At 47.3% G+C, this 57,671-nt stretch carries 52 protein-coding genes, 1 tRNA gene and 1 pseudogene (1 of these 54 running past the window's edge); 29 read left to right on the forward strand and 25 right to left on the reverse strand.

The genetic code is table 11. From position 1 onward, the window contains the following. Positions 1-219, forward strand: a pseudogene (locus ABW391_RS04975) (S41 family peptidase); the annotation flags it as partial. Positions 220-302: 83 nt separating this feature from the next. Here the strand turns inward: ABW391_RS04975 and ABW391_RS04980 are convergent. Further along, positions 303-2,213: a glutamate-cysteine ligase family protein gene (locus ABW391_RS04980; RefSeq protein ID WP_353480731.1), complete on the reverse strand. Its 1,911-nt coding sequence runs from the start codon at positions 2,211-2,213 to the stop codon at positions 303-305. 107 nt (positions 2,214-2,320) lie between these two features. Here ABW391_RS04980 and ABW391_RS04985 point away from each other — a divergent pair, with 107 nt between their 5' ends. Further along, positions 2,321-2,857: a hypothetical protein gene (locus ABW391_RS04985; RefSeq protein WP_353480732.1), complete on the forward strand. Its 537-nt coding sequence runs from the start codon at positions 2,321-2,323 to the stop codon at positions 2,855-2,857. Between the two features lie 7 nt (positions 2,858-2,864). Here ABW391_RS04985 and ABW391_RS04990 read toward each other — a convergent pair whose 3' ends face one another. Then, positions 2,865-3,755, reverse strand: coding sequence for a class I SAM-dependent methyltransferase (locus ABW391_RS04990; RefSeq protein WP_353480820.1), 891 nt, complete (start codon positions 3,753-3,755; stop codon positions 2,865-2,867). Positions 3,756-3,855: 100 nt separating this feature from the next. On the opposite strand from ABW391_RS04990, the gene ABW391_RS04995 reads away from it, so the two are divergent. From ABW391_RS04995 to ABW391_RS05010, 4 genes are all read left to right on the forward strand, one after another. Continuing rightward, entirely contained in the window at positions 3,856-4,665 is an 810-nt protein-coding gene (locus ABW391_RS04995) for a TrmH family RNA methyltransferase (RefSeq protein WP_502916313.1), read from the forward strand. A gap of 190 nt (positions 4,666-4,855) precedes the next feature. Beyond that, on the forward strand, positions 4,856-5,953 hold the full coding sequence (locus ABW391_RS05000) for a metallophosphoesterase (protein ID WP_353480734.1): 1,098 nt from the start codon (positions 4,856-4,858) through the stop codon (positions 5,951-5,953). Between the two features lie 174 nt (positions 5,954-6,127). Then, entirely contained in the window at positions 6,128-6,490 is a 363-nt protein-coding gene (locus ABW391_RS05005; protein WP_353480735.1) for a BlaI/MecI/CopY family transcriptional regulator, read from the forward strand. 30 nt (positions 6,491-6,520) lie between these two features. After that, on the forward strand, positions 6,521-8,341 hold the full coding sequence (locus ABW391_RS05010) for a M56 family metallopeptidase (protein WP_353480736.1): 1,821 nt from the start codon (positions 6,521-6,523) through the stop codon (positions 8,339-8,341). Between the two features lie 27 nt (positions 8,342-8,368). Here ABW391_RS05010 and ABW391_RS05015 read toward each other — a convergent pair whose 3' ends face one another. Genes ABW391_RS05015 through ABW391_RS05025 form a run of 3 tightly spaced genes read right to left on the reverse strand, consistent with a single transcriptional unit; the run spans position 8,369 to position 12,142 of the window. Beyond that, positions 8,369-9,169, reverse strand: coding sequence for an SDR family NAD(P)-dependent oxidoreductase (locus ABW391_RS05015; protein WP_353480737.1), 801 nt, complete (start codon positions 9,167-9,169; stop codon positions 8,369-8,371). Between the two features lie 2 nt (positions 9,170-9,171). Continuing rightward, entirely contained in the window at positions 9,172-10,668 is a 1,497-nt protein-coding gene (locus tag ABW391_RS05020) for a lipopolysaccharide biosynthesis protein (RefSeq protein WP_353480738.1), read from the reverse strand. Between the two features lie 22 nt (positions 10,669-10,690). Continuing rightward, complete coding sequence (locus ABW391_RS05025; RefSeq protein ID WP_353480739.1) at positions 10,691-12,142, reverse strand: RapZ C-terminal domain-containing protein; 1,452 nt, start codon at positions 12,140-12,142, stop codon at positions 10,691-10,693. A 626-nt stretch (positions 12,143-12,768) separates the two neighbouring features. On the opposite strand from ABW391_RS05025, the gene ABW391_RS05030 reads away from it, so the two are divergent. Continuing rightward, positions 12,769-13,998 (forward strand): hypothetical protein, encoded by a 1,230-nt coding sequence (locus tag ABW391_RS05030; RefSeq protein ID WP_353480740.1) that lies wholly within the window; start codon positions 12,769-12,771, stop codon positions 13,996-13,998. Between the two features lie 66 nt (positions 13,999-14,064). Here the strand turns inward: ABW391_RS05030 and ABW391_RS05035 are convergent, their stop codons facing one another. The 15 genes from ABW391_RS05035 to ABW391_RS05105 all read right to left on the reverse strand — a co-directional run bounded on the left by ABW391_RS05035 (position 14,065) and on the right by ABW391_RS05105 (position 29,190). Next, positions 14,065-16,488 (reverse strand): GumC family protein, encoded by a 2,424-nt coding sequence (locus ABW391_RS05035; RefSeq protein ID WP_353480741.1) that lies wholly within the window; start codon positions 16,486-16,488, stop codon positions 14,065-14,067. A 2-nt stretch (positions 16,489-16,490) separates the two neighbouring features. Beyond that, positions 16,491-17,636, reverse strand: coding sequence for a UDP-galactopyranose mutase (locus tag ABW391_RS05040; RefSeq protein ID WP_353480742.1), 1,146 nt, complete (start codon positions 17,634-17,636; stop codon positions 16,491-16,493). Next, positions 17,636-18,436, reverse strand: a complete 801-nt coding sequence (locus tag ABW391_RS05045) for a polysaccharide biosynthesis/export family protein (protein ID WP_353480743.1) — start codon at positions 18,434-18,436, stop codon at positions 17,636-17,638. The genes ABW391_RS05040 and ABW391_RS05045 overlap by 1 nt, the downstream gene beginning before the upstream one ends. Before the next feature lie 165 nt (positions 18,437-18,601). Beyond that, positions 18,602-19,714, reverse strand: a complete 1,113-nt coding sequence (gene wecB, locus ABW391_RS05050; protein ID WP_353480744.1) for a non-hydrolyzing UDP-N-acetylglucosamine 2-epimerase — start codon at positions 19,712-19,714, stop codon at positions 18,602-18,604. 5 nt (positions 19,715-19,719) lie between these two features. Further along, the gene (locus tag ABW391_RS05055) at positions 19,720-20,478 is read right to left on the reverse strand and encodes a tyrosine-protein phosphatase (protein WP_353480745.1); all 759 of its coding nucleotides are present in this window, start codon (positions 20,476-20,478) and stop codon (positions 19,720-19,722) included. A 4-nt stretch (positions 20,479-20,482) separates the two neighbouring features. Further along, positions 20,483-21,535 (reverse strand): NAD-dependent epimerase, encoded by a 1,053-nt coding sequence (locus ABW391_RS05060; protein WP_353480746.1) that lies wholly within the window; start codon positions 21,533-21,535, stop codon positions 20,483-20,485. 84 nt (positions 21,536-21,619) lie between these two features. Beyond that, the gene (locus tag ABW391_RS05065; protein WP_353480747.1) at positions 21,620-22,147 is read right to left on the reverse strand and encodes a UpxY family transcription antiterminator; all 528 of its coding nucleotides are present in this window, start codon (positions 22,145-22,147) and stop codon (positions 21,620-21,622) included. 120 nt (positions 22,148-22,267) lie between these two features. Continuing rightward, positions 22,268-23,569, reverse strand: coding sequence for a nucleotide sugar dehydrogenase (locus tag ABW391_RS05070; RefSeq protein ID WP_353480748.1), 1,302 nt, complete (start codon positions 23,567-23,569; stop codon positions 22,268-22,270). Between the two features lie 85 nt (positions 23,570-23,654). After that, positions 23,655-24,773 carry a DegT/DnrJ/EryC1/StrS family aminotransferase gene (locus tag ABW391_RS05075; RefSeq protein ID WP_353480749.1) on the reverse strand — a complete coding sequence of 373 codons (1,119 nt, stop codon included), beginning with the start codon at positions 24,771-24,773 and terminating at the stop codon, positions 23,655-23,657. A gap of 47 nt (positions 24,774-24,820) precedes the next feature. Then, entirely contained in the window at positions 24,821-26,020 is a 1,200-nt protein-coding gene (lhgD, locus tag ABW391_RS05080; RefSeq protein WP_353480750.1) for an L-2-hydroxyglutarate dehydrogenase, read from the reverse strand. Positions 26,021-26,032: 12 nt separating this feature from the next. Continuing rightward, complete coding sequence (locus ABW391_RS05085) at positions 26,033-26,569, reverse strand: ArsR family transcriptional regulator (protein WP_353480751.1); 537 nt, start codon at positions 26,567-26,569, stop codon at positions 26,033-26,035. Positions 26,570-26,670: 101 nt separating this feature from the next. Beyond that, a complete protein-coding gene (locus tag ABW391_RS05090) occupies positions 26,671-27,717 on the reverse strand; it encodes a quinone-dependent dihydroorotate dehydrogenase (protein WP_353480752.1) in 1,047 nt (348 codons plus the stop codon). 19 nt (positions 27,718-27,736) lie between these two features. Continuing rightward, positions 27,737-28,423 (reverse strand): LrgB family protein, encoded by a 687-nt coding sequence (locus ABW391_RS05095; protein ID WP_353480753.1) that lies wholly within the window; start codon positions 28,421-28,423, stop codon positions 27,737-27,739. After that, positions 28,420-28,758, reverse strand: a complete 339-nt coding sequence (locus tag ABW391_RS05100) for a CidA/LrgA family protein (protein ID WP_353480754.1) — start codon at positions 28,756-28,758, stop codon at positions 28,420-28,422. The genes ABW391_RS05095 and ABW391_RS05100 overlap by 4 nt, the downstream gene beginning before the upstream one ends. Then, positions 28,759-29,190 (reverse strand): hypothetical protein, encoded by a 432-nt coding sequence (locus tag ABW391_RS05105; RefSeq protein WP_353480755.1) that lies wholly within the window; start codon positions 29,188-29,190, stop codon positions 28,759-28,761. A gap of 179 nt (positions 29,191-29,369) precedes the next feature. Here ABW391_RS05105 and ABW391_RS05110 point away from each other — a divergent pair. The 10 genes from ABW391_RS05110 to ABW391_RS05155 all read left to right on the forward strand — a co-directional run bounded on the left by ABW391_RS05110 (position 29,370) and on the right by ABW391_RS05155 (position 38,530). Beyond that, a tRNA-Phe gene (locus tag ABW391_RS05110) sits at positions 29,370-29,445 on the forward strand. Positions 29,446-29,688: 243 nt separating this feature from the next. Next, the gene (hisG, locus tag ABW391_RS05115; RefSeq protein WP_353480756.1) at positions 29,689-30,549 is read left to right on the forward strand and encodes an ATP phosphoribosyltransferase; all 861 of its coding nucleotides are present in this window, start codon (positions 29,689-29,691) and stop codon (positions 30,547-30,549) included. A gap of 33 nt (positions 30,550-30,582) precedes the next feature. Beyond that, positions 30,583-31,887: a histidinol dehydrogenase gene (gene hisD, locus ABW391_RS05120; protein WP_353480757.1), complete on the forward strand. Its 1,305-nt coding sequence runs from the start codon at positions 30,583-30,585 to the stop codon at positions 31,885-31,887. 32 nt (positions 31,888-31,919) lie between these two features. Continuing rightward, positions 31,920-32,954, forward strand: coding sequence for a histidinol-phosphate transaminase (hisC, locus tag ABW391_RS05125; RefSeq protein WP_353480758.1), 1,035 nt, complete (start codon positions 31,920-31,922; stop codon positions 32,952-32,954). Next, positions 32,951-34,087, forward strand: a complete 1,137-nt coding sequence (hisB, locus tag ABW391_RS05130) for a bifunctional histidinol-phosphatase/imidazoleglycerol-phosphate dehydratase HisB (protein ID WP_353480759.1) — start codon at positions 32,951-32,953, stop codon at positions 34,085-34,087. The genes hisC and hisB overlap by 4 nt, the downstream gene beginning before the upstream one ends. Before the next feature lie 448 nt (positions 34,088-34,535). Next, on the forward strand, positions 34,536-35,120 hold the full coding sequence (gene hisH / locus ABW391_RS05135; RefSeq protein WP_353480760.1) for an imidazole glycerol phosphate synthase subunit HisH: 585 nt from the start codon (positions 34,536-34,538) through the stop codon (positions 35,118-35,120). 3 nt (positions 35,121-35,123) lie between these two features. Then, positions 35,124-35,840: a 1-(5-phosphoribosyl)-5-[(5-phosphoribosylamino)methylideneamino]imidazole-4-carboxamide isomerase gene (hisA, locus tag ABW391_RS05140; protein ID WP_353480761.1), complete on the forward strand. Its 717-nt coding sequence runs from the start codon at positions 35,124-35,126 to the stop codon at positions 35,838-35,840. Between the two features lie 10 nt (positions 35,841-35,850). Then, a complete protein-coding gene (hisF, locus tag ABW391_RS05145) occupies positions 35,851-36,606 on the forward strand; it encodes an imidazole glycerol phosphate synthase subunit HisF (RefSeq protein WP_353480762.1) in 756 nt (251 codons plus the stop codon). Positions 36,607-36,701: 95 nt separating this feature from the next. Next, the gene (locus tag ABW391_RS05150) at positions 36,702-37,313 is read left to right on the forward strand and encodes a DNA-3-methyladenine glycosylase family protein (RefSeq protein ID WP_353480763.1); all 612 of its coding nucleotides are present in this window, start codon (positions 36,702-36,704) and stop codon (positions 37,311-37,313) included. Positions 37,314-37,315: 2 nt separating this feature from the next. Next, entirely contained in the window at positions 37,316-38,530 is a 1,215-nt protein-coding gene (locus ABW391_RS05155) for a DUF763 domain-containing protein (protein ID WP_353480764.1), read from the forward strand. A 100-nt stretch (positions 38,531-38,630) separates the two neighbouring features. Here the strand turns inward: ABW391_RS05155 and ABW391_RS05160 are convergent, their stop codons facing one another. Beyond that, complete coding sequence (locus ABW391_RS05160) at positions 38,631-39,989, reverse strand: ABC transporter permease (protein ID WP_353480765.1); 1,359 nt, start codon at positions 39,987-39,989, stop codon at positions 38,631-38,633. Positions 39,990-40,064: 75 nt separating this feature from the next. Next, on the reverse strand, positions 40,065-40,691 hold the full coding sequence (locus ABW391_RS05165; protein ID WP_353480766.1) for an ABC transporter ATP-binding protein: 627 nt from the start codon (positions 40,689-40,691) through the stop codon (positions 40,065-40,067). 169 nt (positions 40,692-40,860) lie between these two features. On the opposite strand from ABW391_RS05165, the gene ABW391_RS05170 reads away from it, so the two are divergent. Further along, positions 40,861-41,292: a hypothetical protein gene (locus ABW391_RS05170; protein WP_353480767.1), complete on the forward strand. Its 432-nt coding sequence runs from the start codon at positions 40,861-40,863 to the stop codon at positions 41,290-41,292. 385 nt (positions 41,293-41,677) lie between these two features. On the opposite strand, the gene ABW391_RS05175 is transcribed toward ABW391_RS05170, so the two are convergent. Then, positions 41,678-42,349 (reverse strand): RluA family pseudouridine synthase, encoded by a 672-nt coding sequence (locus ABW391_RS05175; protein WP_353480768.1) that lies wholly within the window; start codon positions 42,347-42,349, stop codon positions 41,678-41,680. 95 nt (positions 42,350-42,444) lie between these two features. Between ABW391_RS05175 and ABW391_RS05180 the strand changes: the two genes are divergently transcribed. Further along, entirely contained in the window at positions 42,445-42,678 is a 234-nt protein-coding gene (locus ABW391_RS05180; protein ID WP_353480769.1) for a CDGSH iron-sulfur domain-containing protein, read from the forward strand. Positions 42,679-42,734: 56 nt separating this feature from the next. On the opposite strand, the gene ABW391_RS05185 is transcribed toward ABW391_RS05180, so the two are convergent. Then, positions 42,735-43,784 (reverse strand): M42 family metallopeptidase, encoded by a 1,050-nt coding sequence (locus ABW391_RS05185; protein ID WP_353480770.1) that lies wholly within the window; start codon positions 43,782-43,784, stop codon positions 42,735-42,737. Between the two features lie 340 nt (positions 43,785-44,124). Here ABW391_RS05185 and ABW391_RS05190 point away from each other — a divergent pair, with 340 nt between their 5' ends. The 8 genes from ABW391_RS05190 (at position 44,125) to ABW391_RS05225 (ending at position 55,228) form a co-directional block, all read left to right on the forward strand. Continuing rightward, complete coding sequence (locus ABW391_RS05190; RefSeq protein ID WP_353480771.1) at positions 44,125-45,264, forward strand: glycosyltransferase family 4 protein; 1,140 nt, start codon at positions 44,125-44,127, stop codon at positions 45,262-45,264. Further along, positions 45,261-46,556: a sensor histidine kinase gene (locus ABW391_RS05195; protein WP_353480772.1), complete on the forward strand. Its 1,296-nt coding sequence runs from the start codon at positions 45,261-45,263 to the stop codon at positions 46,554-46,556. Before ABW391_RS05190 ends, ABW391_RS05195 begins: the two co-directional genes overlap by 4 nt. Before the next feature lie 58 nt (positions 46,557-46,614). Continuing rightward, complete coding sequence (gene pgl / locus ABW391_RS05200) at positions 46,615-47,334, forward strand: 6-phosphogluconolactonase (RefSeq protein WP_353480773.1); 720 nt, start codon at positions 46,615-46,617, stop codon at positions 47,332-47,334. Positions 47,335-47,435: 101 nt separating this feature from the next. Then, positions 47,436-49,232 (forward strand): FAD-dependent oxidoreductase, encoded by a 1,797-nt coding sequence (locus tag ABW391_RS05205; RefSeq protein ID WP_353480774.1) that lies wholly within the window; start codon positions 47,436-47,438, stop codon positions 49,230-49,232. Next, positions 49,211-51,019 carry a 2-oxoacid:acceptor oxidoreductase subunit alpha gene (locus ABW391_RS05210; RefSeq protein WP_353480775.1) on the forward strand — a complete coding sequence of 603 codons (1,809 nt, stop codon included), beginning with the start codon at positions 49,211-49,213 and terminating at the stop codon, positions 51,017-51,019. The genes ABW391_RS05205 and ABW391_RS05210 overlap by 22 nt, the downstream gene beginning before the upstream one ends. Positions 51,020-51,122: 103 nt before the next feature. Next, on the forward strand, positions 51,123-52,175 hold the full coding sequence (locus ABW391_RS05215) for a 2-oxoacid:ferredoxin oxidoreductase subunit beta (protein WP_353480776.1): 1,053 nt from the start codon (positions 51,123-51,125) through the stop codon (positions 52,173-52,175). Positions 52,176-52,333: 158 nt separating this feature from the next. Then, the gene (locus ABW391_RS05220; protein ID WP_353480777.1) at positions 52,334-53,494 is read left to right on the forward strand and encodes a helix-turn-helix domain-containing protein; all 1,161 of its coding nucleotides are present in this window, start codon (positions 52,334-52,336) and stop codon (positions 53,492-53,494) included. An 81-nt stretch (positions 53,495-53,575) separates the two neighbouring features. Then, positions 53,576-55,228, forward strand: coding sequence for a serine hydrolase domain-containing protein (locus ABW391_RS05225; protein ID WP_353480778.1), 1,653 nt, complete (start codon positions 53,576-53,578; stop codon positions 55,226-55,228). Positions 55,229-55,297: 69 nt separating this feature from the next. Here ABW391_RS05225 and ABW391_RS05230 read toward each other — a convergent pair whose 3' ends face one another. Continuing rightward, positions 55,298-56,299 (reverse strand): RNA ligase (ATP), encoded by a 1,002-nt coding sequence (locus ABW391_RS05230; RefSeq protein WP_353480779.1) that lies wholly within the window; start codon positions 56,297-56,299, stop codon positions 55,298-55,300. A gap of 129 nt (positions 56,300-56,428) precedes the next feature. On the opposite strand from ABW391_RS05230, the gene ABW391_RS05235 reads away from it, so the two are divergent. Next, positions 56,429-56,989, forward strand: a complete 561-nt coding sequence (locus tag ABW391_RS05235) for an RNA polymerase sigma factor (protein WP_353480780.1) — start codon at positions 56,429-56,431, stop codon at positions 56,987-56,989. Then, positions 56,986-57,671: the 5' portion of a HEAT repeat domain-containing protein gene (locus tag ABW391_RS05240; protein ID WP_353480781.1), read on the forward strand. 106 nt of this gene lie beyond the right edge of the window; 686 of the gene's 792 nt are visible here — the first part of the coding sequence; the start codon lies at positions 56,986-56,988; its stop codon lies off the right edge, out of view. The genes ABW391_RS05235 and ABW391_RS05240 overlap by 4 nt, the downstream gene beginning before the upstream one ends.

Raw genomic sequence — 57,671 nt, forward strand, 5'->3', positions numbered from 1 at the left:
ATTCTGGGCGATCAAACGGGAGGTGGTGGCGGAGCGCCCTATTCTGGCCAATTGCGCAATGGCTGGAGTTATACCTTTTCGACAACCTTGCTCCTCAGCATCGACAACCAAGTCATTGAAAATGGCGTTGCACCCGACATCAAACTGGATTTGAACCCCGCCGATGAGGCTAAAGGGGTAGATACGGTTTTGGAGCGAGCGATAGCGTTGCTGAAATGACGGTTGATTGAGCAGTTGGAACGGAGTTGAAGTAGAAGATGCGGCACTTCGGCTTCGCTCAGTGAGCGCGCATCTTCTCTACTTCACCTCCGTTCCAACTGCTCAATCAACCTTGCCGTAATGTCTAAAAAGTCATTTTCGGTGATGATGCCCACCAGTTCTTCGTTTTGAACCACTGGTAAGCAGCCGATTTTTTTGTCGCGCATCAGTTTGATGGCATCCAGAATGAGCATGGAAGGGTGAACGGAAATGGGCTGCGCAATCATGATGTCTTGCACCTGAGGTGATTGTTTTTGTCCTAAATCGGTTTGCTGCGCCAAAAAGCGCAAGACCAAACGCGAAGTAATCAATCCGCACAGATGCCCCTTGGCATCTTCGACGGGCATGTAGCGGATGCGCCGCCAATCCATCAATTTGGCCACCAGGTGGATCAAATCGTCTTTTTGCACCGTAAACAAGTCGGTGGTCATGTATTCTTCCACCTTGAGGCTGCGGGCAGGATAACTCGGCAAATCCCCTAAGCCAGGTGATGTCCATTCGTGCACAGGAATATTTTGTTTTTGGCGGTTGTGAATTGCGGCAGTAAGGGTAACGAGCGCTTCGTCTTCCCGAGATTTTCGGCGCAGGTGGGAATACCCATTCAGTTGCCAAATCGCCCCATTGGTATGTCGTTTTACCCGCTCTTCAGCGATGCCCAGGTAATGGTCAATGTCGCCAGTGGCTACTTTTCGCTCCTGTAAACCCAATCGAGCTAGCGGGATGAGCTCCTGCAACAACAAATCGCGGGCATTGATTTTTTTTCCATCAAACCAGGTAAACTTGGATTCCAGCCCAAAAGCGGCTGCTTTTTCAAAGTTGCTGCGGGTATCTTCCCAGCTCATTTTTGAGCGTACATCCGCATAACTGAGTTGGCAGCCAATCATGGCACCTGTCCAAAATGCGGTATTGGCCATTTGATCCACTACGCTTGGCCCTGCGGGCAAAATCCGATTTTCGATGCGCAAATGAGGTTTGCCATTGGGACTGATGCCGTAATAGGGGCGATTCCAACGGTAAATCGATGAATTGTGCAAACGCAAGGCCAACAGTTTCGGGGTTTTGCCATTGCGGATCATTTCTCCTGCGTCTTCCTCGATATCCCGCGCGATGAGGGTTCGAAAACGCGCCAGGTCTTCCCGGTAAATATCCAGAATGGAATGTTCTACCCAGTTGTTCCCAAAATTGACCCGAGTGCTGCGCTCTCGCAAATGATCATGGGTAGTCCGCACATCCAAGGCTTGCTGAAAGAGGGCAATTCTACTTTCATGCCACAACCTGCGGCCAAAAACAATGGGAGAATTGGCCCCCAGCGCCAGGGTTGGGCCAGATAAGGCCAGGGAAAAGTTGTAGGATTGGGCATACGTTTCGGGGTTCACTTGCAAGTGAATCTGAAAACTGGTGTTACAGGCTTCCAGCAAAGGGGTGTCGTGTCTAACTTGTAATTCATCAATGCCCCTCAATTTGAACTCAAAAGCTTGTCCATTGCGTTGAGCCGTCATCGCATCGATGAGCAGGTTGTAGCGCTCACGGGGTGTCAGGTTGTGCCGTTCCAGGTCGTATTTGCGGATGGTGGGAAGAATGCCCGTCAAGATCAAATCGGCTCCCAGCCCCCCAATATGCTCCCGAATGTACTGAAGCCGCTGGTGGATTTCCTGTTCCATCAAATTGAAGCAGTTGCCTGTAAAATCCTGGGGATTGAGGTTGACTTCCAGGTTGAAGCGCGCCAACTCGTAATCCAGCCAAGGGCAATCTTTCATCAATTCCAGCACTTCAACGGCCAGCGGCAGTGGTTTGAAGGTTTTTGCATCCACCAGGCACATCTCTTGTTCGGCGCCAATGCGGGACACCCCCGTTTCAAACCACTGGTGGTTGAGCATGTATTCTACGGCTTCGATGTCGGTGAGCAAGGCACGCATAAAAGTCAGCATCGGTGGAGACTCAGCTATTGAAGCCATCTTGGTTGATTGTTTGGCACAAAATAAGGATTGTTGTTATTCGTCGTTGCTGTAAAAATTTAAAAGCCCAATCCGCGTTTGAAGTTTTACCAAGACAACCATCCAAGATGCGCAGAATATTTCCGATTTTTTTGTTGTTGATCCTTTTCACCACGTGCAAAAAGGACAAACGCGAGCGGCTGTTTGAGATCCAGATTCCCAACATCACTTTTGATATTCCTGCTGGATTGAGTGGGGTGCTGCCCAGAGTGTTTGAATTAGACAACCTGACCACTGGCACCATTGCCCTAGCCAAAAATGCCAACGTCGATACCGCCCTGATCACCGAAATTCGCCCGGTTGCGGCAACTTTGAGTTCTATTCAGGGCAATGGCGATTATTCTTTTTTGCGCGAAGTTGCGATTCGGGTATGCCGCAGCAAGTCGCAGCAATGCTTTTCCACCGATGAAGCTTTCAATATCGTGTACAACGACGACCGCCGGATAGGGTCGCGCATCAACCTGAATCCGTCTTTGCCCAACTTGCGCAGAACCTTGATTCGCGACCGATTCAAATTGGAAATTCTTTTTTATGTGAAGTCTGGTGCCGTTTCGCCTACTGCCATTTCGACGCGTTTGGATATGGTGTTTGAAGCTGTGAAGTAGCCAGCAATTATGCTTTCCAGAATCGGGCAAAAACGCCTAATGGCAATTTTCGTCCCGCCTGATCAGGAATATACAATTCGCCATTTTCGATGTCTTTGGCAAAAGGGAAGTATTGTTTGGCCAGATTTTCGGCGATGAGCGCCGAAAAGCCCATGGAGTAAAGATTCAGAATCAATACGTGATGCTCGGGATCCAGGATTTGGCCACACAATTCCATCAATTCTGGCAAATGCTTTTCCAACAGCCACTTCTCCCCTTCCGGGCCACGGCCATAAGCTGGCGGATCCAGGATGATTCCCTGGTATTTGCGGCCGCGTTTGGCCTCCTTGCGCACAAACTTGAGGGCATCTTCCACCGTCCAGCGGATGTTGTCCAACTGGCTGGCTTCCATGTTTTGGCGGGCCCAACTGACCACTGGTTTTACTGAATCTACATGCACCACATCTGCTCCGGCCGCTTTGGCCGCCAAAGATGCTCCCCCGGTGTAAGCAAACAGGTTGAGTACCAGCGGTTGATCCAGGCTCATTTTTTGCAGTCCATGGAAGAGGTAGTTCCAGTTTTCGGCTTGCTCCGGAAAAATCCCCACGTGCTTGAAGGAAGTGAGTCCAAGGCGAAAATTGAGGTGCATGCCCTCAAAATCGTAGCGAATGTACCACTGATCGGGCATACCGGGCTTGAGTTCCCAATTGCCATCTTCGGCAGTGGTGGCGGCGCCGGTTTTTCGATTGAAGGTGGCATGTGCTTTTTTCGCCCATTCCGCTTCGCTCAATGCTGGCGACCAAATGGCCTGAGGTTCGGGACGCGACAAAATAAATTGCCCAAACCGTTCCAGTTTTTTGAAATTGCCGCTGTCGATCAGCGCGTAGTCCTCAAAAGAGGGAAGTGGTAATGCCAGCATAGTCGCTAATGCCTCAAAATAAATCGAGTGTCCGGTATGCAAAGTGCATGATTTTATGCAGTTTTGACACTTGATTTAAGGAGGTGTAAGTATTTTAGATATGTCAGCGACAAAGATAATCAGCAGTCTGCAAAATCCACTGATTAAAAACATTGGAATCTTGCTGGATAAGGCACGCGAACGGCGCAAGCAGGGTTTGCTGGTGGCCGAAGGCCTCATTGAGGTTGGCATGGCCTTGGGGGCGGGGTATGGCATCGAGCACCTGCTTTACGATCCCAACCTTACTTCAGAGGCCGATCTTCAGGCATTGCTGCAATACCAGCCTACGGCCACGTCCAAACTGATAGAAGTAAGCAACCCCGTCATGGAAAAAATTGCTTACCGTGCCAATGTGCCCAATGTAGTGGCCGTCTTGCAAATACCCGATCGTCCCCTGGCTGATTTTAAAACCGACCCAAAGCCCCTCATTCTGGTACTCGAAACCGTAGAAAAGCCTGGCAATCTTGGTGCAATCTTGCGCACCGCTGATGCAGCAGGGGTTAATGCGGTACTGCTCTGCGACCCCCAAACCGATTGGTACAACCCCAACGTGATTCGCGCCAGTTTGGGCGCTGTATTTACAGTGCCTACGTTTACAGCCACGGCAAGTGAGGCGCTAGAATGGTTGAAGGAACAACACATTACCATTTTTGCCACGCATTTAGAGGCCAGTTTTCCCTATTTTGAATGCGATTTTAGCGCGGCGGTGGCGTTTGTAATGGGCACGGAAGCCGATGGCATTTCTGAATTTTGGGTAAATGCCGCCCAAAAACGCGTCATCATCCCAATGTACGGGCGTGTAGATTCCATGAATGTTTCGGTTTCAACGGCTATTTTGTTATTTGAAGCTTTGAGACAAAGAAAAATGTAGCTATTTATACTATATTTCGTCATAATGAAAAACGCTTGCTGTAGACTTGAAATACAGTCCTTGAGAAATTTTTTATTTTGAAAAGAAAACAGAAAGCCAAACAAGCTTTTTTTAGCTACGTGAGCGTTTATATTGATCACAAGCGACTTAAATGAGCATGAAAAATTCAGCCCTTTTTTTTGTAAAATTTATGATACTCTGCTTTTTGGTTGGTTCAAACGGCATTTTTGCCCAATCAGAAACGCCCTTACCTGCAACTCCGGGTAAAGCAGATACCGATGGCCCACATATCTTTTACCGCAAAAACAAAATCTTCATCAAGCAAGTGCGGATGGAAGATACCGTTGCAGTTGCTCAAATTGACTCCCTGGATACCAAACATCGGGAAGACCTCAAAGTAGAATGTCACTTTACCAAGCATCCTGAATGGAATTTCAGCACCAAGCTGAAGGGCAAGCTGAAAAATGAAAATACAGAATACCCCAAAGTGGATAAACTCATTGCCATCTCCGATATCGAAGGCAATTTTGAAGCTTTTCGGCGTTTTTTGACTTCCCAAAAAGTGATAGACGAACAATACAACTGGATTTTTGGCAAGGGGCACCTGGTTCTGGTGGGCGATTTTGTAGACCGGGGACAGAATGTCACCGAATGCTTGTGGCTCATTTATAACCTGGAAGAAAAAGCCAAAGCGGCGGGCGGCTACGTCCATTTGATTTTGGGCAACCACGAAATCCTGAACATGTCAAACGATTTCCGATATGTGCAAAGCAAGTACATGCGCAATGCGGATTTGATCAAGGAACCTTATGGCAATTGGTACAAACCCTCCTCAGAATTGGGGCGCTGGTTGGGTACCAAAAATACTGTGGAAAAAATTGGCGATCTAATTTTTGTACATGGCGGACTTGCCCCCGACCTCAACGGCCTTGACAAATCACTGACCGATATCAACGCCATGATGCGCCCATTTTATTTCATCAAGGAAGATGTATTCCGCATCAACGATGAGGTACTCCAGTTTTTGTACGATGCCAACGGCCCATTGTGGTACCGCGACTACGTGCTGGCAAAGGCAGTAGAATCTGACATCGATGATACCTTGAGAAAATTCAACGCCAAAAGAATCGTGATCGGCCATACTTTGGTCAACGCCGTGCGAATGATCTATGGCGGGAGAGTGATTGCCATCGATACCCGACACAATGATCCTTATTCTACGGCTTTGCTGGTTGAAGAAGGGAAGTTTTTTCGCATTGACCAGAATGGAAAAAGAGGCGCGATGTAAAGAATGATGGGGTTTATAAATCAGAAACCACCAATGCATTGATTTGCGTTGGTGGTTTTTTTATTAAGTATGACGCAAAAAATCAGGAGTTAATTTTTCTGCTTAATTAAACTACAAAAATAGTTTGTAAACTAAAAAAATAGTTATAGCTTTGTAAAACAAACATCCAATACGATGAAGCGACTTACCCGCAAAGAAGAAGAACTGATGCAAGCGATTTGGAAACTGGAACACGCTTTTGTCAAAGACGTGATCGAGCTGCTTCCTCACCCCAAACCGCACTACAACACGGTATCGACCGTGATCCGTAAACTGGAAAGCCAGAGCTATCTGGCGCACGAAGACTTTGGAGGCACCCATCGCTATTATCCCAAGATCAGCAAGGAAACCTACCAAAAGCAATTTTTGGGCGATTCGATGGCGGCATACTTCGACAACTCCTACAAGAATATGGTGGCATTTTTTGCCCGTGAGAAAAAAATTACTCCGGAAGAACTGAAAGATATCTTAAAGGCCATAGAACGCGGAGAAGAATAGACATTACCAACACCCCATATTGTAAAATACATGTCAGCTCACTTTCCACTCTACTTATTGGAATCTGCAGGGCTACTCCTGGGCGGTACCCTGGTTTATTGGTTGTTGTTTTGGCGCAGCACTTTTCTCAACTGGAATCGAGCGCTACTCTTGAGCATTCTGCTTGGATCCATTGCTTTGCCGCTGATCCACTTGCCAGCAGAGTGGACGGTATGGCAAAAGCCTGTTTCACTTGCGCCAACCACCCAAACCAGCACCGCATCAACGGACACAGATCTGCCAGATAACATTGCCGTTTTTGAGGAAAACCCAATGACTCAGGGAGTGACCACCCCGAAAGTGGCACCTACCCCTACCCCAATCAACTACAGACAAGTGTTATTGTGCATTTACCTACTCGGCGTGGGGTTGATGAGTGTTCGGATGTTGTTGCAAGTACTATCGTTGTTGAAATTATACCGCAAAGCGCGCATTGAGCAAAGGGATGGCTACCAACTGGCCATTTGCCACACGAAGCTGTCTCCTTTTGCTTTTGGATCGGTCATTTTTGTCCCACAATCCTGGTTTGACCAGACAGAAAGCGAGTTGATCCTCACGCATGAACTGGCGCATGTTCGTCAAAAACATACTTTCGATATTTTACTCGCCGAATTGAATCTGGTTTGGCAATGGTTCAATCCTGCCGCCTGGATGTACCGCCGTTTGGTGGAGTGCAACCTCGAATACCTGGCTGATCGCAGCGTATTGCATCAGCATGGCAATAAAAAACGCTACCAGCTGAGCCTGCTCAACTGGGTGAATGCGGAGCCTTCAAACTCCCTTTCTACTTCCTTCAATTACTCACTCCTTAAAGAAAGAATCAAAATGATGAATCGAAAAAATTCGCCCAAGGCTTATGCTTTGAGGTATGCATTGATTGCATTTGTACTGCCTGGCCTGACCTTTTTTAATCGGCCATTGAAAGCCATCCAGAGCATCAATTCGGATGCGGGTCAATCACGAGTTGCTCTCGATGGCAAACAGAAAGTAGAACCGATCACGCTCAACAGCATTGCCAAAAGCAAGGCGATCAGTTCAATTAGCACGAATGCATCAGCAACGGAAACCTCAATAGCGCTGTCCAGACCAGAAGACACAAAACCAGTTGAAGACACCATCAAGCAATTCTACCTTGTTTTTGACCCCAACATGAGTGCAGCAGAATTGGAAAAGTTGAAAAATGAAAAGTTCCCACTGGGTAAAAAGATCGAATTCATCACTTCTGAAAACGGCAAACTCATTGGAGTAACCATGAACAATGAAAGTGGAGGAAAATGTACCTCTTCTTTTGAGGCCAGCGACGAATTACCAGTAGTGTTTAGTGCGGAAAAATATGGTTGTGGAAGTTTGAATTTTTCCACTTCTTTTCTGGACAAAATGATTTCGAACAATTGGCCGAAAGGCACCAAAATCATTACCGCAGGTTTACCTACAGATTTCAAAAAACTGGAGCCTTACCGCATAAAAGTTGGCGAAGTAGAAGCCAATATCCTCAAAGAAAAAATGAGTTCCTTAGCTGCAAATAATTGGATGGAAATTGGAACCCAAGGGAGTACTGGTTACCGCATTCCGGTTAAAAGCGAAATTTTTCAGGGGGTAAAGGAGCGCATCCAAACCTATATTGATGCCAAAAAGCCATTCACGGTGATTGTCAACGGCCATCCTTTCAAATCATCCTTACCGACAATCGATATTACCAAAATCACCAAAATGACCCTCTTTGAAGACGTGGTGATTTACTACTATGAGGGAACACTTACGCCCAAACGGCAAGACAAGGCGGGCCTCCGCTTGGAAATAGACACGGAATGAAACATCAGGTCTGAGTTGATCCCCAACTCAGACCTCCTTCTTCGGAATGATCGCTGATCCAATTTTTCGCAACATCCTCATCCGCAACGCCAGGGGCAATACATTGTTCAACAAGATCATAATCTGGTTGACTACTCCTGGAATGATGATGCGTTTGCCACGCAGCAGGCCATTGATCGCAATGGGGGCTACCTGGTGTGGAAACATCACGACCAGTTTGGCCTTGGGTCCGCTGCGCTGAATGCGTTTGAGGCCATCCTCGTTGGTAACTACCGGCCCAGGGCACAAGGTACTTACGCTGATGCTGGTATCGGCCAATTCTTCGCGCAAGGAGAGCGAAAATGCCGTCACAAAATGCTTGGTAGAAGTGTAGGCCGCTTTAAAAGGCATCGGCATCAAACCTTCCATGCTGCTGGTATTGAGGATATATGCTTGTTTTTGCTGCTTCAGGTGCGGTAAAAAATGATAGGTCAGTTCAAACGGCACCTGGTTGTTGAGGCGCAACATGGTTTGGTAAACGACCAACGGAACCCGTTCCATGATGTCGCCTTTTCCAAACCCCGCATTGTTGATGAGCATGTCTACGCTGTAGCCATTTTCCTGGCTCCAATTGTATACCTGCAAAGGTGCATCGGGGGCCGTCAGGTCAATGCCCAGAGGATGTACCTCCACCTGGTATTTTTGGGCAATTTCGGTAGCTGCGGTTTGCAACTCCGGCCCTTCCAATGCCACCATCAAAATATTGCGGCCCCTTTGGGCGCATTCTTCTGCCAACGCACGGCCAATGCCCATGCTGGCACCAGTAATGAGTGTGAATTTCTTTTCCATAGTTAACTCTTCCGCCCCAGCAGGCGCAGAACCAGTGGTTTTTCGATCCAAATAATGGCCACAAAATAAGCAAGGAGTATGACAAAATTGATGCTCAATATCACCATCAAGTTGTCTTTTGCCCAATAACGCACCACTTCGCTCAATCCATATGCCAGGATTGCGAGCAACAGATAAGCCACCATCCGCCCCAACGGATATTTGATGGGATGGTATATTTGACCCGCCCAATAGCTGGTAACGGTCATGAATACATAGCAAACCAGAGCCGTCCAGGCTGGTGCATAGTAACTGAAACCTTGTTTGATGAGCACCACATTCAGCACGATGGTGATCAGCGACCCGCCTAGCGCAATCCATCCGCCCACCGCAGTGCGATCCACAAGTTTGTACCAAATCGAAAAGGTGGTAAAAAGACCCAAAAACAAATTGGCCAATAGCAAAACCGGTACCGTCGCTAAACCCTCGCGGAAGCTTTTTCCCAAAAACAAACCCACCCAATCAATGTTCAGCATGATGCCCAGGAAAGCAACACAACTGACCAATGTAAAGGCTTGCGCTACCTGACCATACACTCTTTCCGAACCTTTTTCATTGGCATTGCGAAAAAAGAAAGGCTCCGCGGCGTAATTGAAGGCCTGGGTAAAAAGATTCATCATTACCGGGATTTTGGTGGCGGCTGAATAGACGCCCCCATCGGCCAGATTGGATTTCAGGTTGCCACTTCCCAGGTATTTCAATAAGGGCGTGCCGATCAGCTGATTGATCACTCCCGCCACGCCTGCAATGATCAACGGGAAGGAATAGCGCAACATTTGTCGGAGTAAAACCCAATCCAGCGGCATGCTGATGCGGAAATAACTGGGCAAGACCTGAAGCACATTCACGGCGCTGCCCACTACATTGGCCAGAAACACATCGGCCACCATATTGTCTTTGAAATGCAGAATTTGCAACCACTGCCAGGCCGGTTGTTGCTCCAGTACCGGACAGAAATACAGGTAAAAAAACACCAAAATCACATTGACGATCACGTTGGTCAACTTGATGCCCATGAAGCGCAAGGGCCGGTTGGCAAATCGCAGGCGTGCAAAAGGGATGGCGGTAAGGGTATCCAAGGCCAGGATCAAAATCAATGTGACGATGAATTCAGGATGATCGGGATACTGCTGAAAGTTGGCAATTGGCTGCACCAAAAAAAGGGCGATCGTGGTAAACAGCAGCGTAGAACCCAACAGAAATAAAGTGGCGGTAGAAAAAGCCCTAGGGGCATCCTCTGATTTTTGCGCGTAGCGAAAATAAGCAGTTTCCAGGCGGTAAGTCAGCAGGATATTGAACAGGGCTACATAAGAATACAAATCGCTAAAAATCCCGTAATCGGCTTTGCTGAGTATCCGAGTCAGAAACGGGGTGAGCAACACAAAATTGAGCAAGCGCGGCAAAATGCTACTCATGCCATATATTGCTGTTTCTCCAGCCAATTTCTTGATTAAACTCATGGTTTCGCGCGTATATGCTGGTTTAGTTCTCCCAGTTTTTTTTCTCCTGCTCAATGTGGTGCAACACTACCCTGACGCCGTATTTTTCCTTCAAATGCTTGGCTAGCGTGTCTGCGGCATAAACCGAACGGTGCTGCCCGCCAGTACAGCCAAAATTGACCGTCAGGTTGGTGAAGCTGCGTTCGATGTAGTCTTCTACTGCGGCATCGACAATTCGGCACACATTGTGGAGGTACTCGTCCATGGTGCTGTGCTGCTTCAGGAAATTGATGACCGATTCGTCTCTGCCCGTCAGTTTTTTGTACGGCTCGTACCGCCCAGGATTGTGAAGAAACCGACAATCAAAGACAAAGCCGCCACCGTTGCCGCTGTTGTCTTCAGGAATGCCACTGGCGTGGTACGAAAAACTGTTGATGCCCACAGTAAGCAAACTGGTACTGCTCTTGATTTTATTGAAAGGTTCGAATTTCTTGGAATCGAGAATGCGTTGCAGTGCTTCGCGCAGGTGGGGCAATTCGATGGGCAATTGCCAGTTTTCCAACAAGCCTTTGATGTTGCGCAAGGCGTGGGGAATGCTTTTCAAAAAATGCTCCTTGCGCTCAAACAAACCCCGGAAGCCATATGCCCCCAACACCTGGATGTTGCGAATCAACACGTAGCCGTTGTAATGCTCCACAAAAGTATCCGGGTTGATGGGCGTCAGTTCTCCCGCTACCTTTATATAGTGGTGTAGAATTTCCTGGCGGATGTCTGTTGGAATATTGGCCTTGGCCTGGTACAGCAACGACGCCAAATCATATTGCAAAGCGCCACGCCGTCCGCCCTGGTAATCGATAAAATAAGGCTCCCCGCTTTTGATCATGATGTTGCGCGACTGAAAATCGCGAAACATGAAGTATTGATCATCGGCAGTAAGGAGGTAATCTGCCAGCGCATGAAAGTCTTTTTCGAGGGCTTGCTCGTCAAAGCGCACTTTGGTGAGCATCAGGAAATGGTACTTGAAGTAATTCAGGTCCCAAAACATTGATTCCTTGTCGAATGAAGGTTTGGGGTAGCTGTGCGTATAATCCAGATCCTTGCCCCCAATGATTTGCAGCCGCGCCAGTTGCTCCACTACCCGCTTGTAAATCTGGGCGAGGTAATCCGGAAAATAATCATCCGTTTGTAGCAAAAAGCTGTACAAAGTTGTAGAACCCAAATCTTCCTGCAAATATACCTTGGCATTTAAATCGGCCATATAAACTTCAGGAACAGGCAGCGATTTGCCGTGAAAATGGCGACTGTACTCCAAAAAAGCCTTGCTTTCTTTATCGTTGGGGCTGTAGGTGCCAATCGCAGCACGTTCGAGGCCTTGTAAACGGTAATAGATGCGTTCGGAGCCTGAGGGAGCCAAAGGCAGTATCAAAGTTGGGCTTTCTCCAGCCCAGTTTTCGTACAATTCTGCTAGTGCAGCTTCTATTTTTTGTGGCGTCATTCCAATGCGTTTCACAACATTTGCCGCAAAGCTAAAAAAAATACGCTGATTTTCGATGCTTCTTCCCTGCTAGTCCTACCTGATGTGCGGTAGTTGTTAAAAAAATACATTAAATATTTATTTAAACTTGATTATTTTAGAAATAGATTTTATCTTTGTAGCATATCAAGTAATCATATTGAATTCGTAATCACTTAGAGTATTATTGAACAAGAATTTATCGGGAAGCAACACTCCGAATCTAATCACTACGCTTTTTTCACACCTGTTTTAATTTCCCAATTTTCTTTCGATTCAATTGTATTTCGAACTTTTCAAGAGCTTATTCTATCTACATTCTATTTCTGATGCTTGAGGTTTGTCAAGGTTTTTGACAAGCCAATACTTGTTTATCCCCCCTTAGCATTCAGATCAGCATTATTTATTCAGGCTATTACATTTTTAAATTGGAATTGCATCAACTGGAAAATCACCAGTCTTTGATGCAAGTAGACTTGCTTTTGCAATTCTCAATCGCTTTTATTTTCAAGGGCATTTGGTATAGATTAAACCCTATATCAACCTGGCAGCGCTATGCCCTTTGACAATATTCATTTTTGGCATCAACAAATTTAAATTATAAAACCATGAAGAAACTATTAATTGCCATTTTGTGTATGGTGGCACTTGGTGTTGTAAAACCCTTGCAAGCCCAAATCACAAAAGACTATGAGTCTTTGTTTAAAAGTCTGAGTAAGTCTGAAAAAGTTCAACTTCTTGCCGACTTAAGGGGCATCATCGAGGGTGTTCAAAAAGGCGATGAGCTACAAATTGACCTTTTTGAAGACTTAAAGGCAGGAATCCCTACTGCCAATCCAACTGCAGGTATCGACTCTATTTTGCAGGTCTGGAAAGCTGGTCGTTCTATCCTTGAGGGTTTCTTGACTGATGTTCCTGCTAATGACGCAGAGACCATTAAGAAAGGATTGGATCGGGTAGATGCTGGCTGGGTTGATAATTTGACGACCTTGCAATCCGGGTTTGACAAATACCGTGACAGTTTGAAGGTTGACAAAGCTGCATTGGCTGAAGCAGAAGCAAGTTACAGTGCGTCATCGACTGAAGCCATTGATGCACTATCTGTTCTGTATCAAAACTATGTAGATGTATTATTGAAAACATCCAACAATTCCAATGAACGGTCTTTTGGTCAAGTTGCCAATTCTCTCTTAAATGATTTTGGCGCCCTTGAAGTAGGTGCAGGTTTTCAATCTTTGTTCGCCACTTATTATGACGAAGCTCCTGATAGTACCACTGCAACTCTGATCAGAGTAGGAACCGCTCCCAACTACAACAAGCTTTGGGGAGCAGAATGGGAGGCTTGGGCTTCTTTTAAAATGAACGGAACCAACCCTAATGGTGGTGAAAACGGAGGCAGCAGCCGAACCGGATTTCAATCCCTGTTAGCTGGGGGTAGTGTTTCATTTCAGTATCGTCCAGAAATACCGTTTACGAATGGTGTAATGCGCTTGATCACAGGTGTCGGTACGTCTGTACAAGCCTATATGCCTGCACGCATCAACCAAAACAAGCCACAGTCCTTGAACAATAAGGGCAAAACTACAGGTATTGGCCCAGACGTAAGATTGGGTTTTGCAGTGACTACGTCTAAGGTGAATTTCTATGGTTATTCCAGTGTAAGTAAAGGCTTCGTAGCTCGCTGTCCTGATTTTACATACAATGGTTTTCAGACTGTTACAGGGATTCAATGGCAATCATTGCACTTGCGGCTTTTGCACGGATCATCAAGTTGGGCTGAAAACCAAGACCGTACCGCCAAGTACAATGAAGTTTCTTTTAATGTACGTATAAAATAGTACGTTTACAATTGAATAGACATACACAAAAAGGGGTTGAAGAAAATGTTTCTTCAACCCTTTTTTTTATTTGAGTTTCAATCGTCTTTTGATGCTTTTCCAACTCCAGCGGCGGCGAGGGGTCTCTTTGTCAAAATACTCGCTCCCGTACCCATAGCCATAACCTTGACCATAAGATGAACTGTAACCGTAACCGTAGCCATAACCATAGCCAGCCCTGGCTTTAAGTCCGTTGAGTACTACTCCTACTTGCGGCAATTTTTTATTGCTGTAAATATCCTGAATCATGCGCAAGAAAGGGGTACGGCTCATACCAAATCGCGTAACGATAATGGTTTGATCAATATGCTGATTGAGCAGCAGGGCATCGGTTACCAAACCAATTGGAGCGGTATCCACGATGATGTATTCATAGCGCTTGCGGAGCTCGATAAACAATTGACGGGTGGTATCACTCATCAACAACTCGGCGGGGTTAGGTGGAATCGGCCCACAATCCAGGTAATCGACCATCGGATTGTCTGGCAAAGGTTTGATGATTTCGTCAAGCGTAGCCTGACCCACCAGGTAGTTGGTTACCCCCGTTTCTGATTGTACCCCGGTGAGGTAACGACTGAGCTTTGGCTTGCGGATGTCCAAACCAAGCAAAAGGGTTTTTTGCCCCGAAAGAGAAATACTAATGCCTAGATTGATGGTGATAAAACTTTTGCCTTCTCCACTTACACTGGAACTCACCAAAATGACTTTCTTGGATTCTCCCTTGGCCAAATATTGCAAATTGGTACGCAGCATCCGAAACATCTCTGCTATTGCCGAGCGACTACTTTGGCTGACTACGATGGATTTTCCAGCAGATGATTGCATAATACCCCCCAAAAACGGTGCATTGGTATGCCGTTTGATATCCGATTCATCGTACACCCGATTGTTGAAATAGTCGAACATAAAAGCGATGATGCCTGGAATCAAGAATCCCATAAACAAATACAGGGTATAAGTACGGCGGCTATCGGGAGAAACCAGCCCCAATCCAACTGGAGGATTGAGTGTGCGCGTATTGGACACTTGAGCGGCTACACTCAACGCGGTTTCTTCTCTTTTTTGCAATAAAAACAGGAAGAGTTGCTCTTTGATCTGTTGTTGTCGAAGTATTTGCAGCAATTCCCTTTCGTAAGTTGGAATGGCATTGATTTTTCGCTGAATGGGTGCCAATCGCTGGGCTACCCGGTTACGGCGCTCGTTGAGTTCGCGCCGGATCACGACAAAATTGTCCAACATGGGCGCACGCAATTCTTCCAATTTTTTATCCAGTGCTTTTACCGCAGGATTGGAAGCACTGGCCGTCACAATCAGTGAGCTCCGTTCCTGAAGTAACTCATTGTAAGCTTTGATGGTTTCCGAGGCTGCGCTATTGGCCAGCAACTCCGAACTGAGCGGCAACGCTCGATAGCGTCCGGCAGGGTCATTGACTTGCTTCTCTATGGCATTGAGCATGCTGAGTCGCAGGTCTAGTTCCATCATTTGTTCATCGGCAGATGAGACCTTGGTCAAGTATTCACTCGCTTTGCTTTCAATGGCTACGGGCAAATCCCTGCTGCGTTTATACCCTTCTACATCTTTTTCTACACTATAGAGCTCTTTGGTGATAAACCCTAATCGTTCATCAATGAATTGGAGCGTTTTGCGACCCGACTCGTTTTTGATTTCAATTTGACTGTGGTCAAATTCAGACACCAGCGTTTTAAACAAGTCGATGCATTTTTCAGCAACCGGGTCGCGCATACTCAGGTTGAGCACATTTGAGCCAGGTACAGGCTGAATAACCAATTTGTTGGCATAATCAGCAGCAGTGGTCTCTGGGTAACTGATCCGAATCAAAAATTCGGTACCGGGAAGCGTACTGGATCGGCGTTGCAATACATACTGGATTTGGTTGAGTACAAAAGGTGTATCGTAATGACAAGTCAGGGTGTCATTTTCACCTTTTACCAAAATGAAATCATAGTCATTGAGGGTTCTTAGTCGAATCGAAGAGCCATAAGAGAGCACCCTGGGAGCGGCATCTACCAAAACCACTGGACAATTTGGACTGTACATTTCACTGGTTTTGACCCGTCCTACCGTAAAGTAAGTGACGTTGAGGTGCAGAGAATCTACCACCCGACGCATCAGGGTAGTCGATTTGAGCACCTGGATCTGGTCGTCTACATTTGACTCTTGTTCCAGTCCCAGTTTTTCCGTGATGATCTCTTCTGAGATACTGCTTTTGGCGTTGTCTTCCAGCAAGATGCTTCCACCTACCTGATAAATATTGGTTGCGTAGCGCAAATTCAGCCAGGCGATGCCATAACCGATCATAAGTCCCAACAACAACCAGTACCAATTGCGTAGAAAAAGGAAGAAAAAATACTTGAGATCCAGCTCTTTATTTCCACTTGGAGTAGAGAGAGAACCATCATTGTTAAAGGGTGCAGATTGTAAAGTGTCCATGGTCAAAAATACGAAAGGTTTACTAATTGAGGTTCAGTATTTACAGTCAATACAGGAAGTATGTGTTGCTTTACCAACACCATAGCACGGCCAATGGCCTGATCCATATCGTAGTAACAATATTCACCTAGTCGCCCACAAATCAACAAGTTGGGAATTTGTTGGGCTCGTTTTTGATATTGTTTAAAAAGTTTCTGGTTTTGGGAATCAGGAAAAGGATATTCGTAATGATCAATATCCTGAGGACTAAATGGGGTTTCACGAGTGATTACGGTTCCCTGGATTTGCTGCTGTGCTGCAGTTGGCATCAGGTGCTTCCACTCCAGGGTTCGGATGTGTTGTCCGGTGTCAAAACTCGGGTTATTCACTTGTCCGCAGGGTTGATACCAGCTTGTTTCGGGTAAAAATTCATGCACCCGTTGCTGGCCACGGTACTGCAAACGCCCCAGGTCAAATCCAAAATAAGCATCGATAGGCCCCGTGAAAACCGTAATCGATGCCTTGCCCAATGCATCAGCATGCTCCAGATAATCCACGCCAAGATGCACCTCTATCCCTTCCAGCATCTTGAGCATCCAGGCGGCATATCCATCTTCAGGCAATCCTTGCCAGCGGTGGCGAGGGGTCAAATGTGGGTCATCATCGTGGTGCACTTCAAAACGTTTGGCCAGTGCTGCATCAAGCTGATCAGGCCGTATCCCCCACTGCTTGTGGGTATAGGGTTTAACAAATTTTTCGTACACCGCTGCCGGCATCATGCGCAAGGCCGCAGCCTCAAAAGTATCGCCGGAAGTGTTTAATCCTTTTGACTTCGGATTAGACATTGGCCAAAGTCCATTTCTGCGAAGGTACTCACCAGAGACAGGCCAATTTTCGAATTGGCCATCTACCCATGATTTCACAATCGCTTCGTGCCGATAAAAACGGCCAAAACGCTGCACAAAATCCCAGATGAGCGGGGAACTTGTACGAAAATAATGAGGCCCGTAGGTATGCACCCGAATGCCGCTTTCGTGCATAAAATCGTGCACATTGCCCCCTACGTGTTCGCGTCGCTCAAATACTTTTACAGGCAAGCCTTGGTCTGCCAGCAACCGGGCCATCGTAGCTCCGGTCAGTCCTGAACCGACAATGTGGATGGGTAGCATCAATTTTTAAAGATGGCGATGAGCAACGTGATCAATGACAATCCTGCTGATCCAAAAGAAAAAATTCGGCTTGTCTGATCGGTAATTCCTCCAACCTTTGCTTTGGTTGGTTTGACGTAGATGAAATCATTTTGCTCAAGGTAAAAAAAGGACGATGCAAAGATGGTTGGATCTTGCAAATTCATCTCGACGTATTGACGCTGCCCATCTTTTTCGCGTACCAATAAGATGTTTGTCCTATCTGCATATGGCGTTAAATCACCAGCCATGCCAATGGCCTCAAGTACGGTGACTCTTTTGTTCGAAAGTCGGACTAGCCCCGGGTGCATTACTTCTCCCAAAATGGTGATCTTCAGGTTGAGAAAACGCATACTGACCACGGCGTCAGATACATAGGGACGCACCCGATTGAGCAAGGTATCTCGAGCAACGCCCAAGGTTAACCCACCTACCTTTACCCGGCCAATTACCGGAAAATCGATGTATCCATCCTTATCCACAAAATAGCCCGTAAACAATTCCAGCGTAGAAACGCCTGTTCCACTGGTACTCTGCTGCATCAGATTGTTTTGTTGGCCCGCTGCACCAGCTTGGGCATTGAATGCCAACAAGGCTTTGGGTTCAAAACTGGACAGGTTGATCTGAATCAAGTCTTCGGGTTGGATGTTCAAATCGATGGAGTTGACAATCGATTCAACTTTGTTGATCGGCAATGGGCCTTGATTGAAATTGACCAATTGCTTGTGCTGTACACAAGAAAAAGTCAAACAGATGAGGGTCAAGAAATACAAAATCCGCATGGGTAAACTTTTGAGCTGATGCAAACTTGCAACAAGTTAATTATTAGTATGACGCAAAAAATTACTTCCCGATTTTTTGAGGGGCTTTTGAATAGGAAGCTCACTTGAAATGAACCGTTCGACTTCCTATTCAAAACCCAAAATCGGGAAGTTAATTTTTCTGCGTTAGTGTGCTTTAATGTCAAGCAAAACCTCGGCAATACGTTCTGCGGCCTGGCCATCCCAAAATGGAGGGATGGTTCCTTTTTTGGCGCGCCCTTCTAATATCGCCATCATGTGCTCGTGCACGGTTTGGGGGTTGAGGTCTGCCAAAAGTGTATTTGTGCCTAATTCCACCGTAATGGGACGTTCGGTACTGCTTCGAAACGTAAGACAGGGGGTTTGCAAAAAAGTGGTTTCTTCCTGGATGCCCCCCGAATCCGTGATCACCATTGCCGCTCCTTCCATCAGGCGCAAAAACTCCAAATAGCCCAACGGCTCGGCGGTAATCAGGTTAGGGATGCGCTCAAAACGCGCCAGCAAGCCATGGGTTTCCATGTTTTTGAGTGTCCTCGGGTGCACAGGAAATACCACTTGCTTACACTGTACAGCATCCTCAATGATGCTCAAGATGGCCGATAAGCCTTCCTGAAAATCAACATTGGAGGGCCGGTGCATGGTCATCAGGATGTAGCTTTGATCTTCCACCGCTGGTTTTCCAGGCAAAACTTGGTCATAGGACAATTGCCTTGCCCGCGCCTGGTAATGTACCAAAGAATCTATCATACAGTTGCCGACGAAGAAAATACGCTCGTCGGGAACATTTTCCTTGGCCAAATTGATCATGCCACTCATTTCTGTCACGAAGAGGTAGTCAGAAATACTGTCGGTCAGGATGCGGTTGATTTCTTCGGGCATCCCACGATCGCCGCTACGTAAACCCGCTTCAACGTGTGCAACCGGAATATTCATTTTTACCGCAACCAACGCACAGGCAATGGTAGAATTGACGTCGCCAACAACCAAAACCAAGTCGGGTTTTTCTTTTTCCAACACCTCCTCAAAAGCCAGCATGATTTTCGCAGTCTGCTGGGTATGTGACCCTCCGCCAATACCCAGAAAATAATCGGGCTTGGGCATCTCCAACTGGGTAAAAAACACATCACTCATCTTGGCATCGTAATGCTGACCGGTGTGTACAATTTTTGATTCCAGCGCTGGGTGACGTTGGAAAGCCCGGTGCAAGGGTGCTACCTTCATGAAATTGGGCCGAGCGCCAACGATGTTGAGAATTTTCATGTGGATTATTCGTTAAAAAGGTCTTTGTTTTTGAATGAATACCGCTGCAACAAGCGCAAAATATCCTTGTGCTTGAGGGCATCTTCCAACGCTTTCAAATGCCGGATGTGGTGCATGTCGGTTCCCAAATAGCTTACCATCCCTGCTTCAACTAAAGTTTTGGCCCATTTTGCGATTGAATTGCCATAATATCCGGCCAGAGACAAGATATTCACCTGTAAATCACATCCTAAATCACAGATGCGTTCGATGTCTGATCTGCTGCCCATGTAATAACTGTATCGCTCGGGATGGGCCAAAATGGGATAATACCCCTTGATCCGCAACTGAAAAATGCGGTTTTCCAGGTCTGGCGGAGGCGCAAAAAAAGACAATTCGACCAAGATGCGTTTACCTGGCATAAAAAGAATATCGCCTTGTTCAAATAGCTCCGCTGTGTAACTGTCTATATTGTATTCCGCAGAAGCTTCCAGCCGAAAGTTTAATCCTTCACGCCGAATGGCTTCTTGCAACGTGATGCAGCCACTACTGATGATGGCACCATTGTTGGGGTAATAATCCCCCATTACATGCGGTGTAGTAATTGCACCCGAAAAGCCCAATTTGATTAGTCCACGCACCAGTTCAAGGCTTTCTTCCAACGTTTTGGCACCATCGTCAATCCCCGGAATGAGGTGCGAGTGCATATCCGTGTTCAATACGGAAAAATCCTGTGGAGGAATTTCATCCTTTTTTTGTGTGCGGGAGAATAAATTACCAAACATAGACTTAAACTTGATAGTAAACCCGGTACCAATCAATAAAGCGTTGAATTCCTGTATGTACGGTAGTAGCTGGTTTGTATCCAGTATCTGCCTCCAGCTCACTCACGTCAGCAAAAGTAGCAGCCACATCCCCAGGTTGCATGGGCAACAATTCTTTGATGGCGGTTTTGCCCAATGCCTGTTCAATGGCCTCAATAAATTCGGCCAACTGAATGGGTTGGTTGTTGCCAATATTGTATATCCGATAAGGTGCACTTGAATGCGCCGGATCAACCACCGCTGGATTCCAATTCGGATTGGGGCTTGGCACGCGATCCGCTACCCGAATGATGCCTTCAACAATGTCATCTACGTAAGTGAAATCACGGATCATCTTGCCTTCATTGAAAACCTTGATCGGCTCACCTGCCAGGATGGCTTTGGTAAATAAAAACAAAGCCATATCCGGACGCCCCCAAGGGCCGTAAACGGTAAAAAAGCGCAAGCCGGTGGTGGGTAAACCAAACAAATGGCTGTAGGTATGCGCCATCAATTCGTTGCTCTTTTTACTGGCTGCATACAAAGATACCGGATGGTCTACATTGTCTGCGGTAGAAAAGGGCATTGCGGAATTGAGACCATACACGCTGGAGCTACTTGCGTATACCAGATGCTTGACGTCCTGATAGCGGCAGCATTCCAGAATATTGACAAAGCCAATAATGTTGCTGTTGATGTAGGCATGCGGATGGGTCAGGCTGTATCGAACGCCCGCTTGGGCGGCCAGATTGACTACCACATCGAAGGCTTGTTCTTTAAACAATTTTTCCAATCCAGCCTGATCTTCCAATTGCAATTGAATAAAGGAAAAATTGGGTTGATTGCCGGTACAAAGCTGCCCCTTTTCAATGGTATTGCGGGCAATCCCCAACTGTGCCAGGCGCGCATATTTCAACTCTACATCGTAATAGTCATTCAGGCTGTCTAGCCCAATCACAAAATCTCCTCGTTCGAGCAACTTTGTTGACAAGTGAAAGCCAATAAATCCTGCAGCTCCGGTAACCAGTATGCGTTTCATCTTTGAGTATAAAATCTTTATGATCAGTGAATTTTGTGAAAGTAAATATTTTCTTCAAAATCACCATTTGATTCAATCGTTTGTTTATGCAGCACCCCGTTTGTTGGACAATGGCCGCAATATTTCAGGGGCCATCTGCATGCGGAGGGAATACCCCAGGTTTTCTAGTTCAACAACGAAGTTTTTGGGGCCTAATCCTTGCAATAACCTACCGCGCATGCCAAACAAACTTCCGCTGATGATTTCAACCTCTTCACCAATTTTCAATACCCCTTGATCGACTTCTACATTGGGAATTTCACCAGTGATCCGCCGCAATATTTCAATCTCCTTTTCTGGAATGGCGATCAATTCCCTGGCGGTTTTTAAAAACTGAACTACATCTGGTACTTCGAGAACTGGAACGTATTGTTCCTTGATGATTTGTACAAAAACGTAACAATTGATCAGCGGGATCTCCAATTTTTTGATCTTGCGTGTGTACAAACGCGTCACCTTCTGCAAAGGCAAATAGCATTGAATGCCTTTGTCCTGCAAGTACTTGCTCACCAATTTTTCCCTTTTATACCTGGTGCAAACCGCAAACCAGCGAGGTTCTGAAGCGTGAAGCATAGTGTCAGTTTTTACTGCTTAGTGTTCTTACCGTTTTTTTTATAAGAATGAGAGGAAGGAACCACTCTACTCATCTCACATCAATCTGGTCATGGATATTTCTCAATATTGCTCCTAAACTTATAATCTCCAATAGGCAATTTTACGCTCGATAGCTTCTGCGCGGGTATAAATTCCCTTCAGGTCAAGAAGCAAGGGTTTTCCATTCATCAATGCACGCAGTGATTCGAGATTCATCGCTGCAAATTGTTTGTGTGCTACCGCAACAATCACGGCATCGTAGTTGTCTTCGGGTGCGTCGTACAAAGTCAGGTTGTATTCGTGTGCAACTTCGACAGCAGATGCGTAGGGATCAACCAAGTGCACTGCAATAGAGTATTGTTGAAGTTCGCGTACCAAATCCGCCACTTTTGAGTTGCGGATATCCGCCACATTTTCTTTAAAAGTAATGCCTAGTACGAGTACCCGGCACTGTCCGGGGTTTTTGCCATGCTGAATCAGCATTTGTACCAGTCGTTTGGCTATGTAAGCGGGCATTTCATCATTGATTTTGCGCCCGCTGGTGATCACATGGGGCGTATACCCCATTTCTTTCGATTTGTGCAGCAGGTAATAGGGATCAACGCCAATGCAATGCCCTCCTACCAAACCCGGGAAAAACTTCAGAAAATTCCACTTGGTTCCTGCTGCCTCCAGTACTTCCTGGGTATCGATGCCCATCCGGTCAAAGATGACCGAAAGCTCATTCATGAAGGCGATGTTTAAATCCCGTTGGGTATTTTCAATCACTTTAGCGGCCTCGGCCACTTTAATGGAGCTGGCCTGGTACACGCCAGCCTGGATAACTGCGCCATAAATTTGAGCCACCAAAGCACTTGCCTCCGCATCGCTACCGGATACAACCTTGAGGATTTTTTCAACGGTATGTTCTTTATCTCCCGGATTGATTCGTTCGGGTGAATACCCTACCTTGAAATCAAGTCCGAATTTCAAACCAGACTCGCGCTCCAAAATCGGTACACAGTCCTCTTCGGTACAACCAGGATACACGGTTGATTCAAACACCACATAATCGCCTTTTTTCAATTGCTGGCCCACTGTTTTAGAAGCTTTGAGCAAAGGCGTCAAATCGGGATTGTTGTGCTCATCGATCGGGGTCGGTACTGCTACAATATGAAAATGCGCTAGTTGCAAATCTTCAGCCTGATGGGTGAAGGTGATGTCAGCACCTTCAAAAGCTGATGCGTTCAATTCTTGTGAAGGATCTATACTTTGCTGCATCTGTGCAACCCTTGCGGCATTGATGTCGAAACCGATCACGCGAAATTTCTTGGCCAAAACCAGAGCCAGAGGCAAACCTACATAGCCCAAGCCTATGACCGAAACCAGCTTTTTCTTTTGCAAAAAATCTTCAATCTCCATCTTGCGTGTATTTTACAACAATCCTTATTGACGCAAAAAATTACTTCCTGATTCTTTGAGAGGGAAGTTAATTTTTCTGCGTTCCTTAGAAAGATTTTACAGCCTCAGTAATATAATTCAATTGTTCCTGATCCAATTCCGTGTGCATCGGCAAGGAGATTACTTCCTGGCACAGCAGCTCGGATACGGGCAAATGCGTAAGCTCCGTAAATGGTTTGAACGCATCTTGGGCATACAGTGGCACTGGATAATAAATCATTGTCGGGATGCCTTTTTGTTGCAAGTGTGCCTGCAATGCATCACGACGGGCATTTTTGACCAGCAAAGTATATTGGTGAAAAACATGCGTAGATAGAGGGTGGCGCACCGGGGTTTGAATGCCTTCCAATCCCGCAAAGGCCTGATCATAAAAATCGGCAGCAGCCCGGCGGGCAGCAGCGTATTCATCCAGATGCTTGAGCTTGACGCCCAAAACCGCAGCTTGAATGGCATCCAGTCTTGAGTTGACCCCAACCGCATCGTGGTAATATCGGCGCACTTGGCCGTGATTGGCAATCATTTGCATCTTTTGGGCCAAATCAGCCCGATTGGTGCAGATGGCGCCGCCATCGCCGTATGCCCCCAGGTTTTTGGAGGGATAAAAAGACGTACAACCAATGTGGGCAATAGTGCCGGTTTTGGCCGTACTGCCATTGCTGAAGGTATAATCCGCACCGATGGCTTGAGCGTTGTCTTCAATGACCCACAGTCCTTTCTCTAGCGCCAACGCCATAATCGGCTCCAGGTCGCAACTTTGTCCAAACAAATTGACCGGTACAATGGCCTTGGTGCGTGGCGTTATAGCTGCGGCAATAATATCTGCGGTGAGGTTAAAGGTATCGTAATCCACATCGACCATTACTGGTTTCAGGCGCAACAGGGCAATGACTTCTGCTGTAGCCACATACGTAAACGCGGGTACGATCACTTCGTCGCCAGGCTGCAAATCGAGTGCCATCATGGCAATTTGCAGGGCGTCGGTACCATTGGCACAGGGAATTACATGTGTTGCACGCAAGTACTGCTGCAAATCTTCCTGAAATGCTTTGACTTTTGGTCCGTTGATGTAAGCAGTAGTGTCCAATACCTCCAGAATACCCTGGTCTATCTCAGACTTGATTTTGAGGTACTGCCGCTTTAAGTCTACCATTTGGATGGCGTCCATACTTTGTAAAGTTTTGGGTTTAAAGTTCTAAGAAAATTTCTAAGAACCTAAAACTTAAGAAGCGCTTTCTCCGCAATCGTTTTGCCAATCGCCAAAGAGGCGGTAGCAGCCGGAGAAGGAGCGTTGCATACATTAATGATATTGTGGTCTTCGAAAATGAGAAACTCATCAATCAATTTGCCTTCCCGGTCGCAAGCCATTGCCCGCACTCCTGCCCCTCCTCGCTCCAAATCGTCGAATCCAACTGCAGGAATGAGGTGTTGCAAGGCTTTCACAAAGGCACTTTTGGAATACGAGCGGTGCATTTCTCCCAGGCCATAGCGCCAATTTTTGGCCGCCAGGCGCAAAAAACCAGGGTACGACAAGGTCTCCAGCAACTCCGGAACATTCAGATCCCAACGGCTGTAACCTTCGCGGCGGAACGCCAAAACGGCATTGGGGCCAGCTTCTATGCCCCCTTCAATCATCCGGGTGTAATGCACGCCCAGAAAAGGGAATTCGGGATTGGGTACCGGATAGATCAGGTTGTTGACCAAATATTGCTTCTCAGGCTTCAATTCGTAGTACTCTCCTCGAAAAGGCACAATTTGCACCCCTTGAATATTCTGACCCGTCATTTGGGCTACCTTATCGGCATACAAGCCCGCGCAATTGATCAATAAATCTCCAGATATTTCGCCTGCTTCGCCAATCGCGGTTACTTCATCGTTGCTGCGTTTGATGGAGCTAACTTTGAATCCAGTCCGAATCACGCCTCCACGAGCAATGATCAGCTCTGCGTATTTTTTGGCTACTTTTTTGTAATTGACGATGCCTGCCTGAGGTACCCACAGCGACTCAATCACATTGACATGGGGCTCTTTTTCGCGGGTTTCGGCAGCGCTGATGCGGCGAATGTTTTTCAGCCCATTTTGCAGGCCATTCTCCATGATTCTGTCCAATTGTGGCAATTCTTCGGGGCGAGTGGCCACAATCACCTTGCCGCAAATATCGTATGGAATTCCATGCTCATCGCAAAAGCTCAATAAAGCACCATAGCCCTCCATACAATTCTGGGCACGCAAGGTACCCGGACGGTAATAGATTCCAGAATGGATTACTCCACTGTTGTGTCCAGTCTGGTGGGTAGCTACCTCCTGCTCCTTTTCCAGAACGGTTATTTTCAGATCGGGCCTCACCTCCATCAATCGCCAAGCCGTAGCCAAGCCTACAATTCCACCTCCAATTATGAGTACTTTGTTCTTCATGATGGCTAAGGCTTAATCCAGTTCAGACCAGAGCAATAGTGGCTCTACTTCTGAATGGCTTTTGATGACTTCTGGATATTCTGCTCGGGAGTAAATGATAAATCGGATGCGGCGCTTGACGAGGGTCTCCACTTTTTCAATCAACTGAATCAAGTAATGCCGATCAATATTGCCTACAAAAATCAAATCAATGATGGGACTGTCCAAACCACGTGCAAAATCGCCGGTGAGAAATACCTTCTCCACTTCACCCAAACGTTTGACAACGTTCTCGATGATCTGATCCAGTCCTAAGTATTTCATTAGGATGGTATGGACTTCTCGGAAAAGTGGATGTTGGGTGTTGGCGCGAAAGATTTTCTTGTTGCCGCTGAGTTCTGAAACAAGCATGCCCGCTTTTTCAAGACTGTTCAATTCAAGACGAATTGCATTTGTGGATTCACCGAACTCGCTTTCCAGACCGCGTAGGTAGGCAGTGGTGCTGCTGTTGAGAAAGAATTTCAACAACAGTTTGATTCTAGTCTTGGAGGAAATCAAGGCTTCTATCATAAGAAACGAGTACTACAGTGCATCTATACAAGATCGATGCACAAATGTAACGACAAAATGAGCAAAAAACTTACTCGTTCTATGATATTTTTCTGAAAAAATTATTCCAGTGGCTCAAGCAGTGATTTACAAATGTCTTTCACCAAGCCGGGTCCGGCGTACACCAGCCCCGAATAAATCTGCACCAGCGCTGCACCTGCTTCCAGCTTTTCTTTTGCATCCTGAGCCGAAGCAATCCCTCCTACTCCAATGATGAATAATTTTTCACCCGATTTTTGGTACAAATAACGGATCACTTCGGTTGAGCGCTCGCGCAAGGGCTGACCACTAAGGCCTCCAGCACCGATTTCGTTCACCAATTCTTTTGAACTAATCAGTCCTTCCCGATCAATGGTGGTATTCGTTGCTATCACGCCGGCGATCCCCGTGCTTTGTACAATTTCGAGAATATCGTCCAATTGTTGCTCGTTCAAATCGGGTGCGATTTTGAGCAAAATGGGGGTGGGAAGGCGATAAGTATGGTTCTTATTTTGGAGTGCAGTCAGCAATTGGGTGAGTGGGGCCTTGTCTTGTAAAGCCCGCAAATCCGGAGTATTGGGAGAACTTACATTGACCACAAAGTAATCCACAAACGGAGAAAGGCGCTCGAAGCAATACAGGTAATCGTTTAAAGCCTCTTCGTTGGGGGTAGCTTTGTTCTTGCCAATGTTGCCGCCAATGATGAGTCCCTTGGGTCTTTTTTTCTTGAGTTGTTCCACCAGGACATCTACCCCGGCATTGTTGAAGCCCATGCGGTTGATCAGTGCTTCATCGTCGGGCAACCGGAATAAACGGGGTAAAGGGTTGCCAGCTTGTGGCTTGGGCGTTACAGTACCCAATTCAACAAACCCAAACCCCAAGGCTGCCATGGCGTGATAGTGCTTGCCGTCTTTGTCAAAACCTGCCCCCAAACCCACCGGATTCTGGAAGGTCAAGCCCAAAAAATGGCGCGCCAGCCTGGAGTCATGAAGCTGATAGGTTTTGCGCAGCAAAGCCCCCACCCCAGGTAAGGCCAGGCCAAACTTGAGCAATGCCACGGTGAGGTGGTGCGCCCGTTCAGGGGCGAAGCGAAACAACAATGGTTTCAGTAGGTCTTGGTATAATTTCATTTTCGTAGGAATTCATTCTTCAAAGCCAAAAGTACAAATACGGCAGATAAAACGCCGTAAATAGACCATTTAATGCCATCGCCAGTGCAGCAGCAGCGGCCATCAAATCATTTTCTTGTTGTGCACGAGCAGTTCCGATGCCATGAGACACCGTTCCGATGGCCAATCCAGTCTCCATGGGGTCTTTGATCCCTACCGCCCTCAAAAACGGCAAGCCCCAAACCGCCCCCATGATCCCACTCATCAGTACAAAAGCCACGGTCAGCGAGGCTTCTCCGCCCAACGATTTGCTCAATTCCAGTGCAATGGGAGTGGTAACCGCTTTGGTAGACATGGCCTGCACAAAGGGTTCGGGCAAACCCAACCAACGCGAGAGGTACACGCCTGCCAACACATTTGTCAGACCGCCGCAACTCACCGCCGCCACGATGGCAAAAGCTCGACGTTGCAAGGCCGCAGCTTGTTCGTACAAAATCAATGCCAGGCAAACCACGGTGGGGGAAAGCATAAATACCAATATCTGCGTCGATTTCAGGTAATCTTCTACCACCCCACTCCCCAAACGGATCACCGTAGCGATCAAGATGATGGCCACTAAAACCGGATTCAGCCAGGATTTACGGTAGCGCAGGAATAAATGCTGCCCCAACAGATAAGCGCCCAAGGTAAGTCCAATCATTAATGCGGGGACTTGAAATGGATTCATCGATTCAGCAATTTGAAAACCAGCGCGGTAGTCACACCACTTAGTATGGAAGTAAACACCACCAGCAAGGCCAGTTTCCAGCCATACTCCAGCATACGATCAATATGTAATAGGATACCCAGACTGGGCGGCACAAAGAAAACCCCCATCATGCCCAAAAAACCTTTGGCGCTGGCCTGTACGGACGCATACGAAACCCACTTAAATTGCAAGGCTACCCACAAACCCAGCATGCCAAAAACCGCGCCGGGAATGGGTAGCCTTGCCAGTTGGGTGAGTGTTTCGCCCAGCGCCCAAAACGTAAAGATGAGGAATACACCCCTCAATACTTCCATTTAGAGCTTCTTGACGTCGTACACCATGTAGTTCGTCTTTCCTTGCCAGGGCATGGCTTTTACTTTCTTTTTGTAAAAAAGCTTCACTTTTTGTCCCTGCAATTCATCCAGCTTTTCAGCTACACCGTGATCTGGCACTGAAAAGATCCATCCACCCAAAGATTGCGTTCCCTTTTCGGTTGGCAGATTGGTACTGAGGTTGATGGCGCCAGTGTTCAAGGTACCTTCGTAGGTTTTGAACACAATACCCTTGTAGGTAATGTTGGTAAGCGTACCACTGGTGGTGCCTTTGCTTATGGTAAAGTTGCAATAAAGAAAGATGTAGCCAAGTACAACCAGAAAAAGTGCAAAAATTCCCCACAATAGGAAACGACGCAGCTTTTTGCCAACACTTTGGGCTCCTTCTTTGACAACCTGTTCAAATTCACTCATGTTCGTTAGATTTTGAATGCTAAAAATACGATTATTGAGACGGATTTTCCAGCAAAAGGGAACTCCAAGTGTGGAAATTTTGTTTTTTTGGAAAAAATCCTTTTCATCGCTTGCATAAAAGAAAAACATCGCCGTATATTTGCGCACGCCTTTGAAAAAAGGTTAAAGTTCTTTAATATGGTGTGGTAGCTCAGTTGGTAGAGCACAGGACTGAAAATCCTGGTGTCGCTGGTTCAATTCCTGCCCGCACCACCATTTAATTCTTATGATCACTGCTTTCGTACATACTCATCATCATCATGGCTTACACTCGTAAGGCAAATGGTTGATGTATATGCTGCGTTAAATCAGTATTAATTCTCTGAAGAGGTCTACCATTTACCGGTAGACCTCTTTTTTTTTGTCCTGAATTTTTTGAAGCTCTTAGTATGACGCAAAAAATTACTTCCCGATTTTTTTAGAGGAAGTTAATTTTTCTGCGTTACTCAACTCAATGCCATGCCAACCATGCTAAAAATTGCCGTGCAGAAATCCGGGCGCCTGCAAGAGGACTCACTGGAAATGCTGCGAGAATGTGGAGTTCGCGTCGATACTGGCCGCGACCAACTCAAAGTATCCGCCTCGGGCTTTCCGATGGAATTGTTCTTTCTGCGCAATTCCGACATCCCTCAGTACGTCCACGACGGCGTTGCGGATGTGGCCATTCTGGGACAGAACACCGTAATCGAAAAAGAAAAAGACCTGGACGAGGTACTTCCTCTGGGTTTTGCCAAGTGCCGCTTGTCGATTGCCGTCCCAAAAGGCACCGTTTATCCAGGTGTAGACTGGCTCAATGGCAAAAGAATTGCCACTTCTTACCCGAATACCCTACAAACTTTTTTGACCAAAAACAACATCCAGGCCGAGATCCACGAAATTGCCGGCTCGGTAGAAATTGCCCCCAATATCGGCCTGGCCGATGCCATTTGCGACCTAGTCAGCTCCGGCAATACTTTATTCATGAATGGCCTGGAAGAAAAAGAAGTACTACTCAAATCAGAAGCAGCTATTTTTGTCAGCCGCCGCATCAGTCCTGAAGCACGTGCTTTACTCGATAAACTGATCTTCCGCTTCAAGTCAGTCCTTGCTGCCCGCAACAACAAGTACCTCCTAATGAATGCCCCCAACGAGGCACTACCCGAAATCATCAATATTCTACCGGGCATGAAAAGCCCTACGGTAGTGCCCCTGGCCGCCCCCGGCTGGAGCAGCGTGCATACCGTCATCAGCGAAGACCGCTTCTGGGAAATCATCGATCAACTGAAAGAGGTGGGTGCACAGGGCATTTTGATTATCCCGATTCAGAAAATGATCCTGTAGTCTTTAAACCCAAAACATTAAAACGCAAAAAACATGCACACTTTCTCCTACTCCGATATCGCTGCAAACCCAAGCCTCCTGGCTCGTCCTGCCCTGGCTGCGGCCAACCTTGAGGCTACCGTTAGTCAGATCTTGCAAGAGATTCGGCAGCGTGGCGATGCTGCGGTGCAGGAATACACGCTGCGCTTTGACAAAGTTGCGGTAGATCATTTGGAAGTCAGTGCTACCGAATTGGCGGAAGCAGAGGCCTCTCTGGATCCTGCCCTCAAAACGGCCATTCAAACCGCCAAAGCCAATATCGAAACCTTTCATGCGGCACAGCAAAGCCACCCGGAAGTGATCGAAACCATGCCTGGGGTATTTTGCTGGCGCAAAAATGTCGGCATCGACAAGGTTGGCCTGTACATTCCGGGAGGAACTGCGCCCTTGTTTTCAACCGTTTTGATGTTGGGAGTTCCCGCCAAATTGGCGGGTTGCAAGGAGATTGTATTGTGTTCGCCTCCGGGAGCCGACGGCAAAATCCATCCTGCCATTTTGTTTGCCGCAAAAACAGTGGGCGTTACCCGGATCTTTAAAGCGGGCGGAGTGCAAGCCATCGGCGCAATGGCTTATGGCACGGCAAGCATCCCACAGGTGTACAAAATTTTTGGCCCAGGCAATCAATACGTCACCGCGGCAAAGCAATTGGTGAGCCGCGAAAAAGTAGCCATTGACATGCCAGCCGGCCCTTCGGAAGTACTGGTTTGCGCCGATGAAACCGCCAATCCAGCCTTTGTTGCTGCCGATCTTTTGGCACAAGCCGAACACGGCATCGACAGCCAGGTGGTGGTGCTGGCTTTCAGCGATGAATTGCTCCAGGCGGTTTTGCAGGAAGTGGAAAACCAGGTAGCAGTGCTGCCACGTGCCGAAATTACCCGCCAAGCCCTCGAAAACAGTGTGGCCGTATTGGTCAATACCCGTGCAGAAGCGCTGGAACTGATCAATGATTATGCTCCTGAACACTTGATTCTGGCCATGCAAGATGCCGATGATTTTGCGGAGCAGGTGCAAAATGCTGGTTCGGTTTTCATCGGGAATTACACCCCTGAGTCGGTTGGCGATTACGCTTCAGGCACCAACCATACCCTACCTACCAATGGCTACGCCCGGGCGTACAGTGGCGTATCGCTGGATTCTTTTGTCAAAAAAATCACTTTCCAGCGCTTAACCCCTCAAGGGTTGAAAAACATTGGCCCAACGGTAGAAACCATGGCCATTGCTGAGGCCTTGGTAGCGCATCAGCGTGCGGTAAGTATTCGTTTGGAAGAAATGAGCAAAAAAAATAACGCAGAAAATTAAGTTCCCGATTTTTTGCGTCAAACAAAAACGAAATGGAAATAGCCAATTTGGTTCGTCCAAATATCCGCAAGCTGGTGCCGTATTCCTCGGCGCGCAGCGAGTTCAAAGGCAAGGCCGAGATTTTTCTCGACGCCAATGAAAATCCCTTTGAAACGGGGCTCAACCGCTATCCCGATCCCCTGCAATGGAAACTCAAAGCCGCCATCAGCAAGCTGAAAGGGGTGCCGGCAGAACAGATTTTCCTGGGCAATGGCAGTGATGAGGCCATCGATCTGGTAGTGCGCATTTTTTGCGAGCCCCGCCAGGATCACATCCTGATTTTGCCGCCTACTTACGGCATGTATCAGGTCTCTGCCGATATTGCTGATGTGGGCATCCGCAGTGTATCGTTAACCCTTGATTTCCAGCCCGATGTGGAGGCCATTTTGGCTGCTACCGACGCGCATTCCAAGATCTTGTTCATTTGTAGCCCCAACAACCCTACGGGCAATAATACGGAACTGGAGCACATCCGCAGTTTGTGTACGCAATTTCAGGGGATTGTAGTGGTCGACGAAGCCTACATCGATTTTTCCAAACAGGCCAGTTGTACCAGTCTGTTGGCAGAATTCCCCAACCTGATCGTGATGCAAACCTTCTCCAAAGCCTGGGGAATGGCGGGTATTCGCTTGGGCATGGCCTTTGCCTCTACCGAAATCATTCAACTTTTCAATAAGGTCAAGCCACCTTATAATATAAACCAACTCACCCAGCAAATTGCCCTGGAAGCATTGGAAACGAGCTACGACGATTACAAGCAACTGCTGTCGACCTTGCTCAGCGAGCGCGAAAGATTGGTGCAAGGCTTGCGTGAATTGCCTTTTGTTGAAAAGGTTTTCCCCAGCGACGCCAATTTCATGCTGATCAAAATGGATGACCCCAATCGCACCTATCAGTACCTGGTGGAAGAAGGCATCATCGTGCGCAACCGCAATACCGTGCATCTTTGTGCTGGCAGTTTGCGCATCACGGTAGGTCGTCCCGAAGAAAACGATGCATTGTTAAACGCTTTGAATAAACGGCCATGAAAAAAGTACTCTTTATCGACCGGGATGGCACCCTGGTTTTGGAACCCTATGATTACCAGGTAGACGATCTGGGCAAAGTGGAGTTTTATCCCCTGGTGTTTCAGTATTTGTCCAAAATTGTACAGGAACTGGACTATGAACTGGTGATGGTGAGCAACCAGGATGGTCTCGGGACAGACTCCTACCCGGAACATACCTTTTGGCCTGCCCACAATGCCATCATCAAAGCGTTTAAAAACGAAGGCATTGTTTTTGCCGAAGAGATCATCGACCGCAGCTTTGCGCACGAAAACAAACCGACCCGCAAGCCCGGCACTGCCCTGCTGACACATTACATGAACGGCGATTTTGACCTCGCCAATTCTTACGTCATCGGCGACCGCATCACCGACGTTCAACTGGCCAAAAACCTTGGTGCCCAAGCCATTTGGATGGCCGCAGATCCCAGTCTGGGTGCCGATGAAATCAGCAACAATGCCCGCATGCTCGCAGATGTCATTGCGCTGAGCTCTACCGACTGGGGCGAAATCTATCGCTTTCTGAAGGGCAACCAGCGCATTGGAAAAGTACAGCGCAATACCAAGGAAACGGAAGTTTTTGTTCGCCTGGAACTGGATGGACAAGGCCGCTACGACAACCAAACGGGCATTGGTTTTTTTGACCACATGCTGGATCAATTGGCCAAGCACAGTGGCGCCAACCTCGAAGTAAAGGTTAAAGGTGACCTGCACATCGACGAGCACCATACCATCGAAGATACTGCCATTGCCCTGGGCGATGCTTTCCGCCAGGCGGTAGGCAGCAAACTGGGCATGGAGCGCTACGGTTCCTGCATTCTGCCTATGGACGATTGTTTGGCTACCGCAGCCATCGATTTCAGCGGTCGCCCCTGGCTGGTGTGGAACGCTACTTACCGCCGCGAGAAAGTGGGTGATTTCCCCACGGAGATGTTCTACCACTTCTTCAAGTCATTCAGCGATTCCGCCCTTTGCAACCTGAACATCAAAGCAGAAGGCGAAAACGAACACCACAAGATCGAAGCCACGTTCAAAGCCGTTGCCAAAGCCATCAAAATGGCCACTAAACGCGACATCAACAGCAAAGAACTTCCTTCCACCAAAGGCGTTCTTTAACCCTACGATTAGGCCACAGAAATGTATTGCTGGCAAGATTGTGCTGGTGGATTACCAACCCACGACCCCTGGAAGGCAGGGTCGATTGGTGCTAGTTTAAAATTATTTTGGATTGGGCTGCGCCCAATCGTTTTTAATAACCGCGACGACGCGACGGCGCGACGATTCATTTGGCTGCGCCAAATGCGCGACGTAAAACGACGAAAAAGTGTGCGAAGCACACATTACGTCGCGCCGTCGCGCCGTCGCGGTTATTAAAAAACAAGCAGCGAAGCTGCTTCAATGAATAAAAATTAGAACCAATCGACCCTGCCTTCCAGGGGTCGGGGGTTGGCAACCTACGTAAGTCTTTCACAATCAGCAACAAATTTAAGCATTCAGAATTGTGCCCTAATCGTAGGTTCTTTAATCAACCCACGAACCTTTGTCGTGGCGAAAACAGCAATCCATGATAGCCGTAATCGACTACAACGCTGGCAACGTCCAATCCGTCCTCTTCGCACTGGAGCGGCTGGGGGCCAACGCCATCCTCACCGGCGATCACGCCCAAATCCGTGCCGCCGAGAAAGTCATCTTTCCAGGTGTAGGCGAAGCCAGCACCACCATGCATTTTTTGCGCGAGCGAGGACTGGACGCCGTAATCAAAAGCCTGACCCAGCCCACGCTGGGCATTTGCGTAGGCATGCAATTGCTCTGCGCCCATTCAGAAGAAAACGACACCCCTTGCCTGGGCGTCATTCCCCAACAGGTCAGGCGATTTGTACCCAAAAATGGTGAAAAAGTACCCCACATGGGCTGGAATGCCCTATCCCATTGCGAGGATCAAGTTTTTACTCCGGAATTGGAGAAAGAATACGTCTACTACGTGCACAGCTACTACGTGGAAACGGGGCTATACACCACGGCACTGACGGAGTATACCTTGCCATTCAGCGCGGGACTGCACAAGGATAATTTTTATGCGACGCAATTCCACGTGGAGAAATCAGGAAAGGTAGGGGAAACCATTTTGCGGAACTTCTTGAATATTTAATATATGGAAATCATACCTGCGATTGACATTATTGAGGGCAAATGTGTGCGCCTCACCCAGGGCGATTACGCCCAAAAAACGGTGTACAACGAAGACCCCCTGGAAGTAGCCAAACAGTTTGAAGATGCTGGTTTGCGGCGCTTACATCTAGTCGATCTGGATGGTGCCAAAGCCAAACGCATCATCAATCACCGGGTACTCGAGCGCATTGCTGGAAATACGCAGCTCGTGATCGATTTCGGCGGCGGCCTCAAATCTCAAGACGACCTGCGTATCGCCTTTGAATCGGGCGCACAGCAAGTGACCGGAGGAACAGTCGCGGTCAAAGAACCAGAACTTTTTATGGATTGGCTAAAGGTCTACGGTGGCGAACGCATCATTTTGGGCGCCGACTTCAAAGATGGCAACATCTCGGTGAGTGGCTGGCAAGAACAAAGCGAATTGGAGCTGTTTGCCTTTTTGGCCGATTATGTTGCCAAAGGCGTGCAGTACAGCATCTCCACCGACGTATCTAAAGACGGACTGCTGCAAGGCAGCGCCATCGATACTTACCAGCGCATCCGCGAAGAACTACCTGCACTGAAACTCATTGCCAGCGGCGGCGTGACTACCATGACAGAATTGGAACGCTTGCGCGAAATCGGTTGCTACGGTGCGATCATTGGCAAGGCGATCTACGAGAACAAAATCACTTTGAAAGATTTAATGGACTTTTTGTAACAATTAAACCATGCTGGCAAAACGCATCATCCCCTGCCTCGACATCAAAGACGGTCGCACCGTCAAAGGCATCAACTTTGTCAACCTGCGCGATGCCGGTGACCCCGTAGAACTGGGCGCTGCCTACAGCGAAAAAGGTGCCGACGAACTGGTGTTTCTCGACATCACCGCTACCCACGAGAAGCGCAAAACCATGTCGGAACTCGCCCGCTCCATTGCCCGGCATCTGAACATCCCCTTTACCATCGGCGGAGGCATCACTTCCATCGAAGATGCCGATGCCATGCTGGGCGCTGGCGCAGATAAGGTATCGATCAATTCAGCAGCGGTGCGCCGCCCGGAATTGATTGATGAACTGTCGCTCAATTTTGGCAATCAGTTTGTGGTATTGGCCGTAGATGCCCGCCAAATTGACGGCGAGTGGATTGTTCACCTGAACGGCGGACGCATTGCCACCGACATTCGCCTGTTTGATTGGGTCAAAGAAGCAGAATCCCGAGGTGCAGGAGAAATCCTGTTCACTTCCATGGATCACGACGGCACCAAAGCAGGTTTCGCACTGGAAGCAACGGCGCACATTTCCGAAATCTTGTCTATCCCCGTGATTGCTTCTGGCGGCGCAGGTAACATGGCCCATTTTCACGACGTGTTCACTGTCGGAAAAGCGGATGCGGGTCTGGCAGCCAGTATTTTCCACTTCAACGAAATCGGGATTGCGGATTTGAAGGGATATTTGGATGAAAAGGGGGTTGTGGTGCGGAAGTAAGTATGTTAAAGACAAGCCTTCTATGCTTATTAACCTACGAGATGTTTTAATACTTTTTTAACAAACAATTTCAGCCCATTTCCGTTGAACACTTTATGGAATCTCAAGCAAAATCCTATCTTTCAGACAAAGACCCGCACCTGGCACGAATCATTTCCAGTATTCCCGAGCCTGTCAATGAAAGCAGCGAAGATGTTTTTTATGATTTGGTGAGTTGCATTGTAGGGCAGCAAATCCATTACCGCCGAGTGGTTCCAACCTTTAAGAAGTTCTTATTGTTGCTTCCCAATTCCAACCCCACTCCTGAAAACATAACTTTAGTAGACGAAAAAGCCTGTTTCGAACTTCGCATTGCTGGAAGCAAATATCAAACACTTTTGCAGCTTGCTGCGGTCTGGATGGAACACAAATTGGCCGAAATGGATTGGCAAAGCCAAAGCGATGAAGCCATCCGAACATTGTTGGGCGGCATAAAAGGCATCGGAAACTGGACCATTGACATGATTTTGATGTACACCCTCAATCGACCCGATGTTTTTGCTTTTGAAGATTACCATTTGAAGCAAATAATGGTCAAAATTTATGGCCTCAACCCAGATGTAAAACTTAAAGCACAAATGAACGACATTGCCAATGATTGGGCGCCATTTCGATCTTTGGCTTCCAGGTACCTTTTGGCATGGAAAGATTTTAACCAAAAACAATAGTCATGAAGCATTCTGGTGCAGCTGATTTACCATTGTATGGGGGCTCTATTCCTGCCTGGCTTTTTGATAGAATGACTACGTTGGGGTTGGCCATCGTGGAGTCCATTATCCTGGAGAAAGGGCAAGAAGATTTCCTGCGCCGTTTGTCAGATCCATTTTGGTTTCAAAGCTTTGGCGCCGTAATTGGCATGGACTGGAACTCATCTGGCGTAACCACTGCAGTAATGAGTGCCCTAAAGAAGTCCATCAATCCGCGTTCCAAAGCATTGGGTTTATTTGTTTGTGGAGGAAAAGGCAAGCATTCTTTGCAAACACCAAACGAACTGCTCCGCGTTGGGGAAGCAACCGGTTTGGATGGAAATTATTTGGCAAACTGCAGTAAATTAAGTGCCAAAGTAGACAATACAGCCATTCAAGATGGGTTTCAATTGTATCTGCACAGTTTTGTGGTCAGTGCCAAGGGAGATTGGACGGTGGTTCAACAGGGAATGAAAGCGCAAGACTCCACGGCAAGGCGTTACCATTGGCATTCCGCCAGCATCCAATCTTTTTTGGATGAACCACATAGTGGAATTTGTGGCATCCACCAGGGGGAAATCCTGAACCTGGTAGATCACGCTGCCCAACCTGCCCAAATTTCAATGACCAATATTGCTCAGGAAAACCCGGATAAAATACTTCACGAAATCAGGCACCTAAAAATGCCCATGCACTTTGATGTACGGGCCAAAGATGTCGATTTGAAGCGCCTGGGCAGTGTGTTGTGGTTGGCTCAGGAAACACAAGTTCGTGATTTTGAAGACTTGCTTTTGCTCAAGGGAATGGGGCCAAGAACCCTCCAATCTCTTGCCTTGGTGAGCGAAGTAATCAATGGCACGCCGACCCGTTTTAGCGATCCTGCACGATTCTCTTTTGCCCATGGCGGAAAAAGCGGACGTCCATTTGCAGTTCCTTTAGCAGTGTATGATGAAACCATTGCGACCCTTACCACGTCGGTTGAAAAAGCCAAAATTGGGCAAAGTGACAAGTTTCAAGCCTTGAAGAAATTGAGCCAGATTGCCCAGGCATCCGAAGAAAATTTCAAAGTGACTGAAAACCCAGAACAAGAATTTGCCAAAGTAATTGCCAAAGAAAGAGCCGATTCCTGGCGATACGGCGGAAAAACGATCCATGGCGAAAGTAAGCCTCTGGATGGCGCACAACTGGAATTATTTTAGTGCCCCAAAAAAGTTGATCTAGGGCAATGTTTTGCCACAGACTCAAATCTTTGGGCTGCTATCGAAACAATTGCAGCCTTTTTATAAAAATCGATAGAGGTTACCCCTCTGCCAGGGTTTTTGAAATATCGGTATTCCGCGCTTGAATGGCAGGAATAACCGCTGCTATAAATCCTAGACCCAAAGCCCCAAAGAGCAAGTACAATTCTTCAGGCAAAAAGGTAAGTCCGGTAAAAGTGTAACGGTAAGCCGCTTTCATTTCACCTGCAAGCAATTCCATACCGAAGTGGCTGATCAGCAAACCCAATCCGTAGCCTAGCGTAGCGAGCAGCAAACCTTCCAGAATAATCATGGCAAAAAGCTTGCCCGGAGAGGCGCCCATGGTGCGCATCAGCGCCAACTCATAGCGGCGCTCGCTTAAGGACGAATACAGGGAAATAAAAATGCTGAGTCCAGACACGGCCATGATGATGAAAGCCAACCAACTCAACGCATCTTGCCCAACGCCCATCAGGCTGTACAAGCGGGTAATCTCGATGGCCGGAGTGGCGGCTTGCATCTTGGTGTTTTGGTTGATCATGCGTTGCAAATTCAAGGTCATGATGTTGTGTCCGTTGAATTGCAGCAACAATGAAGTGATTTCTTTGTCGGGGTAGTTTATGATGGATTGCATCTGCGGCTTGCCGTGCTCATGATCTTCGTTGAGGTGGTCATCTTCTTGATTGGTCAGGGCCATGGTGCCCATTTGCTTGGTCGCTTCGGCATGTTCCTCCGCCAGGCTGTCTACTGCAGTTGCTTCTTCCTCCACTGCTGGTGCAGGAGTACCCATGCCAGCATGCTCGTGAACTTCCCAAATGCTTTGTGCTGGAGTGAGCAACAGCTGATCGATGGCGGCTCCGGAGGGTTTCAGGATACCCACCACTTTGAATGGGTGGCCTCCGTGTACCAAATTTGCATCCTCGATGAGTCCGTGCGAGCTTTGGAAAGTGCTGCCAATTTTTAGCCCCAGTTCTTCGGCAGCTCCTGCTCCTGCCAAGACTTCCATTACATCCCGAAACGAGCGCCCTGTGCGTACTTTGGCCTGGTACAGCTCCAACAAGTTTGCGCTGGTGCCTACAATGCGGTAACCGCGATAGCTATCGCCCAACGACAATGGAACCGCCATTTTGATGTAAGGATTTTTGGCGTTCAGGTAGGGCATTACATTTTTGATGGTAATGTTTCCGGTAGGCGCGTCGATGTGGTACATGCTCGACAGGATCAATTGCAATGGGCTGCCCTTGGCACCGATGACGAGGTCGATACCCGCCAGGTTTTTTTCAAATTTATCGTTGATCTGGCTATTGACCAAAAACAGAAAAGAGATGAGCCCTACGCCCAAGGCAAACAGCACCAGGCTGAGGAGCATGGCTAAAGGTTTGTTGGTGAGGTTTTTCCAGCTAAGTTTGAGCAAATTCATGTTGTCTTTTTTTCCCACGACTGAAGTCGTGGGTTTGTTTTTGGGGTGCCTCCCACGACTGAAGTCGTGGGTCGGCTAGAGGGTGATCTGTTTGGGGAAGCGATCCTTCAGGCGTTTGTCGTGGGTGACCACCAGGAGGGTAGAACCCAGGACACTGGCCTGTTCTTCGAGCAATTGGATGACCTCTTCAGCATTGTGGTCATCGAGGGCAGAAGTGGGCTCGTCAGCCAGGATAATGGGAGCCTGATTGATCAGGGCGCGGGCGATAGCGGCACGTTGCTGTTCTCCTACGCTCAAACGGTCTGGTTTCAAGCGGAATTTTTCGGTGATGTTGAGTCGATCCAGCAGCTCCATGATGCGCTCGCGGTCGGGTTTCAGCCCAGCAAGTTGTTGAGCCAATGCCATGTTTTCGCCAATGGTGAGTGCGCGGACGAAATGCGATTTTTGGAATATGATGCCGATGTTTTTGCCCCTAAAGTGATCAAGAGCGGATGCACGCAATTGGCCAAGCTCGGTATCTCCAATTCGAATTGATCCCTGTGAGGGTGAAAGCAGCCCACCCAACAAGTGCAGCAAAGTGGTTTTGCCACTTCCTGATTGCCCAAGCAAAAGGCAATGTTCGCCTTTTTGCAAACTAAAATCAGGAAAATTCATCCCCTTCTTTTCGTCGTAGCTGAACGCTAATTGTTTGGTTTCTAACATGAAGTAAAAATAAAAAAAATGAAACACAGCTTTGAGCACAAGATAAAAACCTGGTGTACCTTTAAGAAAAAAGCAAAAAACACCAAGTCATAGGTGTTAATTGCATTAGGTTCACCAAGTTGTATTAACTTTGAATTAAGAATATTCTCCAAAAATAAACATCTTTACCATGCGTGTGATTGTCTGCTCTGCTATTTTTCTACTTTTTTTTGCGGCTTGTAAGCCAGATCAAAAGGCCAAAGACAATGGGACTGGCCTTACCACTGATGCTCCTAAAGCCAAGGTTCTTTTTCGCTGCGAATCTTCAGGAGAGGATAAAAATGGTGTTCCTCATTCCCAGGTCTTTTTGGTAGTGAATGATCAAAGCACCAAGATTGCTGACATTACTGCTTGTGACGAGGTTACCAAGGATGGCTATGCCAATTTCGAAATTCCATCCAATGCCATTGCCGCTTGCGGTGGTTGGTATGCTGGAGCAGGGGATTATTTTTATGCCCTGCAAGTAAAAGATTCTATTGTCGTAATGCAGGGATGGCAATCAGAAGAGCAAGAAGACAAAGGTTTCCATTATGAGCAAGCGGCTGTTGTTTCGATCAAATAATTGAAAAAACATTCACCTGCGCCTTTGAAAAACCTAGAGAGACAGTATAAAGGCGCAGGTCACTTTAGTATACATTTAAATTTTTTTTACACTTTTCTGACGAAAGCTTGCTTTAGATTAAAAAAGCATATATTTTTATGCTAAGATTTGAAGTTATTCCTCCCTCAATAGTTTTCAGGCTATTTACAATTCATTTTGATGCTGAAAGTGGTAAAATTTACCATAAAAAGTATGTTTCCCTATTAGAATTCATTTTGGTTGACATCTACAAAGCTAATTTAGAATTGGCTTTCCCAACCTTGCATCCGCTAGTGTGTTCGTCATTATACACCAGAGGCCCCACTGTAATACTTGTCAGTTGGGGCACTTTTTTTTTATACAATTCTTACCATTCCCATACTAAATGTTCAGGTAAAGGAGCAGTTAATTTGATCGGAGTTTGATCAATCAGATCTGCAAATTCGAGGGAATAAGCATGGAGCGCGATCCCCATCTCGGCGTATTGAATTTTTGTTGCGCCATATTTCTCATCACCAATGATGGGCGTGCCTTGTGCCGCCAATTGCGCCCGGATCTGGTGAAATTTTCCCGTTAGCAGTTCTACCTCCAACAAGGCTTTTTCCTTATCCTGACGTACTACCCGATACTGCAAATTACAGGCATCCCGGTTTTCGCCAGGTTCGTTAAATATGATGGCTTTTTTTTCTTTTTGATCTTTGTACAGCCATTGGGCGAGCAGGGCTTCAGGTTTGGTTGGAATTCCTTCAACTATAGCCAGGTAAGTTTTTTTCACCTCTCGCTGCGCAAATTGCACATTGAGTTTGCGCAATGCACTTTTCTTTTTGGCCATTAACAAAATTCCTGAAGTAACCCGATCCAAACGGTGTACTATTCCTACAAAGGGCATGGAGGTGTAATTGTAAAGATAGTCAAGCACTTGATCCTCAATGGTATCATTGGCACCCAGCGTTTTTTCTACACTTGTGCCAAAAGGTTTGTTTACAGCAATCCATGCACTCGTTTCGGCAAGCCACCATTTTGGTTTTTGTGTCGGCATAGCAGTTCATTACAGTGGTTAAAAAAAAAATGCATTAGTTTAGTGCGCTCAAATTTTACATCCTTACAATTCACATCCTTACAAATCAACACATCATGGAAGAGAAATCAATCCTTGGAACACCCGAACAGGTAGAAAATCCAACCATTATCGAAGTCATTACCAATGGCCCTTTGCGCGTTTTAGGGCCTTTGGAGGTAAAACTCGCCGATGGCACTGTGGTATCAAAACCGGGGCCACGCACCACGTTTTGCCGTTGCGGTGCATCAGCCAACAAGCCATTTTGTGATGGCGCCCACAAAGAATTACCACCATTCGAAAACGCTTAGGGGCAACCCTGCGTGGTTGCACACCAAACAGTAGGGACAACCACATAGGGTTGTCCCTACTGGAATTCCCAATCAAATTCATGCAAATTTTGCAATGCCACCAACAACAAATCGGTGCAGTGCAAAATATCATTTTTATTCGCCATTTCAATGGTTTGGTGGATATGGCGCAGCGGGATGGAGATTGCTCCGGCAATAGCCCCATGCTTACCATAACGTTGTACACCAGCAGTATCAGTTCCACCAGATGGTAAAATTTCAGGTTGCCATGGAATATGGTGCTGATCTGCTATACCTTTCAAATAGCGCACCATCCGGTAATCTGAAATAACGCTGCCATCAAGGATTTTGATCGCTGCACCTTTACCCAATTTGGTGACCGCCTCTTGAGCCTGGGCACCAGGTGTATCAAACGCGATGGTAACATCCAATCCAAAACCAAAATCGGGATTGATGGAATGTGCCGCGGAGATTGCGCCACGCAATCCTACTTCTTCCTGCACGGTAAACACCCCATAAATATCGTAAGGCACCTCTTTGTGTTGCAAAGCCCGCAGGGTTTCAATGAGAATGAATACCGAAACTCGATTGTCTAGCGACTTACTATTGACGCAATCTCCCATTTCGATCAATTCCCGCTCCCGAGTCACGGGATCACCAATGGAGACAATTTTCAGGACTTCTTCTTTTTGCATGCCCAAGTCGATGTAATACTCTGAAATGGGCACGACTTTGCTGCGCTCTTCGGGTTTCATCAGGTGAATGGGTTTGGATCCCATGACCCCAATCACATCTCTTTGCCCATGCACGGTGACTCTCTGAGAGGTTAGCGTTTTGGGATCAAAACCTCCCAGCGGATGAAAAAAGAGGAAACCAGCATCATCGATGTGATTAACAATAAACCCTATTTCATCAAGGTGGGCGGCAATCATGGCTCTTTTGCGTTCTTTTCCTCGCTTGATAGCGATCACATTGCCCATGTTGTCTACACTAAGCTCGTCGACCAATCCTTGTAATTCCTTGATGACCAATTGGCGAATTCTTTGCTCAAAACCTGGAATCCCTGGAGTTTCGCAAATGCGTTTGAGCAATTGTACGTTAATCATAGTATGTTGTGTTAGCTGCAATGCTTTCCTCAGGAAAGTGCATTCTCGTTAGACCATAACATTCACAAGTATGACGCAAAAAATTACTTCCCGATTTTTTTTGAGGGTTTTGAATAGGAAGCTCACTTGAAATGAACCGTTCGACTTCCTATTCAAAACCCAAAATCGGGAAGTTAATTTTTCTGCGTTACCAAAAAGACTAAGTGACTACCGGAAGTGATATGAGTTTGGAACTTGTTCAGGACTAATCGTAATTGGGATCGGAAAAATTCTATCGAGCACGTAAATTTAACCAAATTTACGCTTGTAAAAATCATTTACGGATATTTAAGCAATAATCTTGAAAATTGCAATCAATGCCCGCTTTTTACAGGCGGAAAAACTTGAAGGAATCGGTTGGTACACCTTTGAGTTGTGCAAGCGCTGGGTAGAATCACACCCACAGGATCAATTTGTGCTCCTCTACGATCGCCCGCAGGAGACCTGGCTGATCAAAGGGGGCAATGTTGAATCGGTGGTGATTGGTCCAAAAGCCCGGCATTTTTTTTCTTTCTGGTACTGGTTTGATGTCCAGGTTCCCAAAATTTTGAAAAAAAAACAGGTCGATGTCTTTTTTTCGCCTGATAACTTCCTTAGTCTTACCACTTCTGTACCCATTGTGTTGACAACGCACGACATCGCACATTATCATTATCCCGCTCAGGTTGCGCTCATCCATCGCCCTTATTACCGCTGGTTTATTCCGGCCTTTTTGCGCAAAGCAGACAAAATTGTGGCTGTAGCTGAATACGGCAAGCAGGATCTGATCGATCATTATCAGGTTTCTGCTGACAAAATTATGGTAGTACCCAACGGCACCCGAGAAGTGTTTCAACCCATTTCGTCAACTGTCCAGGTACAAATCAAACAACGATACAGCCAAGGTCAGGAATTTTTCTTTTTCCTTGGCGCCATTCATCCCCGCAAGAACCTAATCGGGCTAATTCGAGGATACGAACGATTTCGAACAAACACTCAAGCACCTGTAAAGTTGTTGATCGCCGGAAAGTTGGCCTGGCAGGTGGAGGAGATCATGCAAATCCACGCTCAATCTCCGTTTGCCCAAGACATCATTTTTCTGGGTTACGTCCCTGAAGAAACCGCAGCACAGTTGATGGCAACTGCGTTGGCGCTCACCTATCTTTCTTTTTTTGAAGGATTTGGATTGCCTGTTTTGGAAGCCCTATGCACCGATACCCCCGTAATTACCTCCAATACCTCCTCTCTGCCCGAGGTAGCAGGGGCGGCCGCCTTATTGGTTGATCCGCACAACATCGACGAAATAGCTGCAGCCATGCAACGCATTTGGAATGAACCAGAATTGCGCGCAGATTTAGTTAAAAAAGGGCGGCAACAGCGGTTGCTGTTTTCCTGGGACGAAGCAGCAAGGCAAATCTATGCGGTTCTGGAGTCCACCGTGAAACAAAATCAGCGGCTATGAAGCTACGCATCAAATACCTTCTGTTGATTCTGGTTTTGCACAGCGTTATCATTTACCTGGCGTTCCGGGTTTTGTATGATAACAAAATTATTTTCATTGCTTCAGAACTACTGGTGCTGGTTTCTTTATATGTTTCTTACTCCATCTTTAGTGCCCTGCATCGACCATTGCAGTATATATTATCGGGGATAGAAGCCATCAAAGACCAGGATTTTTCGATCACTTTTCGCCCCACTGGCAACCGGGATGTGGATGAACTGATTGTGGTTTACAATGCCATGATTGAAAAATTGCGCGTTGAACGAACCCAATTGGCCGAGCAACATTATTTTTTGGAAAAACTCATCAAAGCATCGCCCATCGCTGTTTTGATTCTGGATTTTGACGAAAGACTGACCGAAATCAATCCCAAAGCCTATGAGTTGTTGGGCATTGCCCCCAATGATCAGTCCTGGCACAACCAAGCTTTGTCCAAATTGGCTCATCCCCTGGTTCCGAATTTCGCCACTTTACAAAATGGCAGTACCCAAACCATTGCCATCAATGGCGTCGAAACGTACAAATTGCAACGTTCCTTTTTTATGGATCGTGGATTCCAGCGGCCTTTTATCATGGTAGAAGAGTTGAGTGCGGAGCTGCTGGCCTCCGAAAAGAAAGCCTATGGAAAAGTAATTCGCATGATGGCCCACGAGGTAAACAATACCATTGGCGCCATCAATTCCATTGTAGATACCACTTATCGGCATTTATTAAACCAAGAGGACAGCCGTTTTACAAATGCGTTGCTCATTGCCCATACCCGCAATGAGCGACTCAACCAGTTTATGCGCCGTTTTGCCGATGTGGTGCGCTTGCCCCAGCCGCAACTCCTGCACACAGATTTCAGCATTGTACTGCGGGATACCTTTCTTTTTTATCAACCCACTTTGGCTGCCAAAGGACTAGAATTCACACTTGAAGTGCCTACCAGTCCCGTTTTGCTTAAAATGGACGTACAACAAATCGAGCAAGTATTGATCAACATTTTTAAAAACGCCATGGAAGCTTGCGCTCCGGGCCAAGGCATTGTGGTACAACTCTGTGCTCAACATTTGTCTATCCGCAACAATGGTACTCCAATTCCCAAAGCCTCCGAAGCCTTGCTTTTCACCCCTTTTTACAGCGACAAACCCGACGGCCAGGGCATCGGATTGACTTTGATTCGGGAGATTCTGATTGGCCATAAGTGGAAATTTTCGCTCCGCACCAGGACAGAAGATGCTTGGACGGAATTCAAAATTTGGTGGAGTTAAGGAAAGCGTTTCTAAGGTGTATTTCGTTACCTTTGGTTCAAAATCATACCCATTTAGCATGATACACCAAAACATCCAAACCTTCCCTTCTACTGCCGAGTTGGCCACTGCTTTTGCCAATTGGTTGGTTGAAATAACCGCTGGCAAAGATTCATTTTCCATTGCCCTATCTGGTGGTCGTACCCCCATTTATATTTTTGATTTTTTGGTGGAGCATTACCAGGACAAAATCGATTGGCAAAAAATCAAGTTTTACTGGGGTGACGAGCGTTGTGTTCCGCCTCAACACGAGGAAAGCAATTACCGTTCAGCCTTGGAGCATCTTTTAGCGCCCTTGAATATTCCAGCCGAAAACATCTTCCGCATGCACGGCGAGGCAAATCCTGAGCAGGAAGCACAACGTTATGCCCAGGTTTTGAAAGACACTTTGCCAGATGTGCAAGGAATTCCGCAAATAGACCTCGTCCTTCTGGGCATGGGTGCCGACGGGCATACCGCTTCCCTATTTCCCAATCGCCTGGATTTGTTGTCCTCAGAGGAAATTTGCCTTACTGCCGTACATCCAGAGTCGGGGCAAATTCGGGTGAGTTTTTCCATGCAATTGATCAACCATGCATCAACCGTGGCCTTCCTGGTTACTGGAGCAGATAAAGCAGAAAAGGTAAGTAGCATTTTGCAAGGCGATGAAAATGCTAAATTGTTCCCGGCAGCTTACGTCAAACCAACCAGCGAACAATTATATTGGTTTTTAGACCAGGCAGCGCATACGAAACCATAGTTTATTTTGCGAAAATTGAAAACCGTATTTTTCTTTAGTTTTTTCTTATTTTTCAAAACAACATTGCTATATTGGGTCGATTTATAAAATTTACAGTAACATTGCGACCTACAGACATTAACGATCCTGAATATTTCCACAAAGTTGTGGATTGTCAGTATGCCTGCCCTGCACATACACCGGTACCGGAGTACATCCGATTGATCGCTGCTGAACGTTATACCGAAGCATATATGGTCAACTGGGAGTCCAACGTTTTTCCAGGTGTTCTTGGGCGTACCTGCGATAGACCTTGCGAACCTGCTTGCCGCCGTGGCCGAGTGGACGAAGAACCCGTTGCAATTTGTCGACTCAAGCGCGTAGCCGCCGACAACAAAGGCGATGTAAGCGATTGGATGCCGGAAATTCCGTTGATCAAAAACGGCAAAAAAGTTGCCTTGATCGGTGGCGGCCCCGCTTCGCTCACGGTTGCGCGCGACTTAGCGCCGTTGGGTTATGAGATTCACTTGTTCGATGAGCAAATCAAAGGTGGGGGAATGATGCGGAGTCAGATCCCCAGTTTCCGCTTGCCCGAATCAGTGCTCAACGAAGAGGTGGATTACGTACTGAATATGGGCATTCATACCCATTTCAAGACGTACGTATCCAGCTTGCGCGAGGTATTGGATCAGGGTTACGATGCCGTATTTGTAGGTACTGGTGCCCCCAAAGGACGTGATCTGGAAATTCCTGGTCGCCAGGAAGGCAAAGCCAATATTCACATCGGGATAGAATGGTTGGCCAGCGTAGCCTTTGAACATACTGCCAAAATTGGCGATAAAGTAATCGTACTCGGCGGAGGAAATACTGCGATGGACTGCTGTCGCACTTCTCGTCGCCTTGGGGGTGAAAGTGTAAAAGTAGTGGTGCGCAGCCCTTTCAGCGAAATGAAAGCTTCGCCCTGGGAAAAGGAAGACGCCCTCCACGAAGACATTCCGATTTTGGACAACCATGTACCCCATGAGTTTGTGGTAGAAAATAGCCGTCTGGTGGGCATGCGCTTTGAAAAAGTAAAGGCCGTTTACGACGAAAAAGGCAAACGTTCGCTGATTCCTACCGGAGAACCGCTGGTATTCATCGAAGCCGACGATGTGCTGATTGCCATCGGTCAGGAAAATACCTTCCCCTGGATTGAGCGCGATCTGGGACTGGAGTTCGACAAATGGAACATGCCCGTGGTATCCAAAAAGACCTTCCAGTCTACCCTGGATAAAGTTTTCTTTGGTGGCGACGCAGCTTTTGGCCCCGAAAACGTCATTACTGCGGTGGCACATGGACACCATGCAGCAGTATCGATCGATTTGTTCTGCCAGGAAAAAGACGTGCAAAACCGTCCCTCTCCGCTGACCAACTTGGTGAGCCAAAAAATGGGCATCCACGAGTGGATCTACGATAGTGAGGTTGTCAACGATGACCGCTATAAAGTCCCGCACGCCGAAAAGCAGCTTTCCCTCAAAAACCGCAAGGTCGAGGTAGAATTGGGTTTTGACCGCGACCTTGGTTTCAAAGAAGCCCAACGTTGTTTAAACTGCGATGCGCAAACCGTATTTTACACCAACCGCTGCATTGAATGCGATGCTTGTGTAGACATTTGTCCTACCTCCTGCATCACTTTCACTACGAATGGCGAAGAGGCCGATCTGCGCACGCGCCTGAATGCTCCTGCCCACAATCTTACTCAGGATCTGTACGTCTCGGATGTATTGGCAGCCACCCAAAGGGTAATGATCAAAGACGAAGACGTATGCTTGCACTGTGGACTTTGCGCTGAACGCTGCCCTACCGCAGCCTGGGATATGCAGAAATTTTTATATTCAACGAGTAAAGCGAGTAATGTATGCGGAGTATTGCAGCTGTAAACGACTTTGTAGTACGTTTTGCCAATGTCAACGGTACGGGTTCCGCCAGTGCCAATAATATGTTTGTCAAGGCAATTTTCCGAATGGGGTTGCCTTTTTCAGCAAAGAATATCTTTCCTTCCAATATTCAGGGCTTGCCCACCTGGTACGAGGTGCGGATCAGTGAAAAAGGTTACCTCGGTCGCCGCGATGACATCGACTTGATGGTGTGCGTCAATCCACAGAGTTTGCCCCAAGACGTGAAATCGGTTCGCTCGGGTGGCTATTTTGTGTACGACAGCACCAAAATTTTGCACCCGGAGTTCGTGCGCGAAGACATCACCTACATCGGCATCCCGATGATGGAAATCTGTCTGCGCGAGTACACCGATCCACGGCAACGCCAGTTGTTCAAAAACATGATCTACGTAGGCGCCTTGTCGATGTTGTTGGACATGGATTTTGAAGTGTTCAAAGGCATCATTGCCGATGAGTTCAAAAAGAAGGAAAAACTGATTGCACCCAACATCAACGCGATGGAACTGGGGCGCAACTACGTCAAAGAACATTACGAATATCCCCTCGGATTGCGCATGGAAAGCCGTGACCTGGTGGGCGACAGCATCGTGATGGACGGCAACTCGGCCTGTGGACTGGGTGCGGTATACGGTGGTGCAACGGTGGCTGCCTGGTATCCGATCACGCCTTCTACCTCGCTGGTCAATGCGTTTGAAAAATACGCCAACCGCTTGCGGATTGACAAAGAGACCGGGAAAAAGAAGTTTGCAGTGGTGCAGGCTGAAGACGAATTGGCGGCCATTGGCGTGGCCATTGGTGCCAACTGGAATGGCTCTCGTGCCTTTACCGCTACCAGTGGACCAGGAGTGTCCCTGATGAATGAGTTTCTGGGCTTGGCGTACTTTGCCGAAATTCCAGTAGTGCTCACCGATGTGCAACGCTCGGGTCCATCCACCGGGATGCCTACGCGTACCCAACAATCGGACATTACCCTCGCGGCTTATGCCTCGCATGGAGATACCAAGCACATCCTGATTTTCCCTGCAAATCCCAAAGAGTGTTTCGAGTTGCAAGCCTTGTCCTTCGATTTGGCCGATCGCTTGCAAACGCCCATCATTGTGATGATCGACCTCGATTTGGGCATGAACGAGCACCTTTCGCCACCCCTTACCTGGGACGACAATAGAAAGTACGACCTGGGCAAGGTATACGACGCAGAAGACTTGGACCGACTGGCTCAATATGGCCGTTACCTCGATTCCGATGGCGATGGCATCACTTACCGTACCATTCCAGGCACGCACCCTACCAAAGGTTCGTTTTTCACCCGGGGTACTTCCCGTGATGAATATGCCCGTTATACCGAAGATGGTGCGGCTTATGTGCGCAACATGAACCGTTTGCTCAAAAAATGGGATACTGCCAAAGAAACTGTTCCCCAACCGGAGTTGTACCAGGAAGGAAACTTGCATAAAGAAGGCATCATTTTCTTTGGAACCACCACTTATTCCGCATTGGAAGCCCTGGATTTGTTGAAAGAACAAGGTGTTGAGATGGATGCGATGCGTTTGATTTCTTTTCCTTTTTCAAAAAAAGTAGAAGAATTTGTCGCCGCCCACGAGCGCATTTATGTCATCGAACAAAACCGCGATGCCCAAATGCGCAGCTTGTTGATCAACGAACTGGAAGTGGATCCCAAGAAATTGGTACGCATCCTGAATTTTGACGGCATGCCGATTACGGCTGCCAACATTAGTGGACAAATCATGGAAAGGAAGTTGAAAGATTGAAGTAACCCCCACCCGGTCACCGAGCGAAGCCGAGGTGCCCGGGTGAGGGTTATTTCAATCCTTCAACTTTCTTCAATTCATTAACTTTTCAATTCTTCAGCATATGACTTACGTAAAACCTTCATTCCGCCACCCAGAGTTGCCCAAAAACGATTTGGGATTCACCAAAAAGGACTACGAGGGCGCAATTTCTACGCTTTGTGGCGGTTGTGGTCATGACTCCATCAGTGGAGCCATTACGCAAGCTTGTTTTGAAATGTCGATTGCGCCACATCGCCTGGCCAAGTTGTCGGGTATTGGGTGCTCTTCCAAAACCCCTACCTACTTCCTGGGCAATTCGCATGGTTTCAACTCGGTACACGGGCGTATGCCCTCGGTAGCCACCGGGGCCAATTTGGCCAACCGGGACTTGATCTACATGGGCGTTTCTGGCGATGGCGATACGGCCAGTATCGGAATGGGCCAGTTTGTCCATTCGGTACGCAGAAACCTCAACGTGGTGTACATCGTGATGAACAACGGTTGCTATGGCTTGACCAAAGGCCAGGATTCGGCTACTGCCGATGTGGGTTCGATCAGCAAATCGGGCGTGGCCAACAGTTTTCAGGCCATTGACCTCACGGCATTGGCACTTGAATTGGGTGCGACCTTCGTTGGGCGTAGTTTTTCAGGCGACAGGGAGCAATTGATCCCCATGATCAAGGCAGCGATTTCGCACCATGGCTTTGCCCTGATCGATGTGATTTCGCCTTGCGTAACGTTCAACAACAATACGGGTTCGACCAAATCATACGACTACGTGCGGGAACACATCACGACTGCGGATGTGATCGACTTCGTGCCCCCCGGCGAAGAAATCACGATGGAATATGCAGAGGGCACTTCGGCAGATTTGACTTTGCACGATGGCTCGATGTTGCAATTGCACAAACTGGCCCCCAATTGGGATCCCCGCGATAAATTTGCAGCGATGCAACGCATCCATCTGGCCCGCGTCAAGCAGGAAATCCTCACGGGTTTGCTCTACATCGATCCAGATACCGAAGATCTGCACGATATGCTACATACGGTGGACAAGCCATTGAATGCCTTGCGAGAGGCAGAATTGTGCCCGGGAATGGGGGCTTTGGAGTTGATTAATCAGTCGTTGCGGTAAGGGCAGTTGTGCTTTGTACTCATTCTTTATTATCTTAAGTTCAAATTGGCAATTTGGGATGACTTCTCTTTGTGCCCGTTGTTTTTCATTTTGTTTAAACATTGGTAATTCAGTGGCGTTTCATGTTGATATTACCAACAGCACAATAGTTTTCACCCATGCATTTTGACTTCTCGGCCAAAAGCGGGCTCTTACTCATTTTTTTCTTCCACGGCCTGGTTTTTTGTTTTTTACTCCTCAAAAAAGGCTTGCAACATCAGGACAAGGCGAGTCTGTGGTTGAGCCTGTTTGTTTTTTTATGCGCGCTGTACATTGCACCATTTATGTTGGGCTATGCAGGGTGGTACTCCCGTGAGTTTAGTCGAAACATCATGTTTTATGTGCCTTTTCAACAATTGCTGCTCATCGGGCCAGTGATTTATTTTTACACCCAAAGCTTGTTGAATAAGTCATTTAAAATCAGCAAAAAAGACCTTTGGCACTTTGTGCCTGCCCTGGCTTATTTTGGGTACACCCTCATCGTATTTGTCACCGATCAACTCATCCTGCACCAATACTATTTTTATGCCGATGGCCGAGATATGGACCTCGATCCCTGGTATCAGGTGGCTGGATTGGTTTCGATGCTGGTGTATTTGTACCTGAGTTTGCGGTACTACGCGGTGTACAAAAAGATTGCATTTGAGGTGGTGAGTTTTGCCGATTCCATTTTGTTCAACTGGATTCAGCGCTACCTTCTGGCGCTTTTGCTGATTTCGCTCTTGCGGGTGTTGTTTTTTATTTTGAACCCGGAATGGGACGAATTTGGCAGTAAATTTTGGTACTACCTCTGTTTTTCCATTTTGTTCTACTACATCACCATCAGTGGCTATGCCAATTCGGTGCAATCGGCAATTCCAATGGAGGCGGCATTATCCCATCAGGAAACGCGCTTGCAGGTACTGGAAAAGGGAAACAAAGAACCTGCCGAGTTGGTCAATTTACCGGAGTGGAAGGAAAAAATTGTGCAAACAATGCAATCGGATCGGCTGTTTGAAAACCCCAACCTCACCTTAATCGATGTGGCGGAAAAACTCAAGACGCCCCCCAAGCAGGTGTCCCAAATCGTAAATCAAGGCTTTCAGCTCAATTTCAACGACTTTGTGAATCAGTACCGCACCGAGGCCATCCTTGAAAAATTTCAACACGGAGAGCATCGTCAGAAAACCCTGTTGGCCCTCGCACTGGAATGTGGTTTCAATTCTAAATCCACGTTTAACCGCGCATTTAAGAAGAGCACGGGCCTTTCTCCTCAGGACTACCTGAAAAATCAAGCCTAAAATGAGGGTCAAATCTGGATTTGAAGCGCCGGAGAACGTGTCTTGCCTGATTTTTGGAGCTTGAATCTCAAACACAGGATCATGAAAAATTTTTTCTTCACCATTTTTTTATTAGTGGCGACTTTCACCCAAAGCATTACCCAAAATATCGATTTTGCCAAAATTGATCAATTGCTGGAATCTAAAATCAAACCCGGAGCCCCTGGTTTATCTGTAGGCATTGTTAAAAATGGCGCAATCGTATACGAACGTTACCTGGGCCTAGCCAATTTGCAGCACCTAATCCCAGTTACCGACCAAACCCGCTTCAACCTGGCTTCGGTAGCCAAACAGTTCACGGCATTGTGCGTCTTAAAACTGGTTTTGGACAACAAACTCTCCCTCGAAGCCGACCTCCGCCAGTATTTACCGCAAATGTACCCTGCGCTAAAAACCGCCATTCCGCTCAAAACCCTGCTCAATCATTCCAGCGGCGTTCGGGATTTTTACGACTTACTCAGCATCAGCGGGAAACCCTGGTGGCGGCAGGAAGGCCTGGATAATGAAGATGCTATAGCCATGTTGATGAAGCAAAAAGACCTCAATTTCACTCCTGATACCGAGCATTGGTACAGCAATTCAAACTATACCCTGCTGGCAGAAATCGTTGCCAAAGTGAGTGGGATGCCTTTCCCGAAATTTGCCAAACAGCTTTTTACAAACTTAGGCATGCCCAATACCCAATTCTGCACAAATTACATGCAAGTTATTCCTTTCCAGGCGCTACCCTACAACGATTGGGGCGACGGCAGCTGGCAGCAATACCCCATGATAACCAACCTTTATGCGGATGGCTTTTTGTACACCACTTTAAAGGATCAATTGGTTTTTGAACAAGCCATTCAAAAGGCCACAGACCAAACCAATTCATTGTTGTCCACGAGCCAAAAGCCAATTCCCAACACCCGAATTCAAAATTATGGCTACGGCTTGGAAATCGGTTCAATCAATGGCTATCCTGCCGTGCATCACTCTGGCAGTACAGGTTCGTACAATGCCCAAACCCTGCGTTTCCCCAACGAAAAATTGAGCATCATCGTCCTGAGCAACAATGGCAATTTGTGGAGTGGAGGGATTGCCCGAGAAGTGGCTACCCAAATTTTGGGGCGTAAAAAAGAGGAGCTTACTTTTGCCACCCGACCAGCACAAGTACAAGCAGCTTCCACACCCAGTGATTTGGTGGGCCAGTACCGCAGCCCAGAAAACAACGTCATTCGAATCCAGCTCAAGGAAGGTAACTTGTATTGGCAGATGGACAACAACAACCCGCGCAAACTGATTCAGGAAAAAGGCAATTTATACCATTGGGACATTGATGAAGATTGGAAAGTGGCTTTCAACCACACTCCAGATTCGACCAGTACCATGGTGCTGTATACCAAGACTGAGCAACCGCTGGTGCTCAAAAAGCTCCCACCTTTCTCTCCTTCCGATGCCTATTTGCAAGCTTGTGTGGGCAGGTATTTCAGTACTGAGCTGGACTTGGCTTTTACCATCAAATTGTCGGCAGAAAAGGGCTTGATTTTTAAACGAGAGGGAGGCAAGAATGAAAACAAGATCGAAGTGGTGCAAAAAGGGGAACTTCTGGCTTCGGATTACAAAATGAGACTGGAAACCAGCGCCAATGGGCAGGTGATTGCGGTGTTGATGACGTATAATCGGGTCAAAAACCTGCGTTTTGAAAAAGTGGAATGACTTGATTAGGTAGTTGCGTTTTTTGAAGTACCTGAGACACTTAAGTACACATTAGGTGTCTCAGGTGCCTCAATCCTCGTCCTCCAAAAACGCGTTCGATATCGCTTTAAAAGATACTTTTCGGTCGGTTGTACGCAACACTATGCCTTCCCGTTTAGCCTGGGCGTTCAGCAAAGACGGGCCTTCCGCCATTTTCAACAAGTCCTCCACTTTTGGGGGCAAGCTAAAATCAGCATTGACCAATGGTATAAGCTGCAAGCCGTTTTCCTCACAAAAAGCCTGGGTTTCCGCAAAGGAGAAAAAGCGATGCTGATCAATGTCAAACACGTGGAACACAAAGAGGTGCTGCCCCCGTAACTTGTAGATGTTCTTTTGGATGCCCTCCCCAATCATTTCGCCCTGAATGGCCAGGTTGCGCCGCTGTAGTTTTTGTTCCAATTGGGTTTCCTCCGCTACCTTCCAGTACGAATTGGGATCTTCGGGCGAAAGCTCCCAATTCCGCGAACAAACCCCAAACTTTCCGTAGCGCTGGTAGGCGGTAAAGGAAGTTCCATCCAATTTTTCGGTAACAACAAAGGACAATTCTTGCCAATCTGCAAACTCCTCCACCAGGTTTTGCACCCGCTCTTCATCCGTTTTGGGAATAAAACCTGGAAAAGGCCCGATCACCTTGCCACTTAAATCGGCGGGAATAGGGGGTTCGTACTTGTGTACGCGCAAACGCTCGGTGAGGTCGGTACCAATCGGCTCTTCAGGATCCACTTCGGGAAAAACACTCAAAGGCAAAAACAAACCTTGCGAAAGTTGGCCCCGTAAACGAATGGTGCGCAGGCGAAAACCTTCGGTATCCCCCATCTTGCGCAGAGAAGACCTGCGCAGAAACTCAAAGCGTGCATCGTCCACAGGCAAAAAAGAGTCTATTTCAAAATAAACCCCTTTCTGTCCAGAGCTGAATTCACTGATTTTAACCACGCAGTTCCAGCCGTCTACCACCGCAATTTGGATGGCATCGGCGCCCGGAATGGGGCGCAGTTCGGCACATTGGCGGATGCTGGCAAGTTTTCGATTCATGAATACTGAGCATTTATTTGGTTCTCCAAACCTAGTAAATTCAAGACAAGTTCCGCGTTTAAAAAAAACTTCACTTTTTTTCGTAACCTTTTCCCCAAACCCAGGTAACCTTATTTGAAAGCCAACTGAATGCAGCGCACACCAAACCTGAGCGATGAAGAATTAATGGATCTGCTCGCAGCCAACCAGCTCGATGCAGCAGCCATTTTGTTTCAGCGGTATCGGGTTGGGTTGTTCAACTTCTTTTTGCGGCAAGGCATTGCCCGCGAAGCCAGTGAAGACCTGGTGCAAAGCATCTTTGAGCGGGTGATCAAGTACCGACAGAGTTTCCGTCGGGGGATGGCTTTCAAGGCCTGGTTGTACCAGATAGCACGCAATGTACAAGCTGATTTTCACCGGCAGGTTGGCCTCAAATATGCGGAAGACATCAGCAAGTACGCAGACCATCCTGACCCTGTCGATACCAGCACCATCGTTTTGGAGCAAGAGGAAAATCTGATCCAAATGGAAAAAGCCATGCAACAACTCCCCAAAGAGCACTTGGAGATCCTGTTGCTGACCCGCTACCAACGCATGAAATACGCGGAAGTAGCCGAATTATTGGGCTGTTCGGAAGGAGCGGTCAAACAGAAGGTATTTCGCGCATTGCAACAATTGCGCAGCCTTTACTTTAAAATGCAAAAGTTATGATGCACGATAAAACCGAAATGCTGCTGCTGGAATACCTCGATGGTACTTTAGCTTCGGCAGAACGACAACAACTGGAAGTCCGCTTGGCCCAGGATGCCGATTTGCGGAAAAACCTGGAAGAACTGCGAACCGTTTTGCTGCACCTGGAACAATTTCCGGAACAAGAACCCTCGAAGGAATTAGACGCACGATTCGATACATTTTTGCAGGCCGAAAAACGCCAGCTGCAATCACCCAACTGGCTTGGAAGGATTCGCTCCTTCCAAGCACTTTCCCGAGTGGAATGGCAAGTGGCGGCCACCTTTGCCCTCTTGATCATTGGTTTGGGTTTTGGCTGGTTTTGGCGTGTCAATCAACAACAGCAAGCAGAAATTGCCGCCTTGCGCCAGGAGATGCGCAGCACCCAAAAAATGCTGGTCTTGGCCATGCTCGAAGAACCCAGCGCCAGCGACCGTATTCAGGCGGTGAATGTGTTGGAGCAGGAAAAAGCGGACCCCAAGGTCATCAAAGCGCTGATCAATACCCTCAATTTTGACGACATGGTCAACGTGCGCATGAAAGCAGCACAGGCCCTGAGCACTTTTTCCGATGATCCGATGGCGCGTAAAGCACTGATCAGCAGCTTAGCGACTCAGGAAAGCCCCGAAGTACAAATCACCATCATTGAAATTCTGGTCGCACT

The sequence above is a fragment of the Haliscomenobacter sp. genome, from assembly GCF_040403615.1.
In the GTDB taxonomy this organism is placed as follows: Bacteria; Bacteroidota; Bacteroidia; order Chitinophagales; family Saprospiraceae; genus Haliscomenobacter.

Bases quoted from the DNA above. Each gene is read 5' to 3' on its own strand.
- ABW391_RS04980 (WP_353480731.1), bottom strand. From the start codon at position 2,213: ATGGCTTCAATAGCTGAGTCTCCACCGATGCTGACTTTTATGCGTGCC.
- ABW391_RS04985 (WP_353480732.1), top strand. From the start codon at position 2,321: ATGCGCAGAATATTTCCGATTTTTTTGTTGTTGATCCTTTTCACCACG.
- ABW391_RS04990 (WP_353480820.1), bottom strand. From the start codon at position 3,755: ATGCTGGCATTACCACTTCCCTCTTTTGAGGACTACGCGCTGATCGAC.
- ABW391_RS04995 (WP_502916313.1), top strand. From the start codon at position 3,856: ATGTCAGCGACAAAGATAATCAGCAGTCTGCAAAATCCACTGATTAAA.
- ABW391_RS05000 (WP_353480734.1), top strand. From the start codon at position 4,856: ATGATACTCTGCTTTTTGGTTGGTTCAAACGGCATTTTTGCCCAATCA.
- ABW391_RS05005 (WP_353480735.1), top strand. From the start codon at position 6,128: ATGAAGCGACTTACCCGCAAAGAAGAAGAACTGATGCAAGCGATTTGG.
- ABW391_RS05010 (WP_353480736.1), top strand. From the start codon at position 6,521: ATGTCAGCTCACTTTCCACTCTACTTATTGGAATCTGCAGGGCTACTC.
- ABW391_RS05015 (WP_353480737.1), bottom strand. From the start codon at position 9,169: ATGGAAAAGAAATTCACACTCATTACTGGTGCCAGCATGGGCATTGGC.
- ABW391_RS05020 (WP_353480738.1), bottom strand. From the start codon at position 10,668: ATGAGTTTAATCAAGAAATTGGCTGGAGAAACAGCAATATATGGCATG.
- ABW391_RS05025 (WP_353480739.1), bottom strand. From the start codon at position 12,142: ATGACGCCACAAAAAATAGAAGCTGCACTAGCAGAATTGTACGAAAAC.
- ABW391_RS05030 (WP_353480740.1), top strand. From the start codon at position 12,769: ATGAAGAAACTATTAATTGCCATTTTGTGTATGGTGGCACTTGGTGTT.
- ABW391_RS05035 (WP_353480741.1), bottom strand. From the start codon at position 16,488: ATGGACACTTTACAATCTGCACCCTTTAACAATGATGGTTCTCTCTCT.
- ABW391_RS05040 (WP_353480742.1), bottom strand. From the start codon at position 17,636: ATGCTACCCATCCACATTGTCGGTTCAGGACTGACCGGAGCTACGATG.
- ABW391_RS05045 (WP_353480743.1), bottom strand. From the start codon at position 18,436: ATGCGGATTTTGTATTTCTTGACCCTCATCTGTTTGACTTTTTCTTGT.
- wecB (WP_353480744.1), bottom strand. From the start codon at position 19,714: ATGAAAATTCTCAACATCGTTGGCGCTCGGCCCAATTTCATGAAGGTA.
- ABW391_RS05055 (WP_353480745.1), bottom strand. From the start codon at position 20,478: ATGTTTGGTAATTTATTCTCCCGCACACAAAAAAAGGATGAAATTCCT.
- ABW391_RS05060 (WP_353480746.1), bottom strand. From the start codon at position 21,535: ATGAAACGCATACTGGTTACCGGAGCTGCAGGATTTATTGGCTTTCAC.
- ABW391_RS05065 (WP_353480747.1), bottom strand. From the start codon at position 22,147: ATGCTTCACGCTTCAGAACCTCGCTGGTTTGCGGTTTGCACCAGGTAT.
- ABW391_RS05070 (WP_353480748.1), bottom strand. From the start codon at position 23,569: ATGGAGATTGAAGATTTTTTGCAAAAGAAAAAGCTGGTTTCGGTCATA.
- ABW391_RS05075 (WP_353480749.1), bottom strand. From the start codon at position 24,773: ATGGACGCCATCCAAATGGTAGACTTAAAGCGGCAGTACCTCAAAATC.
- lhgD (WP_353480750.1), bottom strand. From the start codon at position 26,020: ATGAAGAACAAAGTACTCATAATTGGAGGTGGAATTGTAGGCTTGGCT.
- ABW391_RS05085 (WP_353480751.1), bottom strand. From the start codon at position 26,569: ATGATAGAAGCCTTGATTTCCTCCAAGACTAGAATCAAACTGTTGTTG.
- ABW391_RS05090 (WP_353480752.1), bottom strand. From the start codon at position 27,717: ATGAAATTATACCAAGACCTACTGAAACCATTGTTGTTTCGCTTCGCC.
- ABW391_RS05095 (WP_353480753.1), bottom strand. From the start codon at position 28,423: ATGAATCCATTTCAAGTCCCCGCATTAATGATTGGACTTACCTTGGGC.
- ABW391_RS05100 (WP_353480754.1), bottom strand. From the start codon at position 28,758: ATGGAAGTATTGAGGGGTGTATTCCTCATCTTTACGTTTTGGGCGCTG.
- ABW391_RS05105 (WP_353480755.1), bottom strand. From the start codon at position 29,190: ATGAGTGAATTTGAACAGGTTGTCAAAGAAGGAGCCCAAAGTGTTGGC.
- hisG (WP_353480756.1), top strand. From the start codon at position 29,689: ATGCCAACCATGCTAAAAATTGCCGTGCAGAAATCCGGGCGCCTGCAA.
- hisD (WP_353480757.1), top strand. From the start codon at position 30,583: ATGCACACTTTCTCCTACTCCGATATCGCTGCAAACCCAAGCCTCCTG.
- hisC (WP_353480758.1), top strand. From the start codon at position 31,920: ATGGAAATAGCCAATTTGGTTCGTCCAAATATCCGCAAGCTGGTGCCG.
- hisB (WP_353480759.1), top strand. From the start codon at position 32,951: ATGAAAAAAGTACTCTTTATCGACCGGGATGGCACCCTGGTTTTGGAA.
- hisH (WP_353480760.1), top strand. From the start codon at position 34,536: ATGATAGCCGTAATCGACTACAACGCTGGCAACGTCCAATCCGTCCTC.
- hisA (WP_353480761.1), top strand. From the start codon at position 35,124: ATGGAAATCATACCTGCGATTGACATTATTGAGGGCAAATGTGTGCGC.
- hisF (WP_353480762.1), top strand. From the start codon at position 35,851: ATGCTGGCAAAACGCATCATCCCCTGCCTCGACATCAAAGACGGTCGC.
- ABW391_RS05150 (WP_353480763.1), top strand. From the start codon at position 36,702: ATGGAATCTCAAGCAAAATCCTATCTTTCAGACAAAGACCCGCACCTG.
- ABW391_RS05155 (WP_353480764.1), top strand. From the start codon at position 37,316: ATGAAGCATTCTGGTGCAGCTGATTTACCATTGTATGGGGGCTCTATT.
- ABW391_RS05160 (WP_353480765.1), bottom strand. From the start codon at position 39,989: ATGAATTTGCTCAAACTTAGCTGGAAAAACCTCACCAACAAACCTTTA.
- ABW391_RS05165 (WP_353480766.1), bottom strand. From the start codon at position 40,691: ATGTTAGAAACCAAACAATTAGCGTTCAGCTACGACGAAAAGAAGGGG.
- ABW391_RS05170 (WP_353480767.1), top strand. From the start codon at position 40,861: ATGCGTGTGATTGTCTGCTCTGCTATTTTTCTACTTTTTTTTGCGGCT.
- ABW391_RS05175 (WP_353480768.1), bottom strand. From the start codon at position 42,349: ATGCCGACACAAAAACCAAAATGGTGGCTTGCCGAAACGAGTGCATGG.
- ABW391_RS05180 (WP_353480769.1), top strand. From the start codon at position 42,445: ATGGAAGAGAAATCAATCCTTGGAACACCCGAACAGGTAGAAAATCCA.
- ABW391_RS05185 (WP_353480770.1), bottom strand. From the start codon at position 43,784: ATGATTAACGTACAATTGCTCAAACGCATTTGCGAAACTCCAGGGATT.
- ABW391_RS05195 (WP_353480772.1), top strand. From the start codon at position 45,261: ATGAAGCTACGCATCAAATACCTTCTGTTGATTCTGGTTTTGCACAGC.
- pgl (WP_353480773.1), top strand. From the start codon at position 46,615: ATGATACACCAAAACATCCAAACCTTCCCTTCTACTGCCGAGTTGGCC.
- ABW391_RS05210 (WP_353480775.1), top strand. From the start codon at position 49,211: ATGCGGAGTATTGCAGCTGTAAACGACTTTGTAGTACGTTTTGCCAAT.
- ABW391_RS05215 (WP_353480776.1), top strand. From the start codon at position 51,123: ATGACTTACGTAAAACCTTCATTCCGCCACCCAGAGTTGCCCAAAAAC.
- ABW391_RS05220 (WP_353480777.1), top strand. From the start codon at position 52,334: ATGCATTTTGACTTCTCGGCCAAAAGCGGGCTCTTACTCATTTTTTTC.
- ABW391_RS05225 (WP_353480778.1), top strand. From the start codon at position 53,576: ATGAAAAATTTTTTCTTCACCATTTTTTTATTAGTGGCGACTTTCACC.
- ABW391_RS05230 (WP_353480779.1), bottom strand. From the start codon at position 56,299: ATGAATCGAAAACTTGCCAGCATCCGCCAATGTGCCGAACTGCGCCCC.
- ABW391_RS05235 (WP_353480780.1), top strand. From the start codon at position 56,429: ATGCAGCGCACACCAAACCTGAGCGATGAAGAATTAATGGATCTGCTC.